This is a genomic window from Microcystis wesenbergii FACHB-1317 (assembly GCF_014696875.1).
Classification (GTDB): Bacteria; Cyanobacteriota; Cyanobacteriia; order Cyanobacteriales; family Microcystaceae; genus Microcystis; species Microcystis wesenbergii_A.
Map to the genome: position 1 here is coordinate 1 of NZ_JACJQV010000175.1, position 42,536 is coordinate 42,536.

Genomic DNA, 42,536 nt, shown 5'->3' on the forward strand with positions numbered 1-42,536 from the left:
TTACAGACGTATCAGCAGCTGCGTGTAAGCATCCCACCGAAAAACTAATGCGCGGGGGGTTTGGGGGCGGCGCCACGCCCCCAACGGGGGGTTTGGGGGGTAGAACCCCCCAAAAGCTTGGATTGAGTCATAAAATCGTGGGAAGTAACGCCCAATTTTAGCCGAGAGTTTCCCCGTAAAAATCCCAACTTAGTAGATTTACAAAAATTAACTTAAAACTTACATCTGATCACTGATAACTGATAACTGATAACTGATAACTGATCACTGATAACTGATAACTGATAACTGATAACTGATAACTGATTTACTCTCCCGCATGATAGGAACTGCGGACTAGGGGGCCGGATCTAACCTGAGAAAACCCCATTTTTTGGGCAATTTCTCCCAACTCGCTAAATTCTGCGGGAGTCCAATATTTCTGTACGAGCAAATGTTCCAGAGAAGGACGCATATATTGACCAATAGTAACTCGATCGCAGTCGATCGCCCGTAAATCTGCCAAAGTCTCGATAATTTCCTCTTTTGTCTCACCGTGACCGACCATTAAGCCAGATTTCGTCGGAATTGAGCAATCAATTTCCTTAACATAACGCAAAACCGCCAAAGAGCGATCATATTTAGCCCCGCGTCTAACCGGTCCTTGCAAACGGCGCACCGTCTCGATATTGTGATTGTAACAGGCAGGTTTTGCCCCTACCACCGTCGCCACCCGTTCCTGTTGACTTCCCTTACCTCCAGCAAAATCCGGGGTTAACACCTCAATTAAAGTGTGGGGATTGAGTTCGCGAATGGCTGTCATCGTCCGCACGAACCAACTGGCTCCGCCGTCTTCCATATCATCTCTGGCTACAGAAGTCAAGACAACGTAACTTAAATTTAACAATTGCACCGCTTCCGCCACTTTTTGCGGTTCCTCCACATCGAGAGGCATGGGTGCATGACCCTTATCCACTTGACAAAAAGCACAGGACCGGGTACAAGTGGGACCCATCAACAAAAAAGTCGCCGTACCTTGGGCATAACATTCGCCGCGATTAGGACAGCGACCCTCCTCGCAGATAGTATGAATGTTCCTTTGTTTGATAATGCGCTGAACCGTGGAAATTTCGCTAGATTTGCCGAGCGAACGCCGTAACCAAGGGGGTAAAGAGGTAATTTCCTTGCGCCACTGTGGGGAAATATTGGACATGAGAAGTTAAGTAGGGTGTTGGGGATTGCAGTTATCAGTTATCACTGGGGAGAAGGGAGAGGCACGACCGACTCCCCAAAACGAAAACTTTTGATCTCACCATTAAGATAACTGCCATAAGCTGTGAAAGCGAGTCAAGATCATTGTTAATCAAAAAGGAAACTTGGGCAATGGGACGACGGCAACGGGGAAAAATTTTCAATCTGGTCCTTCAAGGATTGGCGAGTTGCCTGTTAATTAGTATATTTGTTCTTAATTCCCTGCCATCCCTAGGCCAAAATTTTCTAGTTCCATTTGTATCTCCCACGGGGACAAGGATTTTTGTAGCCGGGGATATAGAATATGCTTCCGTGCATCTAGATGGATTTGCCTTATTTCAGATTGCCTCCCAAGATTTTACCGCTTCTGAGGCCCGGGAACTCTCCCCAGTACAAAGACGGGCTAGGCGCATTGAAAGAGGCTTAAATAATATTATCAATCGGGGTTTCGATCCGACAACCCTGCAAGTAAGTACGGCGACTCTCAATAATTTAACCGTGATTGTGGCCAAGGATAACCGGAAGTTACCGCAACAGGTAATTCTGACGGTAACAGAAATTGATGCCCTGATCGATTCTTCTTCGGTTGGCGATTTAGCGGACAGATGGGTTAAAATCATCCAAACAGCTTTGCTCCAAGCTTGGCAAGAACGTCAGCCCGCCCCTCGCCGGCAACAGGTAATGACTGCCACTATAATTATTTTGGGGCTAACTTTCTTAAGCTGGGTATCAATTTGGTGGCAGAAACGTTTAAGAAATCGCTTTAATCTCCTCAAAAAACAGGCTAAAAGTCAATCTGATCGAAATTCAGCCATAAATTCCCCCCCCAGAAAAGATCGCTCCCAAGAGCCGATTTTAGCCGCTCTAGGAGATTCCTCTAATTTCCGTCAACAGGCTGATATTCAGCGACAACTAACGTTAAATATTCTCTGGAAAAGACTGGCTCTTATTGGACTGATACTGCTTTGGTTTGGCGGAGTAGCGGCGATTTTGTATGTATTTCCTGAAACTAGGCTAGAAGGACGCGGAATAATCCGTATTCCTTTACGGATTTTTATTATCTGGTTGCTGCTGACATCAGTGAGCAATATGATTAATCTCTACGTTAATTCTCGGCTACGGGAGTGGGTAGAGGAAGGAGCGGTTTTTTCCGAAAATTTGGAAAGGAGGATTCTGCGCGCTCCCACTTTATTAGAAGTTTGGCGACAAATTATCACATTTATCGCTATTTTTCTGGGAATTTTGGTTTTTTTGAGTTGGATGGGCCTTTCTTTCGCCTTTTTACTCACGGGAGCCGGTTTAGTGGGAGCATTGCTCACCTTTGCCTTTCAGGATCTTTTAAAAGATTGGATTAACGGTTTTCTAATTATCTTTGAAGACCAATACACTGTCGGTGATATGGTCCAGTTTCAGGAGTTTATCGGTTTGGTGGAAAATATGAGTTTGCGAGCGACTCAATTGCGGGCTGCTGATGGACGTTTAATCACTATTGCCCATAACCAAATTATTAGCGCACACAACCTCAGTAAAGATTGGGCGCGGGTCGATTTTACCATCGAAGTCGCCTATCAGACCGAGCCAGATGTGGCGATCACTTTAATGGCAGCCATCGCTGAAAATATGGCTGTAGATCCACAATGGCAAGAAGATATCATCAATCCCGTGCAGGTTGCTGGTGTTAGTCGGGTTTCTCACACGGGAATGGAAATTATGCTCAGAATTGTCGTCAAAAGATTACGACAATGGGACATAGAAAGAGAGTATCGTCGTCGTCTAAAAATTGCTTTTGAGGAGAAGGGAATTCACATCGGTATCCCCCAACAAAGTTTCCTCATAGCAAGAGATAGAGAAGAATTCAAGGGACAGTTTTAAAGGGGAGCATTTTCTATCGGTGGAATTATAGGCCGTTGAAAGCAGATTTTCCATCACTACACTTGAATGATATCAAAACTGCCTTGGTTTTGAATCCGATAAAACAGGAAATCTGCATCGAGGGTGAGAATTTGCCGATACCCAGTCTTTTCAGCTACTAAAACTAGGGTTGCATCTGCCAAGTCCATCGGTCGATCACAGTATTGTTCCATTAAAGCCAACAAGCGACTAAAATCACTTTCTTGAATATTGTAAACCACCAGCAGTTTATCTAATGGGACTTAGGCATTTTCGGGCAGCAAAAAAGGCTCAAACCATTACGGGACAAAGGGTTAACCTCGATTTATGATTTTCCTTGATCTATCTGGGTTTCAGCGATTTTGGGCTTCTCGAAGTAAATCCCAAGCAGGGATTGGGGTTGAGGCTTTTCTCGATTTGTTTTTTGTCTAAGTCCCACTAAAAGAAGTTGTCCCAGTTGTTTTTGCATTTGCCAACCCCCCCGATGCAGCGCCAAGTACATGGCTTCGGTCAGGCATGACCAAGTTGTGACCAGAGGCTTTGCTAAACGCATTACTGTATTTCTGTAGGCTTTATGTTGGGGTTGGGTGCGATCAACCAAACAAAGCAGCACTCCTGCATCACACAGGATCATAGCTCTAGTCCTTGTTGCCGATATTTTTCGAGCAGCAGTTGCTGGTAGTCGTTTATTGGTTCCGGTGAATTGACAGTTAAGCCATCTACGGCTTCAAACCATTGTAACCATCTTTCTATCAGTTTTCCATCAGGCTGAGTGTCAAAGGTTTTGACTCGATATTTATGATCGAGAAGATCAATAAAGTCGCTTACTTCCTGAACAAGGACTTCGGGGAGTTGCTGTAGCTTAGAAATTGCAGTTTCTCGGATTGTCACAATCATCACCTCTACCAAGATTGCTAGTTGGACAACTTTAAACTAGGTTAGGTTAGATATCCTAACCTAGAAAATTTTTAGGAAGCTAAGGCTACCTCGACTATTTGTTGTAGTTCCCCATTTTGATAGAGTTCGATCATAATGTCGGAACCACCAATAAATTCACCGTTGATATAGACTTGGGGAATAGTCGGCCAATTGGAATACTCCTTAACTCCTTGTCTTAACTCCTGATCTTCCAGAATATCGACAGTTTCGTAGGAAACCCCCAGAATATTGAGAATTTGTATGACGTTATTGGAGAAACCACACTGAGGCATTAATTTATTGCCCTTCATGAACACAAGAACTTTGTTATTCTGGATTAATTGATCGATTCTGGCCTTAGTTTCGGGTGTCATAGGTCTAGTAGCTAGAATTTGAGCAAGAATAGCCAATCCTGAGACGTGGCATATCCTATTAGTTTAGCACAAGCCGTTGGGATAGCTTTAAAAAGGAAGATCTTCGTCCTCCTCCAAACTATCTAAAATTTCGTTAACATCAGGTCTCCCGCGCACGATAGTCATATTTTCCAGAGACTTATTAACTTTAGTTTCTGCGACCGAATTTTCTGGCACTGAATAACCCATATTGACCAGTTCACCATCAAAAGATTTCGCTAACTTTTGAGCGGCTGCCAAAATTTCGCTAACATCTACATCCTGATCTAATGTCCCTAAAGATGAATCAAAATTTAAGATTTTTTCGGGCAGTTCTGTGCTAAGAGTTTTTGGGGTTTCCGACGCGGTGAACTTTGCTTCTTTTTTCTCGATAATTGCTTCTTTGACCGGGGGAATATCCACCACGGTCATAACTTTATTTTCGGGGGTTATTGGTGGGTTTGCTGCGGTTTCTGGTGGTGGTAGTATCTTAGCTGCTGGGGATTGAGAAACTTCCGCAGCCATGGCAGCAGTAGCGGAACCTACCTGTAAATGAACTTTAATCCGGCGCTGAAAAACTGCCTCGAAAGCTGACTCAATATTAGTCAATCGTAGCCTGGCCATTTTTAATAATTGTTCCGAAGATATGCTTAAATAAGCGCTCGATTCTTCCATATTAAAAAGACTGCCGTGCTGACGCAAGAGAGTGCGAGTAGTGGGGGGTTCCATTACTTCTAAAACCTGCTGCCAAATTTGTTCATGATTGTCATCACTGGTAACAGTTTTAACCTCAGTTTTCGCCACTTCGACCCTAGTTGTCGGGGTGATAACCGCCGGTTTTATCGGTTCATTAACCGGCGCCGGCGCTGTGATCATTTCAGTAGGCCTCTCGGCGCTGGTTTGGGGACGGGAAGGCGCTGTCGTGGCAACTAGCGGAATCACCTGTGCTTGCGGTAACAGTCCCAAGAGAGTGACTTCTAACCAGAGACGGGGTTGAGTGGTGTTTTTTAGTTGCGTTTCGCTGTCTTTAAGCAGTTGTTGACCGCGGAGAATTTCCTCTAAAGACCAAGTACGCGCTTCCGTACACAAATCCTGCCAAGTGGGAGCGGTGACAGCGACCATTTCTGGACGATTAGGGGCAGTTTTAGCTAAAAGTAGGTTTAAATAGAATCCCGCTAGATTTTGCAGAACGATTAAAGGTTCCTTACCGCGATTCATCAGATGGCGACATTGTTCGATAACTTGATCGGGAATATTGCTATGAATGACTTTAAGTAGGGTTAAAAGGTCTCTTTCGGGGACTGCACCGACCAAATCCCAGACTCGCTCGGCCGTAATCGTTCCTGCGAGTAAACTTAATTGATCAAGAAGACTTTCGGCATCGCGTAAACCACCGTTAGCGATCTGAGCCACAAGGGTTAATGCTTCTAGGTTAATATCGATCGCTTCTATTTGGGCGATTTTTTGCAGGTGTGCCACCATGGCATCGAGAGCAATACGGCGATAATCAAAGCGTTGACAACGGGAGATGATGGTAGGCAAGACACGCTGAGGATCCGTGGTAGCAAGCACGAAAATCACTCGATCCGGCGGTTCTTCCAGAGTTTTCAGCAAAGCATTAAAGGCCGCCGTACTGAGCATATGGCAGTTATGAACTAATAACCCATTGGCAACAAAATTATGATTGTCCTCCACTTCTAGGTCATAGACGCTTTCTGTGTCACCTTCTTGAATCCCTATCACTTCCTCGAAATTTGTCAGCCATTGAGGGGATTTTATGCTATTGGGCCTGTATTGCACCGCAGCCACATTGACAGGGGATAGGATCTGATCGCCGATTTTGAGATTTTTTGCTTGTATCCATGCTTTTTCTGTTCTAATCAAATGATTACCAGTGCAATTAATCGTCCGATTTCTGGTTTGAATGGTTAAAGTTGCTTTTGCGCCTCGGTTTAGCCATCGCAGGACTTTTTTATATTCCCACTCTCCGCTGCTCTCGTTGTAACTGAGAACTCGTTTTCCGAGAATCTCAGGATGATTAATGGGGATTAATCCCGTTTCGGTGAAAACAAGGCTATCCCCAGTCAGGCATTCATCGATGACATAGACTTTATAACGACATTGGACGGGGGCAAATTGCGATCGCTCGATAATTTCCCGAATGTTATCCACACCCGTATTACTAGCGGCATCAATTTCGATCACGTCTAAAGCGGAACCATTGGCGATCGCTTGACAGACGGAACACTTACCGCAGGGAATCGGTGTCGGATGGTCACTAGACAGACAGTTGAGGGATTTGGCTAAAATTCGCGCCGAGGAGGTTTTCCCCGTGCCTCTGGGTCCAGTAAATAGGTATGCAGGGGCGATTCGCTCACTGATTAAGGCATTACTCAAGGTCGTGGCGATCGCTGATTGTCCCACCAAATCGGCAAAGGTTTGGGGACGATACTTATGATGTAGAGGTTCGTAGGTCATGACTGGCTGAAAACTTTTTCCCCACCCTAGAGACTACTATTATCCTATCCCGATTCTTTTTTAACACGAGAACAAGTGTATGCTTTTTAAGCTGTTAACTATTGAAATTGCTTGTTGAGATCAGGCAACAGTATAAAACCCCACACCCCACACCCCACACCCCACACCCTACACCCCACACCCCACACCCATCAGCAAATTTTATCTAGACAGGTTTAATGCGCGATTTGCATCACGAAAATGGCAATTTAGCTAAGGCTTGTAATAAATTGTATTAATAACTACAATTTGGCCGAGAAAATCTGCGGACTATCTTAGTATGCCCAAAGATAGCGCCACTAATCAGACCCACTGCTTATGACTGAATCTACAAAAACCCAATGTCCTTACTGTGGAGTAGGTTGTGGTTTGACAGTCACCCCCCCTGCGTCGGCCGGACAAGCAGCGAAAGTCTTTGGGGACAAGTCCCACCCCTCCAGTCAAGGTATGATCTGTGTTAAAGGGGCCACTGTAGCGGAATCAATCGATAAAAATCGCCTCAAAACCCCGATGATCCGCGATTCTCTCCAAGAGCAATTTCGTCCTTGTACCTGGGAAGAAGCCCTCGATCGCATCGTTAACCGTATCCAAACTCTAATCGCTCAGGGGGAAAAGGAAAGTATCTGTCTATACGGTTCGGGACAATTTCACACCGAAGATTACTACATCGCCCAAAAACTGGTCAAGGGTTGTCTGGGAGTCAATAACTTTGATGCTAATTCCCGTCTCTGTATGTCTTCGGCCGTGGCCGCTTACCTGGACAGTTTCGGGTCCGACGGTCCCCCCTGCTGTTACGATGACCTAGAATTAACCGATTGTGCCTTTCTGGTGGGGACAAATACGGCCGAATGTCACCCCATCATCTTTAACCGTCTGCACAAGTATCTCAAAGGCAACCAACAAGCGAAATTAATCGTCGTTGATCCCCGCAGCACCAAAACCGCCAAGGCCGCTAATCTCCACCTAGCCATTAACCCGGGGACCGATATTGACCTATTTAACGGTATTGCCCACCTGTTACTGAATTGGGGTGCGATCGATACCTATTTTATCGATAAATGCACCAGGGATTTCCCCAAATACGCCGAAATTATCCGCCATTATCCCCCCGAAATCGTCGCGGGTAAATGCGGTATCCCCATCGACGATTTAGAAAAGGCTGCCCGCTACTGGGCCGAATCGAAAAGAGTGCTTTCCCTCTGGTCGATGGGTATCAATCAATCTAGGGAAGGCACGGCCAAAGCCCGCACTTTAATCAATTTACACCTAATGACGGCTAATATCGGTAAACCGGGGGCTGGTCCTTTTTCCCTAACGGGACAACCCAACGCCATGGGAGGAAGGGAAGCCGGCGGCCTCTGCCATCTTCTGCCCGGTTATCGTTCCGTCAAAAATCCCCAACACCGGGCCGAAGTGGAACAAGCTTGGGGTTTACCTGCTGGTCAGATTTCTCCCGTCCCCGGTCGCGATGCTTGGAGTATGATTACCGGTTTGGAGACGGGAGATGTCAAACTTCTCTGGATTGCCGCCACTAATCCGGCCGTTAGTATGCCTGATCTAGAACGTACCAAGGCGGCCCTGTTAAAATCACCTTTTACTATCCATCAGGATGCCTACTATCCCACGGAAACCAGCGCCTATGCCCATTTATTACTGCCAGCGGCCCAATGGGGCGAAAAAACGGGAACAATGACCAATTCTGAGCGCGTGGTGACGTTAAATAAGGCTTTTCGTCCTCCCGTTGGTCAAGCTAGGGCCGACTGGCAAATTTTTGCCGAAGTTGGTCGCCGTTTGGGGTTTCAGGCACAATTTAATTTTCAGGATTCGGCCGAGGTATATTCCGAGTTTGCCGGCTTGACATATAAACGTCCTTGTGATATGACAGGGATTAATTATGATCGCCTGGCCGACACTCCCCTCCAGTGGCCCGATTCCATTGATGAAATTTCCGCCCCTAAAATCGCTAATTCTGGGGAATTACTGGGTAATTTAGTTAAAGATAACGATAAAAGCCAAAAAACAGCCGCAAAACGCCTTTATACCGATGGTAAATTTAATACTGCCGATGGTCGTGCTGTTTTCGCCGCTTACCACAGTAAAGGTTTAGCGGAACCCCCGGACGATGATTATCCCCTAGTTTTGACCGTGGGGCGTTTGTACGGTCACTGGCACACCCAAACTCGCACTGGCCGCATCGAGAAAATTGTCAAAATGCACCCTGCACCTTTTCTGGAAATTCATCCCCAAGATGCGGCAAAATTGGGCATAGAAGCTGGGGAATGGGTGGAAGTGCGTTCTCGTCGCGGTTCTGCCCGTTTTCCCGCTTTAATTACCAAAGCAATTGCTCCTAATTGTGTCTTTGTGCCGATGCACTGGGGGGCCCTATGGGCAGAAAATGCTGAGGCTAATAGTCTCACCCATCCGGCCGCTTGTCCGATTTCCCTGCAACCGGAATTAAAAGCTTGTGCTGTCAAATTAATCCCGTTGAAGTCTTTAGTTAATGCCGAATTATCTCCCGGTCAATTTCTGGCAACTCCCCGATAGAATTTGGCTTTTTTTCTATCTACTAAGTGGCGTTTGGGGGGTAGAACCATCTAAAAGCTTGGATTGAGTGATAAAATCGGGAGTAACGCCCAATTTTAGCCGAGATTTTCCCTTTAAAAATCCCAACTTAGTAGATTTATAAAAGTGAGATGCAGCCTATTTAATTCTCAGGAAAAAGCCTGTATAATGATAGCTATAGTTCGATTCTTACCGCAAGATTATACATATCTATGGCTAAGTCCAAAAAACACAATCTGCAATGGATCAAAGAAACCCTCGATTTAAATCCAGATCATAACTGGAAATCTAGTCCGGGTAATAGTATTTTTGTAGCTGGTCGCGGCGCAGTTCGCTTTGAAGTTCCTCAAGATTGGCATTTTGAACCCGATGATAATTCCTTTCGTTTTTTAGATAGAAAACCCCCCGATGATGATTGTCGTTTAGAGGTTTCCTATAATTTACTTCCCCCCGGAGATTGGAAAGAATTACCCCTAAAAGGAATGGTCAAAAAATTAGCTCGTGAAGATAGCCGTAATCCTCACGAAATCGGCGAAGTTATCCAAGAAAAACGCCAAACCGCACGCATTGTTTGGGTGCAAATTCAATTCATCGACCCTCAAGAAAATCGGCCGGCTTATTCGCGTATTGCCGTGGGTATTGGTTCCGGGGTTCAATGTTTAATTACTATGGATTATTGGGTCGATGATGCGGAAAAATTCACCCCCGTCTGGGATACGGTTATCTCCTCGCTGGTCTTAGGTTTATACATTCGCGATCCCCGCAGCGGTTTAGCTTTCCCCGACTAAAGGTAATAACAATTTTGCAGGAAAATTTCCTTGACAAAAAACCTTAATTGTGATAATAGAAAAATTGATCGCCCGACTTGCGTGGGGATAGCTGCCGGTTCCCGCATTGACGGGATGTGCGGGAAAGCAAGAGGCACTCAGACTTAAACGCAAGCTATGACCTTGAGGAATAGTGATAAAAGTGGCCTGCATGGCCATATTTAGGGGCAATTCGGGATTATTTACCCGTTTATAACCCTGAGTGATATTAAAAACTCGACCATCGGGGGTAACTTGAGAAACCACCGCACAGATATCGAAACTAACCGCGTCTGCTTGACAATAACAATCCAGACGGGGACTACCCAAAATCGTTAAATCTTTCTCTAGGGGGGGAGAAGTGTAGGTAATCACATCACTGCGACAGTCTAGCATGGTGCGATCGAATATTCCCCCCGGTAGGGCGCTATGACCTCCTAAAGATGGGACCGGTCGCCAAGGATCGTGAACGATGGTATCCTCGATCGCAGGTTCTAACAAAATCGCGCTTAATTTCCCCTCATCCTCGCGCAGATTGGCTAAACCTTGACTAGCAAGATAATAAATTTGCTGATTTTCTGTTGGAAATTTATCCAGATATTGCCATTGATTAGACCCCATTTGAAATAGATACATAGGAGGATTTTTTAATAACTCCACTTCCTGACCTTTTAAGAAATAATCAAACCATTGCAGCTGCATTTTATCCACGGGACTAATTGCCTGTTGACCATAATCTATCTCTCCTGCTTTTCTCCCCCAAGGTAGATGAGTCCAAGCACCAATAATTAGCTGTTGGGGATAGATAGAACGCGCTTGCATTTCTTGGTATAAACTCAAAGTTCCCCGGAGATGAGGATCGAACCAACCTCCGATATGTAACATCGGTAAATCGATATTTTTTAAAAGGTGTTGCGGTGATAAATTTTGCCAGTAGTCATCGGGAAGATAACGAGTAATCCAATCGTGATAAAAAGAATCGGCGGCTAAATCATGCAGAATCTGAGGAGAGGCAGCAACAGGATCAAAAAGGGGTAAATTTCGGGAAGCTACCCAGAGTTTTTGATAGGCAGTTTCGTCCCCTTTTAATCTTGCTGTTTCCGCCGCTAATTGTATTGCCCAAGCGAGATTATATTGTAAATTAAATGCTTCATTTTCATAGCCCCAATCTCGATATAAATCGTGAGCAATCATAGCTGGACAAATAGTTTTTAAAGCACCGTGACCATTAGCAGCCGCGTATAATTGGGTCATTCCCTGATAGGAAAAACCATACATTCCCACCACACCCGTATTATTAGGAATAGTTAAAACCCATTCAATAGTTTCTAATCCGTCGCTAATTTCATGGGCAAATAAATTAAAATTTCCCGTCGAGTTTCCCCGGCCACGGACATCCTGAATTACCACAATATAACCCTGACGTGCATACCAGCTAGGATGGGCATAAACCACCGTAGAAGCGATCGCTTTTCCGTAGGGTTGTCGCATTAGTAAAATCGGAAAAGATTCCCGACTATCGGGACGATAAATATCGGCAGCTAAACTAATTCCATCTTTGGTGATCAAACTAGCTGTTTCTTTTTTTATCGGGTGGGGATTAAGCATTATTATCTCTTTCAGATAAAAAATACTGTCAGGTGGCTCAATTTAAGATTACTTTCAGTCTAGTATATAGCGTTTGTTGCAATCATGAGCTACATTGACATCCTCACCGCAGATGAGGATAGGGATTATTCAGTTCAATAAAATTAACCGTAACTGCTGAGAGTGAACTCTTATCGGATGTCTTTCGCTGTTAGATGAGTAATAAAACCATAGCCAACATCAATTAGGAACTAGCCCATCAAAGTATGGACTCTGAAGATTTTTATAACCCGTCAAGTCATTCGTCGTTTTACTTACCGAAGGCTGCATCTAATTTTTGTCAATCTACTAAGTTGGGATTTTAAAAAAGAAACTCTCGGCTAAAATCGGGCGTTACTTGCGATTTTATGACTCAATCCATGCTTTTGGCGGTTTATACCCCCCCAAACGCCAGAGCGCATTAGATTAACTGTCAGATGCTTACAGGCGATTGTGCAGATTTTTTGTACCAATTTAAGAGTCGCTGATAATTGCTGATTGTCAGTATTTCTGCAAATGGGGGATGCAGCCCTTACAATAGAAGATTACCTGGATTATTTTTGCGGGGGGCAATCGGTGATTCTCAATTTTTCCCTAAGGATTGTAGCGGCCAAAGGCAGACTATTCTGTAAGTTTTCACTCTACAAAACCTATCGGGTGGTCAGTAGTGCCCCCGTCGATGTCCTCTGGCAAAAATTAATCAATGTGGCCGATGTCTCTTGGCATCCTTTGATCGCCAAGGCTGATGTTCCCTTGGGTTTAATCGCTAAACCGGGGTTAATCTATCAAGCTGTCACCCGTCTGACTCCCATTCCTATCCGGGTTTTCGTGGAAAATGTCCGCCCCGGGGAACTCCTCAGCCTCAGAGTTCTCGCTATCCCCGGCATGGAACAGAAAATGACCTACCAAGTGGAATCAACCCTCTGTGGTAGTTATATTTCCTATTCTGTCACCCTGCGGGGTTGGCTGTCCCCCTTTATCTGGTGGTTAAGTCGTCCCTATTTAGCCAAAGTCGCCGCCCAACTAGCTCACGCCGCCGAAGAATTAACGGCCTAAAAAAAATTCTCCCCAATTGTGCTAATAAATAATCTGCCAAGGGTCAAGATTTAAGTCACAATGGTATATGGATAGACTTAAACAAAATTTTAGTCAGCTACATTGGTACATATAGTCTACTGATATCATCCCGACGAGTTGAGCGCAACAACCTCAATCCGCCGGGATGAACTATCTCTAGAGACTTTACTGATGAAGTAAGCTCTACAGGAGGGAACTATGGGGGAATTAAACACAGCCGAACTTCTAGTTAAATGTCTAGAGAATGAAGGGGTCGAGTATATTTTTGGGCTACCCGGGGAAGAAAACCTCGATGTTTTGGAAGCCCTAAAAAACTCCTCGATCAAATTTATCACCACCCGTCACGAACAGGGCGCCGCTTTTATGGCCGATGTCTATGGACGCTTAACGGGAAAAGCGGGGGTTTGTCTCTCCACCCTAGGACCGGGGGCGACTAACCTGATGACAGGGGTAGCCGATGCTAACCTCGATGGGGCGCCCTTGGTGGCCATCACCGGCCAGGTGGGAACCGATCGGATGCACATTGAATCCCATCAATATCTGGATTTGGTGGCCATGTTCGCCCCGGTGACGAAATGGAATAAACAGATCGTCCGGCCGGGTATCACCCCAGAAGTGGTACGGAGAGCCTTTAAAACCGCCCAAAGTGAGAAACCGGGGGCAGTTCATATCGATCTTCCCGAAAATATCGCCGCTATGGCTGCCGATGGTAGTCCTTTGCCCCTCGATAGTCAGGAAAAAGTTTACGCTTCCTATCGGACTTTGAATATGGCGGCGGCGGTGATTTCTAAAGCCAAAAATCCCTTGATTTTGGCGGGAAATGGGGCAATTCGCGCTAATGCTAGTGAGGCTTTAACGGAATTCGCCACGGCCTTGAATATCCCTGTGGCTAACACTTTTATGGGTAAGGGGGTGATTCCCTATACCCATCCTCTGGCTCTTTGGGCGGTAGGATTACAGCAACGGGATTTGATTAGTTGTGCCTTTGATCGCAGTGATTTAATTATCGCTGTTGGTTACGATTTAATCGAGTATTCCCCGAAAAAATGGAATCCAGACGGGAAATTACCGATTATTCACATCGGCATGACTCCGGCGGAAATTGACAGCAGTTATGCGCCGGTGGTGGAAGTGGTGGGTGATATCACCGATTCTCTCATCGATATCCTCAAACGGGCCGATCGCCAGAATAAACCAACTCCCGTCACCGCGGGATTAAAGACGGAAATTCGGGCCGATTACGAAACCTATGCCAATGATACGGGTTTTCCGATCAAGCCACAAAAATTGATCTACGATCTGCGTCAGGTGATGGGACCGGAAGATATCGCCATTTCTGACGTGGGCGCTCATAAAATGTGGATGGCCCGTCAGTATCACTCCGATTGTCCCAATACTTGCATTATTTCTAACGGTTTCGCCGCTATGGGTATTGCTATCCCTGGTGCGATCGCCGCTAAGTTAGTTTATCCCGATAAGCGCATTGTGGCGGTGACGGGAGACGGCGGTTTTATGATGAATTGTCAGGAATTGGAGACAGCTTTGCGGGTGGGAACTCCCTTCGTCACTCTCATCTTTAATGATGGCGGTTACGGTTTAATCGAATGGAAGCAGTTAAACTATTTTGGGACATCTTCTTTTATTAAGTTTGGTAATCCCGATTTTGTTAAATTTGCCGAAAGTATGGGATTAAAAGGCTATCGGGTGGAATCTGCCCAGGATTTGATCCCGATCCTAGAGGATGCTTTCCGGCAAGATGTCCCTACGGTGATCGATGTTCCCGTCGATTACGGTGAAAATCTGCGTCTTTCCCAAAAATCGGGCGATTTAAGCTGTCAGATTTGGGAATAGAAGTTGATAGCGTTGACAATCCCCAAAAAAAATCCCCTAACTAAATCTCAGTTAGGGGGAAGTAATTAGGTTGGCTTTGGTAACGTTAGAAAACCCAATCTAGAACAACCATTCTAGAACCGCCTCATCTTTAGTGTTGGTATTGCGAGAGGGGGTTTCCCGGGTAAATTTCATGTGGATAGAACGATTTTGTTCACCATCGGCGGCCACGGCCATAATCGGATAATCGATTAAACCATCTTGGAAGGACATCTGATAGCGGAAAGTGCCATCGGGATTGAGTTTAATCGGACGACCACCGATAGTTACGGTGGCATCGGGTTCGGTAGCACCATAGACGATTAATTCGGCATCGGCAACTAACCAGAATTTGCGCGGACGTTGTAGGGTTTCCGAAGCGCCCATACCGATACCGGAAGCAGTTATGCCGATACCGGAAGCGGTTAGTCCCGATACCGTGGGAACTGCCCACATACCAACTCCGGAGGGGAATACATAGGAACTGATCACTTCCGACATCGGTACGGAACCGGCGACGTGCTGCATGGAACCAAACAAGGAACCGGCCACCCGTAGGGCCTCCATATCGCCGACACTCTCGAAAATTTGGTCGTAGATGGGGCTAGTTGCCTTGCTTCCGGTGCTGCTGCCGTAGCGTTTGCTGGGGGGAACGAGTTCGTAAACAGTTTTACCCACCAGTTCTTCTTCCCAGTTAACGGTGACAAAAATATCTTCAATCCAGTCGGAAGGATAGACGGGAGGAATCCGCACTAAAGGAGAACGGGCCAAAACTAACCAACGACCATCGGCACAACGATAACCGATATCGATAACATAATCTCGATCGCTGACCGGAATCGGTAAATACCATTCCCGGGCCAATTCATCACAGAGATATTCTTGGACACTGTGGGCACCTTGGCTATTGAGATCGATATCGGTAACATCATAAAGACGCAGGGCTAACTGTTGTCCCCCTTGACGACGGAGATCTTCTTTTGATTCGTTGGGGATATCCCAGTAAGCATAGGCCCACTGAGGATCGCGAGGTAGGAGGGTGATGCGATTTTCACCGTAGCCACCGGGCAGATCTCCTAAACCATCATCCACTGAACCTAGGATATCTTCGATCGGGTGAGCTTGACCTAATTCAAATTTTGCTGCTTCCACTGGTTTTTCCTCTTTAATAATAGATTTAAAATTGCCGCTTACTCCCATAGCTTGGGTAATTGCCTCGATTAACTGCGTTTTCCGCATCCGACTGTAACGAGAGATGCTGTATTGACTGGCAACTCGTCGCAGTTGCCGCAAGGTCATCTCATCTAAGGGGGGGTATTCTGGATCCATGAGTTGACGCTCTCCGATTAGTTACGACGGCAAATGTTTTTGGGCATTTGCAAAAGCAGTTATCTGGGTAATCCTTCTAACTACTCATCGATTGCTGTGTGAACGAGAGATCCACTCGATGGGGATCAAGGGAATCGCTTGTTATAAATACCTATTAAACAGTAAGATTCCGATTTTGACCAAGTACATTGTCATGATTTCTTGACAAAACCGCCAAACCCTTGATCCCAAAGAGATTGTAATATCAGGAAGTTTTGATACGCTGTGCTGCCTTGAAACTGCATAAGGAAATTTTAGTACAAATGCTCGCCGCTCCCCACTGTTTACTTAACAGTCTCCACTGATTACTGATCACTGATTACTGATTACTGATCACTGATCACTGATTTGTACTCCGATCCCGATCGCCTGTAATCTGATATTGAGACTTTTAGTTAAGGAGACTGAACCGCTTGGCTACTCGTGTGATTATTGTTCGTCATGGACAAAGCAGTTATAACGCAGAGCAGAAAATACAAGGTCGCAGTGATGGCTCGGTTTTGACAAAAAAAGGGCATCTGGACGCGGAAAAAGTAGGAAATGCCCTCAGTCAAATCGATATCGCCGCTTTTTACTGTAGTCCTCTCCAAAGAGCCAAATCTACTGCTGAGGTGATTCAGTCTCGTTTAAATCACTCTCCCGTCATTCAACCCACTTCGCAGTTACTAGAAATCGATCTGCCTATCTGGGAAAATATGGTCAAAGAGGAGGTAAAAGCTCAATACCCCCAAGAATATCGAGATTGGCACCAAAAACCTCATGAATTTAAGATGATACTGCCCGATGGTCAAGAACATTATCCCGTTCTCTCCCTCTATCAACAAGCGCAGGATTTTTGGCGGGAAATTATTCCCCAACACCAGGGTCAAACTATCCTCATTGTTGCCCATAACGGCATTAATCGCTGTTTAATCCTCAGTGCCATCGGTATTCCGGTTTCCTTATACCATTCCCTGCAACAATCTAACTGTTGCGTTAATGTTCTCAATTTTACGCGTGATTTTGGTGATCCTGTCCAGGTGGAATCCCTCAATCAAACGGCACACCTAGGGATAGCTTTACCCCCACCACGTCCTCCTTTCCAAGGTTCTAGGCTGCTGCTGGTGCGTCACGGAGAAACCCAATGGAATCGGGATAAACGTTTTCAAGGTGTGCGCGATATTCCTCTCAATGATAATGGCAAAGCTCAAGCTGAGAAAGCCGCCGAATTTCTGCGAGAAACGGCGATCGATCACGCTGTCACCAGTCCTTTGTCCCGTCCCAAGGAAACTGCCCAAATTATCCTGCAATATCACCCCGATGTCACCTTAGATACCCAAGTAGATCTGACGGAAATCTGTCACGGACTTTGGGAAGGTAAATTAGAGGAGGAAATTGAAGCGAGTTTCCCCGGGATGTTAGAAGACTGGAAAAATGCCCCAGAAACCGTGCAAATGCCGGAAGGGGAGAATTTACAGGAAGTTTGGGATCGAGCGATCGCTTGTTGGCAGCAAATCGTTAAAACCTATAGTAATAGTGATAGTCCTAAGACAATTATGGTAGTAGCTCACGATGCCATTAATAAGGTGATTCTTTGTTATTTATTGGGTTTAAAACCCGCTAATTTCTGGAATATTAAACAGGGAAATGGCGCGGTTAGTGTTATCGATTATCCCAAAGGAGTTGACTCTCAACCGGTCTTGCAAGCAATTAATATTACCTCTCATCTAGGAGCGGGAATACTCGATCGCACGGCAGCTGGCGCTTTATAACAGTTATCAGTGATCAGTTATCAGTGGGTAAGTTATCAGTTATCAGATTTGAGTTTTAAGTGAGCAGTATGTGGTAAGTGTGCAGTATTAAATAGCAGTTTCTTGCCATCTTTTCACTGATTACTGATCAGTAATCAGTGATCACTGATTACTGATTATCAGCCGGTCAGCTGCCCTTGGCTTTCTTAATTAAGAACAGACTACCCCCAAGTATGGCGAAAGCAACAACCGCATTGGGTTCAGGAACTTTGGTGGCAAAGGAAGCATTGTCAATACTAAAACTATCGACATCTGTTGTATTATTGGCAAAGATAACAGAACTAAATTCTGCTGTCCCGATAATACCGAGAAACCCATTCTCTCCACCAATTGTAGGATTGATAGAAATAGTTTGGTCTCCTGTGCCATCGAAATTGCCAGTAAGAGTTAACTCATCAATGCGGGAAAAGTCAGCACCAAAAGCCAACACGGTAGCAGGAAACTGCCAGGTTATGGTATCAGAAGCACCCGGAAGTGTACCGGAAGCATTATCGTAAACACCAGAATTGACACTGTTGTTATTAAACGGAGGATTAGGCAGTATGGGAGGAGCGGAATTAGTGGAAACAATCCCTGAATCTAGGGTAATTGACTGTGCCGAAGAAATAGTATTGCTAAAGGTATCGGTGGTAATCTTGTACGAGGGGTTAGTGGCGAGTGCCGCTTCCCAGGCAGTCCGATTTGTATAAATGGTATAAGCACTAACAGAAGACACGCTACTTAACAGTAGAGTTACTGTCCCTGTGGCGAAAGCTAAAGAATTAAGGGCATTGAGCTTCACTAGGTTATTTCCTCTCATTAAAGGTGAATAAAAACCAGAGTATCAGAGCAGGTACGAAAAATCCTCTCATCTTTGTAAGGAATAATTACAAACCACTTTCCGCACTTCTTAACATTCAATTGATAATTTTTACTAATACATTGCTTACAACCCTTTGCCAGTAAAGATTGTAGCTACAAGGATCGATTTTCATCAAGGTGAAGAATTGTAATTTGTTTTCTCAGAAAAAATCAATTATTGAAAATGTTCTCAATAGTAGTTTCTACAATGAAGCTTTTTCGTCAAAACATCGTGGGGAATGTAAAAATATATAAAGGTATATGAAGATGTGCGGAATGTCGGATTTAATTCCACCCACCCACTTAACTAGAAGCTAATAATTTATTCTCAATCTGTCTAACTACCGTTAGCGCCGAATAGCTGACTCCGGCAGTACCTTCTCCCGGATGGGTGGAATCTCCTACTAACCAAAGATGGGGGATCGGAGTGCGCGTCGCTACGCCAAAAGGGCCAAAAGTGGACAGTCTTTGACCAATACCGCCGACAATGCCCTGATTTCGCCCCGTAAACCGCTCAAAAGTGCGAGGAGTAGCTGATTCGATGTGAACGATGTGATCAGGACTAAGATGGAAATAATTACCGAGACGCTCGATCGCCTCTTGGGTGTATGCTGCTTTTAATTGCTGATAATTATCTTCTCCTTTTCGCCACCAAAGACTGGTATCGGTGAAGGAAGAAGCAATAATCGTCGCTTTTCCCACTGGAGCGCGGCCATCCCCTTCTTTACTCACGGAAACAAACAAAGAGTTATTTTCGCCGATTATGCCATCGTCATCGTAGAGAAATTGCAAATGGGGAGGACAATCGGGGGGAATAGCAGCGCGATCGACTCCTAAGTAAACCACAAAAGCACCGGATGCGGGGGGAAGTTTTTCGATTCTCCGGTGATAAAGACTGGGAATGGCTTCGCGATCGATTAATTGTGGTAAATTTTGGATCGGGATATTAGCCACAATCTCATCGGCCATTTCTGGATATATTTGACCATTTTTTTGATTTCTGACGATAATTCCCGTGGCTTTTTTCTTTTCTGTCAGTATTTTTTCCACTGTGTGGCGCATTTGCAATTTACCGCCGTATTTTTCCAAAGCTGCTACTAGGCGATCGCTTAATACTTGCATACTACCCTGAAGGTGGGATAAACCTTGGGGAGACTGAGAAACTGCTAAAGCGGTGGCGGCATAAAGTAAAGCGGTTTCATCGGCAGTAACTTGGGAATAAAGCTTTAACTGGAGATCCAGAAAGGTTTTTAGGCGTTTATCCCTCTCTAAGCCGTATAATCGCAGAGCATCGCCCACAGTCATCAAAGTAAAGGGGAAGGTAATAGCAGTATCTACACGCAAAGCGGCGATTAATTGCCCTAAATCCCACCAGTTGCGCGGGGGTAAAACTGGATCGCGACTTTGAAAACGCCAACTTGCTTGAAAGAGCTTTTGTAATAATTGCCAAAAAGGTTCGCTGCCCGGAAATTGTTTTTGTCTTTCCTCTTGCCACTTTTGCCGATCGCGCCAGACATTAATCGCAGTGGTTTCCCCGGGCAGAAAAACGGCACAGGCGGGATCGCAGGGGACAGAATCGGGTAAATCTATCCCTAATTCGGCAAAAATGCGCTGATGAATGCCCCCTACTTCTAATCCTGCCACTTGAGTTGCCCCCACATCAAAAGTAAAACCCCGACGGGAAAAAGTCGAGGCACAACCCCCGGGGACAAGTGCCTGATCATATACTGTGACTTGATAACCTCGACGCGCCAATAATGCCGCCGCCGTTAGTCCGCCAATCCCTGCACCAATAACGGTAATTTGCGTCATTTTCTTAATAATTATTTATATTTATTTTTATCCTAACACTGCTGTCTTTTCACTGATTACTGATTACTGTTCACTGATAACTGATAAAATTTCCCATCTCCCATGCGGTCTTAACGGTTAAACTCACCCGCCGTCAGTAACTTGGGATAATCGTGCAAAGTTTAGCATACGGTCGGGTGCAGTGAATTGCTATATAGCGGTTTTCAGTCTAATAAGGTATAGTAAATCCCTTGATAGATAGGCGTTTCAGCGTTTCAATCGGGACTCACTTCTGTGAAAACCGCTATATGTTCCCTTAGGAATCCCTGTTGTGACTTATTGTCTATAGACTAAAAAGTAACATACTTTTATTATCCAAAGCATGAGTGTTAGATTACTTTTTGGTCAAAATGTCAAAAAAGTTCGTGAGCAGAAAGGCTGGTCGCAAGATCGCCTGTCTGAAGAGACAGGATTACACCGAACTTATATCAGTGGTATTGAACGAGGCGTTAGAAATCCAACAATTGAAATTGTTCAACAACTTGCTACTGCATTAGGTGTTGAGATTCAAGATTTGTTTATCGATTCTAATAAATAATTGGTATAGTAAGTGATTAATCTTTACAGGCAGCAACAATTCCAACTTTACAATTCAGCAAGAAACTATTTCATAGCAAGCCCAAATACCTTGATTGAGCTAGAAAGGTTTTTGACTAATCATATTGTGTCATTAGTTAAATCAAACCTTGCTGAAATTAAAAATGACTACAATGAAGCATCCTATCTTTATCCTTTCTGGGAAAACTATCCACCTGGAGATAGAGGTCGTCAGCCCATAATGGATCAGTACCCTTGGCTCGAAGTTGGTGAACATACAATAGGAGCTAAACTACCAAGGTTATTAGTCAATAGCTTTGATGTTAGGGATACTGGAATTCCGACAGGGGCCGATCAAAGATTTGTTATAAGTAGCAAAAATATACTGGAAGCTACCCAAGGATTTACTAATTCAGCATGGCTGTTTATAGATATTAAAAGTGTGGGACCAAGAGACGATCAAGATCATACTGTAATGAGCCATAATCAAGTATCGGGTGATGGAACTTGGGAAAATTCTCAAGCAGGAGTTAGAAACTCGATACTACAAGCAATTGGGGCGAGAGCATCACATGATTTTCAGGCAAGTATTCCACCTATTTATGTTCTGTCTGATGGAACTATTGCACCAGTTGTGATTATTGCTCTAAAGCCTGTATATCAAATGTTACAGGCCAACCATAGTAACATCAGAAATAATGGACAACCTTTGGAAAGAATTGATGTTGCCTGTATCCCTAACGGACTCTTACTAACCCAAAATCCCAATTACCTTAACACTTATAGAGGGATTTTATTTCCAGGGAAAGATGATAAATCAAAAGACCCGAGGAAATTACGAGTGCGAGTTAGTTTCTCACTATTAAAGAAAATTCACCCGTGGAGAGTAGAATCTATTCTAGTTCCCTACCCTTAAAAATTTAGTCTAAGTTGGCTCTCTTCTTTATTAATATTTTCTCTTGCTAGGCTTACATATTTGGCTTCTTTTTCTATGCCTATAAAGCTTCTTTTATTCTGAATACAAGCTATTGCAGTCGTGCCAGAACCCATAAATGGATCTAATACAGTATTTCCTTGAGCGCTATATAACCGCACAACCCTTGAGGCAAGTTCTAAAGGAAATTTTGCTTCGTGGTCATCGTTTGATCTTACACTTCTAATAAACCATACCGCTCTAGATCCCCAAGCTTTCCACTCATCTGGATTGATCTTTTTTCTGTCTATAATTTGCTGACCAGGTTTCCAAAAAATATAAAGATCTTCATACTCATCAACGGACTTAAGCGAGTTAGAAGTCCATTTGCAATTTGCCCATGCTGGATCTTTTACCCAAATTCTTCGATCATATAAGTAAAGGCCACATTCTTGTCCATAGCTTTGAAGAAATCCGCCAATAAGATGCATTCTTGTTTGAGACTCGTATTTTCCACCTCTAATGTTATTGCCGTTAAGTCTCCTATCAATTGTTTGCTCACTACAACCCAAGTAATCAGCCAATTGATAACGATTAAATTCGGGAAATTTTTCTTTTGCTTCCAGTACCATTTCTTTGGTAACTTTTGATTTCTGCATGCAAAGGTTCATCGCTTGAAATTTAGGAATTTTTTCATCTTTAAAACAACGAATATCTCCAGCATTGATTACGAGAAATCCACCAGGCTTCAAAACGGTAAAGTGATGATTGATTACTTGGCGAAGCATTGCCTGCCAAGATTGATATGTTTCTTCTTTCTCGTATTCTTTTCCTACAAAATATGGTGGTGACCAGAAGCTCAGATCTATTGACTCAGGCGCAATCTGCTTCATCAATATTTCTGCGCGTCCGTGATGAATAGTATTGATTTCAAGAAAATCCATTACTTCAATTGCCAACTGATGTTACTCATAGTGTACATCCTGTGGTCTATATAGTCAACATATTGAGAGTCAAATCCTGTTTTTTTGAAATCTGTATAACCGGTAAATTGGACTCTTAACAGTTTACCCGCGCCCCTAGGGTATCTAAAGCCAAAATTTTGGCACTGGAGTTAATCCCCACTTGCTGCCAAGCATTTGTCATCTCTGTGGCTGTTTTTTGGGCATTGTCGGGGTTAGTTAAAGCCAATAGGCTCGGACCTGCGCCACTAATTACCATCCCGTAAGCACCGGCATTAATGGCGGCTTTTTTCACCTTTTCGTAACCCGGGATCAAAGATTGGCGATAGGGTTGATGCAGTTTATCCTCTAGGGCAATTCTCAGCCAATCGCCGTTACCCGTCTCCAATCCCCGCAATAATAAACCCAAGCGGGAAATATTGAAAATCGCCTCCTGACGGCTAATTTTTTCCGGTAAAACCGCCCGAGCTTTTTCCGTAGCCAGTTCAAAATCGGGAATCCCTAGGACGGGAATGAGATTTTTTTGCCAAAATACTTGACAAATAGCCCAATTTGTGCTATCTCCTGCCGATAGCTGACAGTTGCCCCGCAAAGCCGGCACCACATTATCCGGATGGCCCTCCAATGCGATCGCTAATGCTTCGATTTCCCCCATAGATAAAGGATTTCCCGCGCATTGATTGGCAGCCAATAACCCACCGATAATAGCCGTGGCAGAACTACCTAAACCTCTAGCCAGGGGAACCCCTAAACCGATCTCGATGGCGATAGGGGGCGGATTCTGTCCTATTTTTTGATAAACTTGCAAAAAAGAAGTATAGATTAAATTATCAGCACCTTGGCTAACTTTAGCTGATTCAGTTCCCTTGACACTAATGCTGACAGGGTTAGCTGTCGTTGCCGGCAGCAGGGTAAAAGTAAACTGATTATATAGGGTTAAGGCCGCTCCGAGACAATCGAAGCCGGGCCCAATATTAGCAGTGGTAGCGGGAACTGTTACCGTAAAAGTTGACATGGTTAAGCTTTTGCCTGAAGATAGCGGCGATTTACCTCCTCCCAGTTAACCACATTCCACCACTGTTTTAAATACTCAGCCCGTTGATTACGATATTTTAAGTAATAGGCGTGTTCCCAGACATCATTGCCCATAATTGGCTGTAATCCCATCATTAGGGGGCTATCTTGGTTAGCAGTGCTGATAATTTCCAGTTGTCCTGACTTATTTAAAACCAACCATGTCCAACCACTACCAAAAAGTTTAGTACCTGCTTGGTTGAAAGCGTTTTTAAATTCCTCGAAACTGCCAAATTTAGCGATTATTGCCGCCCCTATTTCTCCTTTTGCTTCGCCACCACCATCGGGGGACATAATCTGCCAAAACATCCTATGATTAAGATCGCCGCCGCCATTATTGCGGATAGTGGTGCGAATATCGGCGGGTAAAGAGTCAAGATTTTTAATTAATTCTACTACTGTTTTTTTCTGCAATTCTGGATATTTTGCCACTGCCGTGTTGAGATTATTAACGTAGGCTGCATGGTGTTTATCGTGATGAAATTGCATCGTTTCCTTATCAATATAAGGTTCTAGGGCATCATAGCTATAGGGTAGGGCAATAAGACTATAGGGACCGGTAGCGGCAAAAGCGGCAGAGTTAAAACCGGCAAGAGTGGCTGTGCCAAGGGTAGCACCTAAAAGATAAAGAAATTGACGGCGATCAAGAGACATATTCTCAGAGCAGATGTTCCGATTATTAATTATCCTATCGATCGGGGCCTTGGCAGACAAAAGTTTTAATTTTTACCTGTCCGCTATAAGATGTCAAATTTTTTGAGTAATTGCCGGGGAATTTAAAAAAATTTGTTTACCTAAAATTAAGAGTTAAATTTGGAAGGTTTCTAGAGTGCGTTTTTCCTCAAGTGGGGAAGGAAAAAATCCCATCCCCACACTTGTCAATTTATCGTTTTTGTTTGAATTGAGAACCGATGCCCAAAAGTCCTAAACCTAATAATCCTAAAATTGCCGAAGGTTCGGGAACTGGTGTGACATTGATGTTATCAAACTGATGAAACGGGAATGCCTGAATCCATTGAACAGATACTAAATTAGTGAAGCTAGAATTAAAGGTAAAAGTTTCTAGGGTACTAAGAATTGCATCGGTAGTAAAAGCTTGGCTAACGGTACTAGAATCGGCTTTTGTTCCTGTAAAATTGACAGTCACACTATCATTACCATTGAGGCTAGTTAGTTGAATAGAATTTAAGTCAAATAAGCCTCCGCCATTTTGGGTTAATCTGGTGATTCCACCAACCGTACCATTTAATAAGGCGGTAGAACCAGGGTAACGAAATTCCTGAGTGCCAAAAAAGAAAAAAGGAAAAGGAGTAGACAGGTTATCTAGGGTAAAACCGGCTTCGGTATAGGTAAAACCGACATTATTAGGGACTGAGTTATTTTGTTCTAAGCTTTGAAAATCGATAATTACAGCTTGGGCGGCTTGGAAAGGGGTTAGGATGGCTAGAGTTGCCCCCGCTACCAATAAGTAATGCTTACCCCCCCCCCCACATTTTTGATTACTTTTGTTAATGTTTTGTCCATGAAAAACTCTTTCTTGGTAAGTTTCCTTCGATTATATAATTGTATTTTTCAAAAGACTGGTATTGCCTGCTACCAATAAGTAATGCTTACCCCCCCCGCACTTTTGATGATTTTTGTTAATGTTTTGCCCATGGAAACCTCTTCTATGGTATGGTTTCTTCGATTGTATAATTGTCTTTGCCTCTCTTGGATATTGGCTGAAAAATGTTCACAATGTCACATTATGGGCGCAAGCAGTTCGATAAACTCACTGACCAGGTTGCGCCCCTACATTGCACAATAACCTAAAATACTTTTTAAACCAGCCTTTATTTTATTACCATAAACGATAAAAACTTTTCAACAAATGCGGGGGGATTTTTAGATAATAACCAATAATTATTAATTGATTAACTAAGGTAGTTTTGCCAACTCCTAATTTTTGCCAACGTCTTGCCGAGGTAATCACCGCAGTAGAAACTATGGCTATCTTACCCGTTTTTTTCAATCTTTGTATTAATTCAAAATCTTCCATAATTGGCAACTCAGGAAAACCGCCCAAATCTGCCAATATTGAGGCTTTTAAAAATATTCCTTGATCTCCGTAGGGAAGAGAAAACCAGCGAGAACGCCAATTAACTAATTTTTCCACTAAACGCAGGGATTTTTCTTCTCCATCAATTTTTAATTCAAAAGCCCCCGCTACTATTCCAGATTGGGATAAAGTATTGATAATTTGTTCTTGAAATTCCTGGGGAAGTAAAGTATCTCCGTGCAGAAATAACAAAATATCTCCTTTGGCTATTTTGGCTCCTAAATTCATCTGAAAGGCACGACCTTTACTAGAAGAAATAATTACCTTCGCTCCCAATTGTTCGGCTATTTCTCTAGTTTTATCGGTACTTCCCCCATCGACAACAATAATTTCTACTCCTTCACCTATCTGTTTTAACGTTGCTGCAATTCTTAACTCCTCATTGAGAGTCGGAATGATAATACTAAGATAATTCATCAGGTTTTAAGGTAACTAAAGTCAGAGAATTTAGGGGGAACCATCGGGTAAATTTTCCTACAGATACCGAGGGATTGATTGGGATTGGTAATAACTGTTTTTCTGGTAAAAAAGTTAAACATCGCTGCCAGTTCTCCAGAGTGGCTAAAGCTGGAGTCAAAAGTCGATACCAAATTAGGTTACACTTCATCTTTATGGAAAGCGAAACTCTGTTCTAAGATAGGTGGGACAATGCCGAATATTAAAGGAGACGATGGTGCGCTCAAAACCATCTTCAGCAATAGTAAAATTATCGCAGTGGTCGGGCATTCTGAGAAATCGAGTCGCGCCAGCTATCAGGTAGCCAAATTCCTGCAAGCGGTGGGTTATCGAGTCTATCCTGTCAATCCGATGGTCAAGCAAATTGACGGTCAAAGCTGCTATCCTTCTCTAGAGGCTATCCCCGAACCTGTGGATATTGTTAACGTTTTTCGTCATCCTGATTATTTACCTGAAATTGTCGAGTCAGCTATTGCTATTCGGGCTGCTACTCTTTGGACACAATTGAAAATTTATCACCCAGTTGCCGAAAAAAAGGCGATCGAGGCGGGTTTAAATGTGATTATGGATGCTTGTATCCAGATAGAATATCAGCGTTTATTTGTCTAAAACAAAACCCCACCATGGGTGGGGTTTCGGGTTTAATTTAGGAAATCCTAGAAGGTAAAGGTTCCGCGGAGAGTGCCAATCCACTCGTTACCAGTGCCTTTGAACTGTTCAGGTGCAGAAATCCAGATGACACCGGGGGTGATAGAAATATTGTCGGTGACTTGGTACTTGTAGAACAATTCAACGTGGTAGGGAACGATGTTAGATACTTTTAGACCCATTTCCCGGAAGCTTAAGTGACCGATGTAGGGCTGCGCACCAGCAAACAGACCTAAGATATTTCCTTCTTTACCCAAGTCGGGGAAGGCAATACCAGCACCGTAGGTCCACACTTCCGCATCACCGAGACCGAGTAAACGCACGGTGGAGTAGGAACCGAAGGCACTCAAGCTGGCGAAACCAATATCCACTGCACCGGTTAAACCGTAGCTATTGGATACTTTGGCTCCGAAGTTGAAGAAACCGACTTCATCCTGTAGGGTGACGCTATCAGGATCGTTGCCGTTGACGTTGAGCAGGGTATTTAACTGAGTTTGGGAAAGGTTAGCGGCGGAAGTACCCGTTACACCGAAGGAACCACCGTTACCGAAGATGGCGGTATCGGCACCTTGGTAAGCGTTAACGTAGGTGAAGCCGACGTTGAGGAAGTTAAAGAGGTTAGCGTTAATCTGTGCTAAAGCGGCGTAATCTCCGTTAAAGAGACCATTACCCGGGTTAGGATTGGCCGCAGAACTAGAGCCACCACCACCGGCTAAGTAACCCAAGGATAGGGAGGTCGGACCGACAATGCTTTGGAGGAAGCCTAACTGTAGGCTAACACCGGCCCCAGAACCACCACCGATACGATATATGGGGTTTTCGGAAGCGAAGGTAGATAGCGCACCATTACCACCGTCGAAGTCTTCAAAGAAGGGATTAGTGGTGGGAACGAAGTCATTCCAAATACCGCCCCAAGCAGCAACATAGGTATTGAAGCGACCAAAATAACCTAAGTCAATCGGGGTATAGTAGGCCAACCAGTCGAGAACCACATTGCTACCGTTACCGGCCGCGGTCCAAGTTTGGAATAGGGAAGGGCTTTGCAGATTATCGAATCTGACGGAAGCGGGATCACCATTTTGTAGTGTGGTGGTCGATTTGTAATCAAATCCGAAGGGAGTGGCACTACCCGCCGCTAAACGAGTTTTCAGTACGTCCTGACCGGTGAAGCTCGTGTTTAACAGCAAACGAGCGCGGTATTGCATGGCGGCCTGGGAGGCGGGGCTACCGGCACCGACCGTATCGGTGACAGCGAAGATAACTTCCCCAGCTAATTTGGTGGTGGTGGAGAATTGGTTATTTTCGAGGAAAGACACCCGGCTTTCTAAGTTATCAACTCTAGCTCCCAAGGCCGCTAATTCGGCCTGGAACTCATCCATCAAGCGCTTGAGGGCATCTAAGTCTTCCTTGAGGACGTTCACACCATCTTGAATTAAACGTTCCATGACGTTTAAGCAAGCGTTTAAACCAGCCGCAAATTCCCAACGGGTTAAAGCTCGGTCGCCGCGGAAGGTGCGATCGGGATAACCAACAATACAACCATAGCGTTCAACTAAACTTCTTAAAGCCTCGAAAGCCCAAGCGGTGGGGGAAACATCCCGCAGTTGGTTAACGCTGGTGACTTGATCGATGGTGTTGCCCTGTACGGGTGCAACTTGACCTTCGTTACCGTAGCGCTCGATCTGATTGAGTAATTCGCCAGTTCCTGCACTGTTGTCCTGAACTTGGGCGATTTCTAGATTGTTAAATTCGGTAGAAACACTGGTAGATTTGACGGGGTCGAAGCTACTAGCATTAGCGGAAGCTACCAGGGTAGCCCCTAAAATCGCTGGGCTAACCAGCAATGATTTCCAGAACATTTTTAACATGATGGTTTTTTCCTCACACCTTATAGGTTGACTACACAGTTTGATGCCGCATATAGCCTTGCTATTCTTCTGCCATTATACACAACTTAATTACTTAGGGAAAGATGCGATCTCATTTTTTTGCCTTGACCAGTTGACAAAGTGGCCACTCTGTCGCTCCTAACGGCACTTAAACAAAAACTAAAGTAGGTTAAAATCCTTACAGAGAGAAGACTTAAGCTCAAATAACAGCCTCATTTAGACGAGTCGGGCAAGGTTCTGTAATTTTGATAACGACGACTGAACTGAGTTGTCGTCAGGTTAATTGATGATTTCTGTAGTGGCACTCTTAATATGGAGTGATGTCTAATGGGCAAAACTTAACGCCGATAAAAACAGAGACAAAACCATGAAACAAAAAAAGATAGCCAATACACTGCGTAAAGCCTTGCTAGAAGATGGCAAGATGGAACGCGCTCTCTATGAATACGAATTAGAAGAACACATAGACTACTGGTACGAAGGTCTCAAGTCCGACCGTGATCAGTTTGTCTTTGCCGTCACGGAAAACTCCGGTGATGTGGCAATGGTATTGATTACGCCAGGTAAAACTATCTATGTCAATGAGGAGGCTAGAGAGAAACTAGCTAAATTCTGGATAAAAGCTTATGAGAATAATATAAATCAACTCATTCCCATGATGGCAGAGAATTTGGCCAATGATATTATCTCGGTGACAGGCGTTAAAATGGTGTCCCCAAACCAGAAGCGGCGCTGGGTTAGTTTGCGCCCGTAGAGTTAAAGTCAAGAAAGGCTCCCTGAGGACAAAAGTTGACGGGAAACCCCCAAAAACTATCCGCCCTTACCAATTGCTCGGTAAGGGCGGTGTAGCGGGTCATCGGAATCGACACCAGACTGCCGGAAGGAACTCCAGCTAGTCTAAATCTTGTTTAGACGTGGGGTCTAGAGAACAGCCCCGGCGCACAGCCGGCTGTTGTCGATTAGGAGACCCATGCTTTTACTACTTTCTACCATCGACATCACCTCCTGTATCCCTTAACGGATTGATTATCAAATTTATCTGCAATTAGCTTAACGCAGCTGTGCGGAAAAAATCAAGGCCGGCAGCTAAAAATTTTTTCGGCAGGCTTAGTTGGCCCCCAAAATGTAGGTGGAGATAGGAAGCGTGCAGATTCTTACCTTGCCACCCTTCGGCATTGATAGCACTTTTGGGGAATGCTTGCAGTTGATAAATCGGTGCGTCGCTCACCCCGCTTAATTGGGAGCGATGGAATTCATGGCCGCGCACTGGTTGACCTGCTTTGAGCAGGATCGTCTCCTGTTTGGCGATGGCTTGCCGATAACCTAGGGTTAATTTCGGGGACATTATAGCAGATTGGGGGATTATTTGCAACATAGAATGGTTTTTTTGCTCAAAATCAACTATTTTGTCACATAAATACATTAATCCCCCACATTCGGCGTAGGTGGGCATTCCAGAGGCGATCGCTTTTCTCACCTGAGTTAAGATAGGGGTGTTAGCCGCTAATTCCGGGGCAAAGATTTCGGGAAAACCGCCACCAAAGTACAACCCTTGCAGGTTTTCGGGCAAATTTGCCCCTTGCAAGGGACTCCAAAAGATTAATTCCGCGCCTAAATTGGCTAAAATATCGAGATTATCGGGATAATAAAAGTTAAAAGCCTTATCTCTGGCAATACCGATACGGATAGGGGGAAAAAGCTTATTTGCTCCTGGGGGATTTTTCGGGTTCTCTTGGGGAGAAATAGTGAGTAAAGGCAAGAGAATGTCCCAATTAAAGCAGTTTTGGGCAATAGAAGCCAGTTGATCTTGCAGTTGCCTGATTTCTCCTAGTTCATCCCTGGGAACTAATCCTAGATGGCGATCGGGAATTGTCAGGGAATCTTGACGACGCAAAACCCCGACAATCGGCATATTGATGGATTCTAGGGCGGTTTGCAGTAATTGCAGGTGGCGATCGCTGCCAACCCGATTGAGGATAACTCCGGCTAGATGAAGATTTTTGTCTAAAGATTGATAACCGCGGACAATAGCGGCGACAGAGGTAGATAAACGACTACAATCGATAACTAACAGCAGAGGAAGCCCTAAAATACGGGCAATATGGGCGGTACTGGCATAGTCGGGAAATTGAGTATCGCTTAATTGAATACCATCAAATAGCCCCATTACCCCTTCAATCAGAGCATAATCGACATTTTGACAATGTTGGGCAAAACAGGTTTTTACATAGTCTTCAGAAGTTAAAACCGGATCGAGATTGCGACAGGGGCGACCGGTAAAATGACTATGGAACATGGGATCGATATAATCGGGCCCGACTTTAAAAGATTGCACTCGATCGCCACGACTGATTAAATAGGCCAAGATTGCCAGAGTAATCGTAGTTTTACCGACTCCGCTTCTTTCTCCTGCGATGATCATTATTAGTTGTTTTTTTTCGAGATCGAGCTAGACTTAATTAACCTGTTACACAATCAATTCTAGAGCTTGCCAACGGCTAATAGAGTCAATTTTGGCCGCTAATTTGCCCTGTGTCAATCGACTTTTTTTTATTAGCGGCGAAATCGATTTGACCACGTTTAGGATCATTGTCATCATCTCTAGACAACCAGCTATTGTTCTGACTTTCCCAAAAACCAGAGACTTCCTCCCCCACCATTAAGATAGGCTAAGACGCATTTTAACCGCCTATCCTTAAGATTGGCTAAATCTCCTCAAATCCCTTTACTGTTGCAAGAGTGCCTCATCTCAACAAGCAATTTAAATTCGCGGGCAGCTTAAGTAGGGAGGCACAATTATTTGTAGGATGGGTTAGCGGTAGCGTAACCCATGCGGTCGTTGGGTTTCATACTTCAACCCAACCTACGTTCATCTTATATTTAATTCCACCCACCCACTTAACTGCTAGATTAGCTGACCAATTTTGTTTAGCTGTTAATTTTTGTAAAAAAACATCGTCTGTATCCTATTGTACAGCTAGACTAAAAATATCTAGAAAAAGCAGTTAGATCGGCAAGAGGGAGAAGGTAAAAACCCTGACTGGGAGATGACGGGTAAATAGGCAAATAATCCTGAATTACCGCTCTAAGATTGGCTTTACCGACAGCAAAAGACCAGATTAATCAGGCAAATATCGTCAGATCAACTAATCAATATAGCTTCTTAGGTGTCTGGGAGTGAAAAAAGACCGAGAACGGAGTTTTTCTAGTTTCTATAACTGCCCTAATCAGAGACCTAGAACTTAACTCTAAACCGACAACTAAATTATCAGGAGAATTGGGATTATGCCGACTCTACACACGCTGACCAATGATAGTATCTCTTGTCCCTTGCCCGATCGCGTGGAGAACGTCAATTTCTACTACGAATTAGAAAATCAATTTCATCCCACCTACGGCCTCGAAAACCTAGGCATGAAAAATCTCGGTCGCGTTTATCGCAATCTTTCCGTACCGCAATTAGTCGAACAGGCGATCGAACGTCATGAGGGCGTTTTAGCCGATAATGGGGCTTTAGTGGTGGAAACGGGTAAATATACCGGTCGTTCCCCCAAAGATAAATTCATTGTCAAAGAAGCCAATAGCGAAAAGGAAATCGACTGGAATCAGCATAATGCCCCGATTAGCGAGGAAAAATTCCAGCAGTTATACCGAAAAGTCCTCGCCTATGTGCAGGGAAAAGACCTATATATCTTCGATGGTTACGTCGGATCCGATCCTAATTGTCGCTTTGGCGTGCGCGTCGTCACCGAAATCGCCTATCATAATCTCTTTGCTCATCAGTTATTCCTCCGGCCTAGTGCGATCGAACTAGCTGCCCATGAAACTGATTTTACCGTGATTGCCCTGCCGGGGTTACAGGGAGATCCCGAGGATGACGGACTGAACAGCGAAGCCTTTATCGTCCTCAACCTGGCCAAAAAAATCGTTCTCATCGGTGGCACTCGCTACGCTGGCGAAATCAAAAAATCCGTCTTCTCGATGATGAATTACCTGATGACCAAACAAGGGGTTTTACCGATGCACGGTGCCGCTAACATCGATAAACACGGTCATACAGCCCTCTTTTTCGGTCTCTCCGGTACGGGGAAAACCACCCTTTCCGCCGATCCTAAACGCAGCCTCATCGGTGATGATGAACACGGTTGGTCAGAAGACGGCATTTTTAACTTTGAAGGCGGTTGTTATGCTAAAACCATCCGTTTAAGTGCCGAATACGAACCCCAAATCTGGGCGGCGATTCAATTTGGCACTATTCTCGAAAACGTGATCCTGTCCCCCGATAATCGCCTTCCCGACTACGATGATGGACGTTTGACCGAAAACACCCGCGCCGCCTATCCCCTGCGTTATATCCCTAATTGTGCCGTATCCGGCATGGGAACCCACCCGAAAACGATTATCTTCTTAACTGCCGATGCTTTTGGGGTACTGCCACCGATTGCCAAATTAACCACAGACCAGGCGATGTATCATTTCCTCTCTGGTTATACTAGCAAATTAGCGGGAACGGAACGGGGAATCACCGCCCCACAGGTGACTTTTTCCAGTTGTTTCGGTCAATGTTTCTTCCCTCTCTCACCCCTCGTTTATGCCCAAATGTTGGGGGAACGTTTAGAACAACACCCCGAAACCTCCGTTTATCTGATTAATACTGGTTGGTCCGGTGGTCCCTACGGAGTCGGCGATCGCATTTCGATCAAACACACCCGGGCTATGGTTTCCGCCGCTTTAAATGGCGATTTAGAGGAGGTCGTTTGCCATCCTCATCCCATCTTTCAAGTTCTCGTCCCCGAAATTGTCCCCGGAGTTCCCAAAAAAATCCTCGACCCGCGACAAGCATGGCAAGATGGCGAATCCTACGACCTACAAGCGCGAGAATTGGCCCATCGTTTCGTGGAAAATTTCCGTCAATTTACCACTGCCTCCCAAGAAATAATTGCAGCCGGTCCAATTTGGGAATAGTAACATCAAGGAATCGGTTATCAACTATCAGTTAAAGTGAGATTTTCTCGCAGTTTGATTGCCGTCGGGTGTATTAGGGCAGCCTAATACACCAGCAATACTGCTATCTAGGGTTTGCGGCAAAAAGTTTTTCCTGGGGGCAGGTTGTGGCCCCCCGACATCGGGGGGGTCGGGGGGGCAGGGGGGGGTGTAGGGTTTTACCCATTTTCAGGACGTTCGGCGAGCTCAGTCGAGTGGACGGTGAGGCTTCGACGGTGAGATCAGCCGAACCGCTTGTCGAACCGCCGGCGTCAATTAGCTAATTTTCAGGGAAAAAGTGCCTAAATCTTCCCCCCGATCCCTCCAATGGCTGGCACTTTTTGATTTCAAAAAAGCCTAAAAGTCTTATCCAACAAGGTTTTTAGATTCATTCAGCAACCCCTAATTACTTTGAGTAATTGCCTTGTGGTACAATTTCTGAATTCCCGTCACTAATTTATCTAAAATAGATCGATGGCTATCGTGAGTCGGATCAAGACTCTGCACTTTGGTTAATAATTTCGCTTCCTGTATATCCACGTCGTCATCGCTATAGATTAAAGTGCTAATCGATGTTATTAGATCTTGATAGGTTTCTGGACTAGGATTATCGCCTAAATAGGACTCTAACCATCGATAACATTCACCGGTTTTAACTGGTTTTAGTTCCGATAATAGTGGTTTAATCTCCGGATCATCATCAAGTTTTTCCCTCACAGCTACCTGTCGTAAATAATTTCTTTCTGATGGTTGAATGACACCATCAATCCAAGCAACACCGATGAGAATTTTCAGTAATTGTTTATTTTTCATCCCACACTTCCTTGACTAACTTAGCCATAAAAAAACCGTCTTGATTATGTCGATGGGGTAACACTTCGATCGCTCCCGTTTCTGTATAGTATTCTGAGAAGCATGAATTAGAGTCAGGAGGAACCATTTTCCAATCGGGATGAGCGGCTAAAAACTGCTCGATCACTCTTTCATTTTCTAACGGATTTAAGGTACAGGTGGCATAAACTAAGATTCCCTTCGGTTTTACCCAAGTAGCAGCCGAGGCTAAAAGTTCCCCCTGTCGTTTGGCTAGTACAGGTAAATTTTCTGGTGTTTGTCGCCAACGTATATCAGGACGCTTGTGCAGGGTTCCCAATCCTGAACAGGGAGCATCGATTAGTACACGATCAGCGATGCCGCACCACTGGGGACGATCGCGACTATCCCCTAGATGTATTTCGATCGCTTTTAAGTCTAATCTTTTAATATTGGCTTCTAACTGTCGTAAACGGGATGGTGTTTGATCACAGGCTAATATTCTACCCCGATCGCCCATTAATTCGGCAATATGAGTGGTTTTTCCCCCCGGTGCCGCACAAGCGTCGATAATTGTCTCTCCGGGCTGGGGATCGAGGAGATAAGTGACTAATTGGGCGCTAATATCCTGTAGGGTGTAATTTCCGGCTCGAAATCCCTCTAAACGCTCAATATTGCCTAAACCAGAGGTTAAACGGCAAGCTAGAGGTAACTTAAGATGATTAAAAGTTATATTGGCTGATTCTAACTCATTTTCTAGGGCTTCTCGGCTAGTTTTCAGGGGATTAATCCGAATATCGAGGTCAGGAGAGCGATTAAACCATTGACACAGTTGTTCCGTTTCCGTAACACCAAAGCGATCTAACCACAATTGCACCAACCAATCGGGGAAACTGTGGAGAATGCCCAATCTAGAAGCGGTATTTTCCGGCAAAATTAAAGGATCATCGCCATTAGCAGTTAAACGGAGATATTGCCGCAGCATTCCGTTAACCACCGCCGCTAATTTGCCTAAATGACTGATTTTAGTTAATTCTACCGCCGTATTCACCGCCGCCGATGGGGGAATCTGGGATAGATAACGCAGTTGATAAAGACCAATATGGAGAATTCGCCGTAAATCCGGGGGTTGCTCGGCTGCGGTTTTTTTCCCCAGGCGATCGAGCAGCGCATCCAAAGTTCTTTGTCGGCGCATTATACCATAAACAATCTCCGTTGTCAAGGCTTTGTCAAGACAATTTAAGGAACTAGCGGACAAATGGCGATCAAGAGCGCGATCGGGATAGGCGGAAGAGCGATCGATATCCCGTAAAATCAGCAAAGCCAGCTGACGAGCATTATTCATGCAGTTTATAGACGATTGCGGAGGAATTGGCGTAAAATAGTCAGTGCCGGAATCGGGATTTCGTGACCCATATTTAACTCGTGATATTCGACGTTAACCCCTAAACCAAGCAGTAAATCTCTGGCTTGACGAGCAGCAGCGATAGGAACGACGGGATCCTGCTTACCATGAACAATTAAGACATTTTGTGGGCCTTGGGGATGGGGTTCACCGTGCAGATAACCACTCAAGGAACCCAATCCCGCCAAGGGTAAAGATAAACCCACATCCAGCGTCATCGCTCCCCCTTGGGAAAAACCGGTCAAAAAAGTCCGCTCTAGGGGAATGCCGGTGGTTGCTTCCAGGGAAATAATCCAATCGTGCAACTGTTGACGACTAGCGACTAAACCTTGATAATCGGAGGTTTCTAACGCATACCAGGCGCGTCCCCCCGGCACTTGCGGATGATCGAAGGGAGCATTAGGAAACAAAAATTGACAATCAGCCAGATCCAGCATCGATGCAAGGGGGGCCAGATCCGTGGCATCCGCACCCCAACCGTGCAGCATGATCACTAGATAGCGAGCGGGATTTTCCGGGGAAGGGGGAATGACAATCGGGTTAAAAGACAGAGTTTTTTCCTCGCAATTCTTTTTTCTCTCTATTCTATAGCGATTTCCCCGGAGTGAGATGGCTGTTGGGGAGTCTTTTCAGTAACCAGTAATCAGTGAAAAGAAAACTCCGATTACTACCCCCTTCCTCTCTCGGAGAAGGTTTGGGGGTGAGGACATTGTGGGCGCACGCAGTGCGCCCCTACCATTGGCGCAATGATATTATTGTAGGGGCGAATTGCATTCGCCCTCTTGGAATAACTTCTGCTTCTCGGAGAAGGTTTGGGGGTGAGGACATTGTGGGCGCACGCAGTGCGCCCCTACCATTGGCGCAATGATATTATTGTAGGGGCGAATCACCGTCAAGCTAAAACTAGACAGAATGATCTGGCTATTATTACCCAAACCAGCCTTGAGCCAGTGAAAATTGGGGCTAATTGGCAGTTTTTCGGCAAAAAAGTTATCTACACCTGTTAATAGGCAATTTATCCCTCGAATGAGCTACAATTATCGGTTAAACGTGGTTAATAGCGAGCAGATGCGTCGCATCGAAGGGGCGATTTTTGCCTCCGGTATGCCTGTGGCCGCTTTGATGGAAAAGGCAGCCCTGTTAACGGCACAACAGCTTAAAAAGTCCTATTCTTTGGCTAATTTCCCCAAAATTGGCGTTATCGTCGGTCCTGGTCACAATGGCGGCGATGCTCTCGTGATTGCTAGAGAATTACATCTTGCTGGTTATCAAGTATCTCTTTTTTGTCCGATCGCCAAACTCAAGGATTTAACAGCACAACAGGCTAATTATGTCAAGCATTTAGGCTTAATTTTTCAGAAAACTTTAGAATCTTTGGAGGATTGTCAGTTAATTATCGATGGTCTTTTCGGTTTTGGTTTAGAAAGGACTTTATCGGCAGATATTGCCGAATTAGTCGATAAAATTAATAGTTGGCAAAAACCGGTAATTAGTATCGATATTGCTTCGGGAATTCACACCGACACCGGAGAGGTTTTAGGCACGGCAATTAAAGCCACTCATACCTTTTGTTTGGGACTCTGGAAGCGCGCTTTTTTCCAGGATTTGGCCCTACCCTATCTGGGTAAAGTGGAGTTAATTGATATCGGAATTAGTCCCCTTGACCTAGAAACAATTTTACAAGATTCACCGCCAATTATGAGGGTTAATCCCGATCTAATTCGCCCTTATTTACCCTTACCCCGTCCTCTCCTTACCCATAAATATCAGCAGGGACATTTATTAATTATCTGTGGTTCTCGTCGTTATGCGGGGGGGGCAATTCTCGCCGGATTAGGAGCGCGAGGTAGTGGTGTGGGAATGCTTTCGATTGCCGTTCCTGCTGCCCTTAAATCTTTATTAATTAGTCATTTACCAGAAGCATTAATTATCGATTGTCCCGAAACTGCCACGGGAGCTATTGCCGAACTTCCCCTAGAATTAAATAATTATCATGTCCTCGCCTGTGGTCCTGGATTAACCACAGAAAATCCTGCTATTATCGAACAGGTTTTAGACAGTGATAAGCCGATTATACTCGATGCCGATGCTTTAAATATTTTGGCTCAATTGGGTATAAAAAAATTATCATCTCGCCAGAATAAGACAATTTTAACGCCTCATTGGGGAGAATTTAAACGCTTATTTCCTAACTTATCAGATTCTCAAGATAGGATTAATATCACTCAAAAAGCATCTCAACAAAGTGGTGCAATTGTCTTATTAAAAGGAGCCAGAACTATAATCGCCTCCCCGGGCGGTAAAATCTATATAATCCCCGAAAGTAGCTCCGCTCTAGCGCGAGGTGGTAGTGGCGATGTCTTAACGGGATTAATCGGCGGATTCTTAACCCAAATGCCGGATAATCCCCCAGAAACAACCGCATTAGCGGCTTATTTACACGCTCAAGCTGGCATTTTAGCAGCTAAAGAAAGGACAGAATTAGGAGTAGATGGAGTAACTTTAGCTAATTATTTATTTGCCGCCCTTAAAGATTTAAATTAAACTCCGAGGGGAAACACACGCAACCCAAAAACCGAGTAAAATCGATAAAGGATTAAGTAGGTAGGTGTTAAAAATTGTCAGATTTACCCCCTTATCAAGGGTAGGGTTAATTCATGAATTAACCCTACCATGAATCAGTCCTAAGATTAAGGGAGTATCAGAATTGATAATTATTACTGTATCTAACATTAAAATATCTTTCATAATACCCACCAAACCTAAGAGAGCCAAAATATTATTAATAGCATAAATGTACTGTATTTAAACTGCCTATTGAAATTTTAGTACAAATGCTCGGACTGCCTCAACCTAGCTCCGGCGCTCCCTTCTCCGCTGCAGTCTTAAAGATTAATTCAGATAGTCGGCATTTGATAAAACATAAGGAATGTTAACCAAAACCACTTATCGTTAGGAATTTTGATAAGTTGGAGATTGAACAAAGATAGAAAGTCTCTAGCGCTGACAACTATGGCTGTAATTGTCCAAAAATACGGTGGTACATCGGTAGGTTCCGTGGAACGCATTCAATCGGTCGCTCAACGGGTCAAAAATACGGTAATAGCAGGAAACACCGTGGTGGTGGTCGTTTCTGCCATGGGTAAAACCACCGATGGATTGGTCAATTTAGCCAAACAAATCGCCGCCGAACCCTCGCGCCGGGAGATGGATATGTTATTATCCACGGGGGAACAGGTGACAATCGCCTTGATGAGTATGGCCCTAGAGGAAATCGGACAACCGGCCATCTCCCTAACCGGCGCTCAAGTGGGAATTGTCACGGAATCCGAACATAGTCGGGCCCGTATTTTAGAAATTAAAACCGATCGCCTCTCCCGACATCTATCGGAGGGTAAAGTAGTTGTGGTCGCCGGTTTTCAAGGTGTTAGCGATAGTGATCAACTAGAGATTACCACCCTAGGGCGCGGTGGGTCCGATACCTCGGCCGTGGCCCTAGCGGCCGCCTTAAAAGCCGATTTTTGCGAAATTTACACCGATGTACCCGGTATTCTCACCACTGACCCCCGTTTAGTCCCCGAAGCGCGTCTTTTAGACCAAATCACCTGCGATGAGATGCTCGAATTAGCCAGTTTAGGGGCGAAAGTTCTCCACCCGCGAGCGGTGGAAATCGCTAAAAACTTCGGGGTTCCCTTGGTTGTCCGCTCCAGTTGGACGGATGAGCCGGGTACTTGGGTGACATCCCCGGCACCGAAACCGCGCACCCTGCAAGGATTGGAATTGACAAAAGCAGTGGATGCGGTGGAATTTGAGGGCAATCAGGCGAAAATCGCCCTTTTACGGGTTCCGGATCGTCCCGGTATCGCTGCCCGTTTATTCGGGGAAATTGCCCATCAACAGGTGGACGTGGATTTAATTATTCAATCGATTCACGAGGGGGACAGCAACGATATCGCCTTTACGGTGATGGGAAATGCCTTAAAAAAAGCCCAATCCGTGGCCGAAGCGATCGCGCCGGTTTTACGTTCCCATCCCACTAATACAGAGGAAGCGGAAGTGATCATCGAATCCGGGGCCGCTAAAATCGCCATTACCGGCGCTGGTATGATCGGCCGGCCGGGAATTGCTGCCCAAATATTTAGCACTTTGGCCGCAGCGGCAATTAATATCGAAATGATCTCCACTTCTGAAGTAAAAGTCAGTTGTGTCATCGATGAAGCGGACGGAGAAAAAGCAATTAAAGTCCTTTGTGATGCTTTTCAAGTGGAGTATTCTGCTAAAGTTGCTCATTGCGAAATCCCTAAAAATTTAGTCCCAGTCAGGGGAGTGGCCCTAGATAATAATCAGGCCCAAATGGCCATTCGTAACGTCCCCGATCGCCCGGGGATGGCGGCGAGAATTTTCTCGGTTTTAGCGGCAAAAAATGTCAGTGTCGATATGATTATTCAATCCCAACGCTGCCGCATTGTCGATGGTATTCCCCGACGGGATATCGCTTTTACTTTACCCCAAGCTGATGCTAATTCCGCCCAAAAAATCCTTTTAGAACTATCGGAAAGTTTGGGTTTACAGGAAGTGGTGGTTAATAATGATGTGGCCAAAGTGAGCATTGTTGGTTCAGGAATGGAAGGACAACCGGGGGTAGCAGCACGCTTTTTTGAAGCTTTAGCAAAGGAGAAAATTAATATTTTGATGATTGCTACTTCTGATATAAAAATCAGTTGTGTGGTGAATCAGGAAGATGGAGTCAGGGCCCTACAAGTGGTTCATGCCGCTTTTGGATTGGCCGGACAGGGTAAAATTGAAGTACCCGCCTAAATGAAATTACAAGTTCTATGATGGGGGTAAGAGTTGTTTAATTGTTGGCAACTTATACCCCCAAAAACCCGATAATAAAGTTAACCCTCATAGTAAGGCACGAAGTTTTCATTTTGGGTAGTCACTGAGCCAGTATTCAGGAAACGATATCGAATTTGGTTGTACTTCATTCTTATGAGAAACTCTATCAAACCGTTGATAAAATTGTTAATTTTTATTAATGAGATGTTAGTATTGACAAGCAAACTGTTACGATCCAACTAGAGTTGTATGTTCGAGAACAGGTTAAACAAAATTCTCATACAGAGTTTCTCGCGAAGGTTGAAGTATATACCAAACGTTGCCATTAAGTGATTTCATCCGCAAGAACGTACCTTATCTATTCGGAGAAACGCTATAACTTTAACTTAAATTGATGGTGATGGTGAATTATGTTTGAACTTACTTTTTTAATAAAATTTATAGCTATTCTACTAGCATTTTTTTCAGCATTTTTTGCAGCAATAGGTAATGATACATGGGAAAATGGAAAGTTGACACTCAAAGGGTATGTTTTAGTAATTTTCGCTCTTGCTGCAGCATTGACTCAATTTTGTATACAATGGCAAGAAACAAAGGATTTAGCTAATCGTCAGAAGCTATACAAGACCGCTTATACTGGGTGGGTATCTATTGGTTTATATGATAAAAATCAAGAAAAATGGATGGACGGGGAGGACAAATTGTGGAAAAATCGAAATAAATATTTAATCGGTGTAAAAAAGCCTTCTGATTTATATAAAAAAGATGAATATTTTATGACTGATACAATGATTTATGGGCGTTCTTTGAAAATAGATGAAACTTCAAAGAATATTGATAACTGTAATGATTTTGAGAAATGGATGAACTCAGAAAATAATAAAGAGACTGTTTTTTTGAAAGGACAAGTCGTGAAAATTGACAAGGATAAATATGAACCAAACCCCTTTATAGAACTAGATTGTGGAAATGGTCAGGTTAGAGTTTTCGTCAAACTAACTGATGGGAGACTTTAGTTAAGCACATTAGTTTTAGTCATAATGTAAAAAAAGCCTCCTATATCTGAGACTAATTACATCTCAAATTAACTTTACCGGATGAGGGAGAATTAGACGTAAAAATTCGTTATTGTTGGCAAAATTGGTTAGCGGGAAATGTCCTAATTATCTTTGATGATGTGCGGGAT

General features: G+C 44.4%; 36 protein-coding genes and 1 pseudogene. 16 read left to right on the forward strand and 21 right to left on the reverse strand.

The window, feature by feature from the left end; all coding sequences use genetic code 11:
- Positions 1-307: 307 nt before the first annotated feature.
- Entirely contained in the window at positions 308-1,192 is an 885-nt protein-coding gene (gene lipA, locus H6F92_RS16620) for a lipoyl synthase (protein WP_190358764.1), read from the reverse strand.
- A gap of 170 nt (positions 1,193-1,362) precedes the next feature.
- Here lipA and H6F92_RS16625 point away from each other — a divergent pair, with 170 nt between their 5' ends.
- On the forward strand, positions 1,363-3,102 hold the full coding sequence (locus H6F92_RS16625) for a mechanosensitive ion channel family protein (RefSeq protein WP_190358790.1): 1,740 nt from the start codon (positions 1,363-1,365) through the stop codon (positions 3,100-3,102).
- A gap of 56 nt (positions 3,103-3,158) precedes the next feature.
- Here the strand turns inward: H6F92_RS16625 and H6F92_RS16630 are convergent, their stop codons facing one another.
- From H6F92_RS16630 to dnaX, 5 genes are all read right to left on the reverse strand, one after another.
- Positions 3,159-3,362 (reverse strand): PIN domain-containing protein, encoded by a 204-nt coding sequence (locus H6F92_RS16630; protein ID WP_190358792.1) that lies wholly within the window; start codon positions 3,360-3,362, stop codon positions 3,159-3,161.
- 83 nt (positions 3,363-3,445) lie between these two features.
- Positions 3,446-3,754 carry a PIN domain-containing protein gene (locus H6F92_RS26155; protein ID WP_242030166.1) on the reverse strand — a complete coding sequence of 103 codons (309 nt, stop codon included), beginning with the start codon at positions 3,752-3,754 and terminating at the stop codon, positions 3,446-3,448.
- Positions 3,751-4,017, reverse strand: a complete 267-nt coding sequence (locus H6F92_RS16640) for a DUF2281 domain-containing protein (RefSeq protein ID WP_190358765.1) — start codon at positions 4,015-4,017, stop codon at positions 3,751-3,753. The genes H6F92_RS26155 and H6F92_RS16640 overlap by 4 nt, the downstream gene beginning before the upstream one ends.
- 71 nt (positions 4,018-4,088) lie before the next feature.
- Positions 4,089-4,412 (reverse strand): Grx4 family monothiol glutaredoxin, encoded by a 324-nt coding sequence (gene grxD / locus H6F92_RS16645; RefSeq protein ID WP_190358766.1) that lies wholly within the window; start codon positions 4,410-4,412, stop codon positions 4,089-4,091.
- Between the two features lie 87 nt (positions 4,413-4,499).
- Positions 4,500-6,908, reverse strand: a complete 2,409-nt coding sequence (dnaX, locus tag H6F92_RS16650) for a DNA polymerase III subunit gamma/tau (RefSeq protein WP_190358767.1) — start codon at positions 6,906-6,908, stop codon at positions 4,500-4,502.
- Between the two features lie 357 nt (positions 6,909-7,265).
- Between dnaX and H6F92_RS16655 the strand changes: the two genes are divergently transcribed.
- Positions 7,266-9,491 carry a molybdopterin oxidoreductase family protein gene (locus H6F92_RS16655; protein WP_190358768.1) on the forward strand — a complete coding sequence of 742 codons (2,226 nt, stop codon included), beginning with the start codon at positions 7,266-7,268 and terminating at the stop codon, positions 9,489-9,491.
- 230 nt (positions 9,492-9,721) lie between these two features.
- Positions 9,722-10,297 (forward strand): hypothetical protein, encoded by a 576-nt coding sequence (locus H6F92_RS16660; protein ID WP_012266834.1) that lies wholly within the window; start codon positions 9,722-9,724, stop codon positions 10,295-10,297.
- Here H6F92_RS16660 and H6F92_RS16665 read toward each other — a convergent pair.
- Complete coding sequence (locus tag H6F92_RS16665) at positions 10,280-11,923, reverse strand: CocE/NonD family hydrolase (protein ID WP_190358769.1); 1,644 nt, start codon at positions 11,921-11,923, stop codon at positions 10,280-10,282. The two genes, H6F92_RS16660 and H6F92_RS16665, sit on opposite strands and share 18 nt — an antisense overlap.
- Positions 11,924-12,517: 594 nt before the next feature.
- Here H6F92_RS16665 and H6F92_RS16670 point away from each other — a divergent pair.
- Both H6F92_RS16670 and H6F92_RS16675 read left to right on the forward strand, forming a co-directional pair.
- The gene (locus H6F92_RS16670; RefSeq protein ID WP_002782775.1) at positions 12,518-12,997 is read left to right on the forward strand and encodes a hypothetical protein; all 480 of its coding nucleotides are present in this window, start codon (positions 12,518-12,520) and stop codon (positions 12,995-12,997) included.
- Positions 12,998-13,216: 219 nt separating this feature from the next.
- Positions 13,217-14,869 carry an acetolactate synthase large subunit gene (locus H6F92_RS16675; protein WP_190358770.1) on the forward strand — a complete coding sequence of 551 codons (1,653 nt, stop codon included), beginning with the start codon at positions 13,217-13,219 and terminating at the stop codon, positions 14,867-14,869.
- Positions 14,870-14,968: 99 nt separating this feature from the next.
- Here H6F92_RS16675 and H6F92_RS16680 read toward each other — a convergent pair whose 3' ends face one another.
- On the reverse strand, positions 14,969-16,216 hold the full coding sequence (locus tag H6F92_RS16680) for a DUF4912 domain-containing protein (RefSeq protein ID WP_190358771.1): 1,248 nt from the start codon (positions 16,214-16,216) through the stop codon (positions 14,969-14,971).
- Between the two features lie 452 nt (positions 16,217-16,668).
- On the opposite strand from H6F92_RS16680, the gene H6F92_RS16685 reads away from it, so the two are divergent.
- Entirely contained in the window at positions 16,669-18,006 is a 1,338-nt protein-coding gene (locus tag H6F92_RS16685; RefSeq protein ID WP_190358772.1) for a histidine phosphatase family protein, read from the forward strand.
- Between the two features lie 166 nt (positions 18,007-18,172).
- On the opposite strand, the gene H6F92_RS16690 is transcribed toward H6F92_RS16685, so the two are convergent.
- Both H6F92_RS16690 and crtD read right to left on the reverse strand, forming a co-directional pair.
- Positions 18,173-18,844 (reverse strand): PEP-CTERM sorting domain-containing protein, encoded by a 672-nt coding sequence (locus tag H6F92_RS16690; protein ID WP_190358773.1) that lies wholly within the window; start codon positions 18,842-18,844, stop codon positions 18,173-18,175.
- Positions 18,845-19,188: 344 nt separating this feature from the next.
- Complete coding sequence (crtD, locus tag H6F92_RS16695; protein WP_190358774.1) at positions 19,189-20,697, reverse strand: C-3',4' desaturase CrtD; 1,509 nt, start codon at positions 20,695-20,697, stop codon at positions 19,189-19,191.
- 361 nt (positions 20,698-21,058) lie between these two features.
- Between crtD and H6F92_RS16700 the strand changes: the two genes are divergently transcribed.
- Both H6F92_RS16700 and H6F92_RS16705 read left to right on the forward strand, forming a co-directional pair.
- Positions 21,059-21,274: a helix-turn-helix domain-containing protein gene (locus tag H6F92_RS16700; protein ID WP_147069750.1), complete on the forward strand. Its 216-nt coding sequence runs from the start codon at positions 21,059-21,061 to the stop codon at positions 21,272-21,274.
- 12 nt (positions 21,275-21,286) lie between these two features.
- The gene (locus H6F92_RS16705) at positions 21,287-22,189 is read left to right on the forward strand and encodes a BglI family type II restriction endonuclease (protein WP_190358775.1); all 903 of its coding nucleotides are present in this window, start codon (positions 21,287-21,289) and stop codon (positions 22,187-22,189) included.
- Here the strand turns inward: H6F92_RS16705 and H6F92_RS16710 are convergent.
- The 5 genes from H6F92_RS16710 to H6F92_RS16730 all read right to left on the reverse strand — a co-directional run bounded on the left by H6F92_RS16710 (position 22,186) and on the right by H6F92_RS16730 (position 26,737).
- Positions 22,186-23,145: a DNA-methyltransferase gene (locus H6F92_RS16710; RefSeq protein ID WP_199308248.1), complete on the reverse strand. Its 960-nt coding sequence runs from the start codon at positions 23,143-23,145 to the stop codon at positions 22,186-22,188. The genes H6F92_RS16705 and H6F92_RS16710 overlap by 4 nt on opposite strands.
- A gap of 100 nt (positions 23,146-23,245) precedes the next feature.
- Complete coding sequence (gene thrB, locus H6F92_RS16715; protein WP_190358776.1) at positions 23,246-24,163, reverse strand: homoserine kinase; 918 nt, start codon at positions 24,161-24,163, stop codon at positions 23,246-23,248.
- Positions 24,164-24,165: 2 nt separating this feature from the next.
- Complete coding sequence (locus tag H6F92_RS16720) at positions 24,166-24,876, reverse strand: superoxide dismutase (protein WP_190358777.1); 711 nt, start codon at positions 24,874-24,876, stop codon at positions 24,166-24,168.
- A gap of 229 nt (positions 24,877-25,105) precedes the next feature.
- Positions 25,106-25,687 carry a PEP-CTERM sorting domain-containing protein gene (locus H6F92_RS16725; protein ID WP_190358778.1) on the reverse strand — a complete coding sequence of 194 codons (582 nt, stop codon included), beginning with the start codon at positions 25,685-25,687 and terminating at the stop codon, positions 25,106-25,108.
- A 375-nt stretch (positions 25,688-26,062) separates the two neighbouring features.
- On the reverse strand, positions 26,063-26,737 hold the full coding sequence (locus H6F92_RS16730) for a TIGR04283 family arsenosugar biosynthesis glycosyltransferase (protein WP_190358779.1): 675 nt from the start codon (positions 26,735-26,737) through the stop codon (positions 26,063-26,065).
- A 231-nt stretch (positions 26,738-26,968) separates the two neighbouring features.
- Here H6F92_RS16730 and H6F92_RS16735 point away from each other — a divergent pair, with 231 nt between their 5' ends.
- Positions 26,969-27,385 (forward strand): CoA-binding protein, encoded by a 417-nt coding sequence (locus H6F92_RS16735; protein ID WP_110578160.1) that lies wholly within the window; start codon positions 26,969-26,971, stop codon positions 27,383-27,385.
- Between the two features lie 47 nt (positions 27,386-27,432).
- Here H6F92_RS16735 and H6F92_RS16740 read toward each other — a convergent pair whose 3' ends face one another.
- Positions 27,433-29,292, reverse strand: a complete 1,860-nt coding sequence (locus H6F92_RS16740) for an iron uptake porin (RefSeq protein WP_190358780.1) — start codon at positions 29,290-29,292, stop codon at positions 27,433-27,435.
- A 388-nt stretch (positions 29,293-29,680) separates the two neighbouring features.
- Here H6F92_RS16740 and H6F92_RS16745 point away from each other — a divergent pair, with 388 nt between their 5' ends.
- Positions 29,681-30,067 carry a hypothetical protein gene (locus H6F92_RS16745; protein WP_190358781.1) on the forward strand — a complete coding sequence of 129 codons (387 nt, stop codon included), beginning with the start codon at positions 29,681-29,683 and terminating at the stop codon, positions 30,065-30,067.
- Positions 30,068-30,358: 291 nt separating this feature from the next.
- Here H6F92_RS16745 and H6F92_RS16750 read toward each other — a convergent pair whose 3' ends face one another.
- Both H6F92_RS16750 and H6F92_RS26580 read right to left on the reverse strand, forming a co-directional pair.
- Positions 30,359-31,735, reverse strand: a complete 1,377-nt coding sequence (locus H6F92_RS16750; RefSeq protein ID WP_190358782.1) for a cobyrinic acid a,c-diamide synthase CobB — start codon at positions 31,733-31,735, stop codon at positions 30,359-30,361.
- 45 nt (positions 31,736-31,780) lie between these two features.
- Positions 31,781-31,903 (reverse strand): hypothetical protein, encoded by a 123-nt coding sequence (locus tag H6F92_RS26580; RefSeq protein WP_277882324.1) that lies wholly within the window; start codon positions 31,901-31,903, stop codon positions 31,781-31,783.
- A 695-nt stretch (positions 31,904-32,598) separates the two neighbouring features.
- Here H6F92_RS26580 and pckA point away from each other — a divergent pair.
- Positions 32,599-34,278, forward strand: a complete 1,680-nt coding sequence (gene pckA, locus H6F92_RS16755; protein WP_190358783.1) for a phosphoenolpyruvate carboxykinase (ATP) — start codon at positions 32,599-32,601, stop codon at positions 34,276-34,278.
- Between the two features lie 420 nt (positions 34,279-34,698).
- Here the strand turns inward: pckA and H6F92_RS16760 are convergent, their stop codons facing one another.
- Genes H6F92_RS16760 through H6F92_RS16770 form a run of 3 tightly spaced genes read right to left on the reverse strand, consistent with a single transcriptional unit; the run spans position 34,699 to position 36,999 of the window.
- Positions 34,699-35,109: a tellurite resistance TerB family protein gene (locus tag H6F92_RS16760; protein ID WP_190358784.1), complete on the reverse strand. Its 411-nt coding sequence runs from the start codon at positions 35,107-35,109 to the stop codon at positions 34,699-34,701.
- A complete protein-coding gene (locus tag H6F92_RS16765; RefSeq protein WP_190358785.1) occupies positions 35,099-36,451 on the reverse strand; it encodes a 16S rRNA (cytosine(967)-C(5))-methyltransferase in 1,353 nt (450 codons plus the stop codon). Before H6F92_RS16765 ends, H6F92_RS16760 begins: the two co-directional genes overlap by 11 nt.
- 5 nt (positions 36,452-36,456) lie before the next feature.
- Positions 36,457-36,999 (reverse strand): alpha/beta hydrolase, encoded by a 543-nt coding sequence (locus H6F92_RS16770; protein WP_242030169.1) that lies wholly within the window; start codon positions 36,997-36,999, stop codon positions 36,457-36,459.
- Between the two features lie 330 nt (positions 37,000-37,329).
- On the opposite strand from H6F92_RS16770, the gene H6F92_RS16775 reads away from it, so the two are divergent.
- The 5 genes and pseudogenes from H6F92_RS16775 to H6F92_RS27080 all read left to right on the forward strand — a co-directional run.
- Positions 37,330-37,518 carry a hypothetical protein gene (locus H6F92_RS16775; protein ID WP_190358786.1) on the forward strand — a complete coding sequence of 63 codons (189 nt, stop codon included), beginning with the start codon at positions 37,330-37,332 and terminating at the stop codon, positions 37,516-37,518.
- A gap of 19 nt (positions 37,519-37,537) precedes the next feature.
- Positions 37,538-39,055, forward strand: a complete 1,518-nt coding sequence (locus H6F92_RS16780) for an NAD(P)H-hydrate dehydratase (protein ID WP_190358787.1) — start codon at positions 37,538-37,540, stop codon at positions 39,053-39,055.
- 468 nt (positions 39,056-39,523) lie between these two features.
- Positions 39,524-41,329 (forward strand): aspartate kinase, encoded by a 1,806-nt coding sequence (locus tag H6F92_RS16785; protein ID WP_190358788.1) that lies wholly within the window; start codon positions 39,524-39,526, stop codon positions 41,327-41,329.
- A 431-nt stretch (positions 41,330-41,760) separates the two neighbouring features.
- Complete coding sequence (locus H6F92_RS16790; protein WP_190358789.1) at positions 41,761-42,366, forward strand: hypothetical protein; 606 nt, start codon at positions 41,761-41,763, stop codon at positions 42,364-42,366.
- 56 nt (positions 42,367-42,422) lie between these two features.
- Positions 42,423-42,536: pseudogene (locus tag H6F92_RS27080) on the forward strand (NB-ARC domain-containing protein); the annotation flags it as partial.

Excerpts from the sequence above, each read along its gene's own strand:
- pckA (WP_190358783.1), top strand. The coding sequence starts at position 32,599 with ATGCCGACTCTACACACGCTGACCAATGATAGTATCTCTTGTCCCTTG.
- grxD (WP_190358766.1), bottom strand. The coding sequence starts at position 4,412 with ATGACACCCGAAACTAAGGCCAGAATCGATCAATTAATCCAGAATAAC.
- H6F92_RS16765 (WP_190358785.1), bottom strand. The coding sequence starts at position 36,451 with ATGAATAATGCTCGTCAGCTGGCTTTGCTGATTTTACGGGATATCGAT.
- H6F92_RS16700 (WP_147069750.1), top strand. The coding sequence starts at position 21,059 with ATGAGTGTTAGATTACTTTTTGGTCAAAATGTCAAAAAAGTTCGTGAG.
- H6F92_RS16680 (WP_190358771.1), bottom strand. The coding sequence starts at position 16,216 with ATGGATCCAGAATACCCCCCCTTAGATGAGATGACCTTGCGGCAACTG.
- lipA (WP_190358764.1), bottom strand. The coding sequence starts at position 1,192 with ATGTCCAATATTTCCCCACAGTGGCGCAAGGAAATTACCTCTTTACCC.
- H6F92_RS16660 (WP_012266834.1), top strand. The coding sequence starts at position 9,722 with ATGGCTAAGTCCAAAAAACACAATCTGCAATGGATCAAAGAAACCCTC.
- H6F92_RS16790 (WP_190358789.1), top strand. The coding sequence starts at position 41,761 with ATGTTTGAACTTACTTTTTTAATAAAATTTATAGCTATTCTACTAGCA.
- H6F92_RS16720 (WP_190358777.1), bottom strand. The coding sequence starts at position 24,876 with ATGTCTCTTGATCGCCGTCAATTTCTTTATCTTTTAGGTGCTACCCTT.
- H6F92_RS16730 (WP_190358779.1), bottom strand. The coding sequence starts at position 26,737 with ATGAATTATCTTAGTATTATCATTCCGACTCTCAATGAGGAGTTAAGA.
- H6F92_RS16750 (WP_190358782.1), bottom strand. The coding sequence starts at position 31,735 with ATGATCATCGCAGGAGAAAGAAGCGGAGTCGGTAAAACTACGATTACT.
- dnaX (WP_190358767.1), bottom strand. The coding sequence starts at position 6,908 with ATGACCTACGAACCTCTACATCATAAGTATCGTCCCCAAACCTTTGCC.
- H6F92_RS16690 (WP_190358773.1), bottom strand. The coding sequence starts at position 18,844 with ATGAGAGGAAATAACCTAGTGAAGCTCAATGCCCTTAATTCTTTAGCT.
- H6F92_RS16675 (WP_190358770.1), top strand. The coding sequence starts at position 13,217 with ATGGGGGAATTAAACACAGCCGAACTTCTAGTTAAATGTCTAGAGAAT.
- crtD (WP_190358774.1), bottom strand. The coding sequence starts at position 20,697 with ATGACGCAAATTACCGTTATTGGTGCAGGGATTGGCGGACTAACGGCG.
- H6F92_RS16785 (WP_190358788.1), top strand. The coding sequence starts at position 39,524 with ATGGCTGTAATTGTCCAAAAATACGGTGGTACATCGGTAGGTTCCGTG.
- H6F92_RS16760 (WP_190358784.1), bottom strand. The coding sequence starts at position 35,109 with ATGAAAAATAAACAATTACTGAAAATTCTCATCGGTGTTGCTTGGATT.
- H6F92_RS16740 (WP_190358780.1), bottom strand. The coding sequence starts at position 29,292 with ATGTTAAAAATGTTCTGGAAATCATTGCTGGTTAGCCCAGCGATTTTA.
- H6F92_RS26155 (WP_242030166.1), bottom strand. The coding sequence starts at position 3,754 with ATGATCCTGTGTGATGCAGGAGTGCTGCTTTGTTTGGTTGATCGCACC.
- H6F92_RS16780 (WP_190358787.1), top strand. The coding sequence starts at position 37,538 with ATGAGCTACAATTATCGGTTAAACGTGGTTAATAGCGAGCAGATGCGT.
- H6F92_RS16665 (WP_190358769.1), bottom strand. The coding sequence starts at position 11,923 with ATGCTTAATCCCCACCCGATAAAAAAAGAAACAGCTAGTTTGATCACC.
- H6F92_RS16640 (WP_190358765.1), bottom strand. The coding sequence starts at position 4,017 with ATGATTGTGACAATCCGAGAAACTGCAATTTCTAAGCTACAGCAACTC.
- H6F92_RS16770 (WP_242030169.1), bottom strand. The coding sequence starts at position 36,999 with ATGCTGCACGGTTGGGGTGCGGATGCCACGGATCTGGCCCCCCTTGCA.
- H6F92_RS16655 (WP_190358768.1), top strand. The coding sequence starts at position 7,266 with ATGACTGAATCTACAAAAACCCAATGTCCTTACTGTGGAGTAGGTTGT.
- H6F92_RS16735 (WP_110578160.1), top strand. The coding sequence starts at position 26,969 with ATGCCGAATATTAAAGGAGACGATGGTGCGCTCAAAACCATCTTCAGC.
- H6F92_RS26580 (WP_277882324.1), bottom strand. The coding sequence starts at position 31,903 with ATGATCCTAAACGTGGTCAAATCGATTTCGCCGCTAATAAAAAAAAGT.
- H6F92_RS16625 (WP_190358790.1), top strand. The coding sequence starts at position 1,363 with ATGGGACGACGGCAACGGGGAAAAATTTTCAATCTGGTCCTTCAAGGA.
- H6F92_RS16745 (WP_190358781.1), top strand. The coding sequence starts at position 29,681 with ATGAAACAAAAAAAGATAGCCAATACACTGCGTAAAGCCTTGCTAGAA.
- thrB (WP_190358776.1), bottom strand. The coding sequence starts at position 24,163 with ATGTCAACTTTTACGGTAACAGTTCCCGCTACCACTGCTAATATTGGG.